This is a genomic window from Tardiphaga sp. 768_D3_N2_1 (assembly GCF_052076105.1).
Classification (GTDB): Bacteria; Pseudomonadota; Alphaproteobacteria; order Rhizobiales; family Xanthobacteraceae; genus Tardiphaga.
The window spans coordinates 3065231-3122741 of the sequence record NZ_CP197245.1 but is presented as its reverse complement, the minus strand read 5'-3'; the positions used below and the strand labels follow the sequence as shown (position 1 = coordinate 3122741).

The window sequence follows — 57511 nt, the reverse complement described above, 5'->3', positions numbered from 1 at the left end:
GGTCGCTCACCCAACTGTAGCAGCGTTGCGGATGGCCGTTTACCCGCCTTGACGCATTTTTGGCAGCGGAGACTGCGGGCGAGATCATGCACGAAGGTCGTCGGCGGACGTCGTAATTCAGCGAGGTCAATGTTGTTTGGCGTCTTGCATCGTGAGCACTCGATCTCAAGCCACGAGAAGCCGCCATTGATGGCCTGATCGATCGTAGGAGAGGGATCTATCGGCTCACCGTCCGCCCACATCCGCTCGTTCCAGCTTTCGCAGAGGAGGCGATCAGCCCGCCTGATCAGGGCGTCACCCTTCGACCTCATCTCGTCCGACTGCGCAGCTAAGATGCGCGTCATCCCGCGCGCTTGCCGGAGCTCTTTATTCAGAGCTTTCCGGTCGCCGCCTGATAGGGGCGTGGGGTGATATTTCGGAGCCATATGGGCATCCAGGCGCAGTCAAAATAGAAAATCAAAATGCTAGTTGGTCTCAAATGACGGCCAGCAGCCATCCTCTTCGCGGCTTCCTGTACGCTCCCTGCAACCGTTGTCGAGCAGCTTCATACCAACATCTTTCCAGATGGCATGGGATCCGTAGAGACGCACTGCATCCGCGGTCTGAATTTCCACAATGCGGTCGCATCGTCGGCAGACCACCCTCAGGACGTGGCGCGGAATCTCCGACAGGCGCCGCTGCTGAATGGGAACGCCGGTGCGGATCTGTCCGCGCGGATCTCGAATGATCGAATCCCAATAAGCTTCGGGCAGGTCGTCCGCAGGGCCCGGCGGGGGAATAAGCGGCTCGGGCACGCGGCTGGGCTTAGAAGCCAGCTTGTCCATCTGTTTGGGCGTCGGCATGCGCCAGCTTGCGGGTTTATCGCTCATGCCCTCGAATAGAACATATCAAGAACAAAAGTCGAGTCCGCAGAGGTTGAATTTCGGGGGCCTGGGAGAAGTACCGCGCGAATTTGAGTGAGTGCGTTAACCCTCTGCTAACTAGGTCGCGGCAGCCTTCGGGCATGCGGTGGACTGGAGATCTTGGGGAACTGGTAACCGCATAGAGAAGCCGCCCGGCCTGGACCCGGGCGGCTTCTTGCCCAAGCCTGGGTACTGGCCTGTTTCGATCCCTGGTGGCCCGTTTTGAAAATCACGGTGGCCTAATTTGGATACAGCAGCCACAATCCCCCTCATGCCCTTCTCTGCGATCCTAGCCCGGATAAAAAAGCTCATTCTTGTAGATGAGTCTGAGCACTACGCTGCCATCGAGCGTAGCTTTCGGGACGGCTCGTTGCATCAGCCCGTCAACCCGATGTCGGATGCTGAGCTAGCCAAGGCCATAGCTGAGTTCACGAATACGCAGCCCTCGGCCGGAAGCATCAAAATCCTGGGTGGACGCTTCAATCCAAAACAGTAAGGCCGCCGAGGTGGGCTGAGTGCGGCAGGGCTTAGTTTGATCTGGCTCAAGGAAATGTCCCCCGCCGGATCGACTTTTGGCTTCATGACTAACCACAACCAATCGAACGAGATTAAGATGAAGGAGTCTAAGCCCTCCCGACCGGAGGAGGCGCGGCGGATTGTTGAGGAATACGCGGACGATCTTCACGAGATCATTCGAAAGCTCCGCAAGATGAACTAAGGCCACCTCAGTGGGCGGTATTGGCCTTTTTCCGGCTTCAGCCGCCTAGTTTGAAAATAGCTGTGGAACTGCCTTTGGCATGTTTTTGCTTAAACTAAGGTCTGCTGCAACGCAGCGGTCTGGACTAGTATGTGGTATGGCTCTTGACCCCAACGACTATTACCTCACGACTTCTCGACGGGGTGAGTATCCTGATCGCTGGATCTGGGAGATACGCCGCAAGAGCAAACCGTTGGGCATCAAAATGATGGCAGACGGCTTTCAGTCCGAGACGGCCGCCCAATTTGCCGGGAAGCGCGCGCTGGCAGATTTTTTGTCTGACCTCGCAAAGGAAGACAAACGCATACCCGAGTAAGGTCGCCTCAGTGGGCGGCCTCTTTGGTTTTAGCTTCACTGTCACCATGGCCCAAACAGGCACTCGTTTTGGGAGAGCTTCGTCCTGAGGCGGCAGTCCCAATATTTTTTCACCATGATGCCCGCTATCAAGATAGCGAAGCACACGAGGCAAAACACTGCTAGCCGACCGTCTGCTTTCATACGGGCCATTTAAGCCGAGGGTGGGAAGGAGGGATTGGCTAGAAGGCTGATCGAATGTTGCGGCGCATGTTGACCGTCACCGGCAATAGGTCATCATTGGCACATGCGCTATGAAATGCGTTTGCTCGATACCGGCTGGACAGTTTGGGACACGCAGACAAACACGCCGGTAAGTGTGAGCGGGCGCTGGCAGACTGGCTTGGCCATCGACGGAGCAGAATTTTTGCTGCACCGCCTTAATGAGCAGAAGCAGGATGGTCTGAAACCCGGGATGTAAGTCTCACTCTGGCGGACAGCGGCAGCGCGTCACCGTATCCTTGGAACTGCGCGGGCGTGACCCCAACGACCTTACATGCTATCGCTACCACTCGGGAGACCTGACCGGGGCCGGTAAGATGGCATGCCAACCTATCTCGTTCGAATAATAGAGACCCATGACCTCGTCGGGGTCTTCTCTGCCGATAATATCGTTCAGCTCATCGACATCGTTGACGAATGCACCGAGCCAGATGAGTGCGAGTATACGCGCATGGGCCCTGGCGGCATCATGTGGGGAAGCCCGGCCATACCGATCCCGATCGCGATCCCTGAGGATGCCGATGGCGGGGAGCCAGATCCGATGCCGTGGGGTGAGGCCAGCGTTACTGAAACTTGGTGGGACTATTTCTACGGATACGCGACGTATCGCTGGAAGCGGTTCTTTCCCGACGAGCCGCCGAGGCCTAAACAACCAACGCTCCCGCAGCGTCCGGGACCAGGGCATGTGGTGCCTTTTCGAAAGAAGCGGGAATGAGGAAATTTCTTACGGGGCTCAACCTTTTCAAGGGGACGAATGAGACTGTAAATCAGCCGTCTTATGACTTCGAAGGTTCGAGTCCTTCTTCCCCCACCATTTTCAAATCGCCGACGAATTGGCCCTGCGGGGCGGCGGCGCGTAAGCAATCCGATTTTTGATGCTTGTTCTGTTGTCGGCTCCCAGCGCGGCTTCGGCGCTTGGCCGCTTCGGCGATGTCGCGTGGGAGTTCGAACAGGCAACACATTAGCCCGCAAGGTTAGGGCGGGCGGTATGCGCCATAGTCACATTGCAGGCCGAGAGGGGGACCGGATGACCCGGTGCGGTTTCTCTGTAAACTTGCCCGGCGCCAGAAATGGCGACCGGGCGTTTTCAACCGGGCGTTTTCAATTGTGCTTCGGCCTACCATCGCCATCCGCAGCGGCGACGCCCGCGATGCCACCAGCAAACCCATCGTCGCCCGCGTCGGTTGCGCCTTTGCCAACCAGGTCCATGCGGCGGTCCCCATTGCGCCGGTGTTATTAGATCCGGATGCCCTTCGGAAATTTCCGGAGCTGGCGCAATCGGCATCGCATGCACCGTTCCAACGTAACGAATGCCAACTGCACCAATCGCGGCGACTGCAAGCGTATTGCCGGCTAAGCGCAGGAACGCCCGGCGGTCTGGGATCTCCGTCATCGTCGGCTCCTTTCAATAAAGGCTCTGCTACATAGGGACCATGGTGCAGGACCCTTTAAGCTGACATCGGTGAAAACCCTAAGCTGGGAAATCATAGGATCGACCGGTTGCCTTATCGACGGATGGAAACGCAACTTCGAACTGTATGAAACAGGCCGCTTCAGCGGCGGAACAACGTGTGAAATAGCCGCTTTGTCTTATGTCCTGCATCAAGCAAACTGTGCACGGACACAACTTGCCGCGCCGCGTTGGCGCGGCCTTTTCGGAATGCGAATTTGGCTACCAGAGTTTATTGTCTGCTGACTCAATAAGCATGAGGTGGCCAGACGCTGTCCGGCTATCTCACCAAACGCAAATGGCCGTAGCCCTGCGCAAGCCTCTTGCGTGCAGCCACCACGTCTTCGCGGTCGAGGATGTCGATCATCCTGTGCAGCGTCCATTCCGGGTTGCGTGGGCCGGGCCGGCTGTAGTCGTGGATGACTTTCTCCGCGTCGTCCAATGCCTTGGTGATGATGTCGATGTCGCGCATCACCTGTCCCTCGCAAGGTTGCGATTGTTGCGCCAGTCCCTGTCGACTGAGCGATAAACTGGCGTGCCCTTTGGGAAAAGCGCTTGCAGCATGGCTAGCCGGGCAAATTCGATTGGCCCGTCGTGATCGGCGGCCTCAATCAGCACATGCATAGCATTCTGCCACGGAGCATCGTCGTGAACGGCTTTCGGGAGGTGTGTGATATAGGCGCCGGCCTCCTGTAGCGTGGTCAGCTTGTCGCCATTGGGCAGCGCGATAGGTTCTGAAAATGTCGTCGACCACGGCATCACATCCGCCTCCTGGGAAGGTGACGACGGGGGGCGGCGTGATGGCTAACGAACTCCTCAAGCGACGATGAGATGTCCTCATTGGCCAGGTCGGCTCGCCGCCGTATTTCGCTAATGACGTCCGCAGGCACGTCTCGCGCCCAGCCTTCCACAGTATTCATCGCGACCACGCGGAGCGGATCGCTGTACTGGCCAGCCATAAGGTCGGCGATGACGGTTTCCAAATCGGTGTGCTGAGCGTCGGCTTCCCGCCAGACGCAACCGCCGCGACCGAAGCAATCGAGAACGAGATAGACCGTCTCATCGATCCCGCTCGGCACGATCGATGGCGTCCCAGTCTGTCCCATACTCATTACTCCACAACGCAACAGAACACAGATTCAAATGCGCTGCTGGTGATTCGTTCCGCAATGGTCGGGAACCACTTTGCCGAATGGCGGTGTCGGTCGTAGCCGCGGTACTGCGGTGTCTGGGAAATGCAGCGATGGCGACCAACAAGCCGAGCGAATTGGCCCTGCGGGGCGGCGGCGCGTCAGCAATCCGATTTTTGGTGTTTGTTCGCTTCGCGGAGCGGGCCTGCGCTGGCCTGGTTGAAGTCGTGGCTCATGGCGGCTTCCGCATGTTCGCCGTCTCAGGATCGAAGCCAATCGCATAGACGTCCAGGACGCCAGCGTCGCGCAGCTTCCGAAGTTCGCTCGCTGCCTGCTCGAGGGTCTGCACAGTACCGTAGAATACTTTCTCCGGCTGCCTCTGAGGGGTCCCGTAGATGCTGTAGGCCACGATCGAAGAACGCTCCGTTATTGCTCAGAAAGTTTCGCGAACGATAAAACAGTCACCTGCAATTTGTCTACAAGATTAGACAACTTTGGAGGGCAACTTGCTGACCGGTTTTTCGTTCGAAGAGTTCGTTGCTGCCAAGTTAGACCGCTATGATTTCCAAAGTAGGCCGCTGCTGTTAGCCTCTGATTTTGGGGGCAATCATGACCTATCGGGTCGACGCGAAGACGGCTGGAGGCTCCATCGTAGGGGTCATTGTAGAGACTCCCCAAACGGCGCTCGCCAAGGTCAAGGAGCTTGAAGAAGACGGCTTCGACGAAGTAATCGTCAAAAACCTGGCAGGCGAGCGCATCGAACTCTACCAGTTGGTGAGCCTGGCCAGCGGCGACATCAGCTCTTCCTAGACCACGCTACGTTTTCTCTCCGTTCCGGTGCGTCATCCAAATTTTCTATGAAGCGTAAAGCAGGAACGTTCTGAGCGCGCTTCTCAGTTTGTAAGAACGAGCGAGCACCGCAAAGAAAACCCGCGGGTTAGCGCGGGTTTTCTGTTCATCATCCCAGCTTCTACAAATGCTTCACGCAAATTTATGCGAGACGTTCTTCGTCACGGTGTAGCAGGCTAGGCCTTCGGTGCCGCCTTCGCGGCCATAGCCACTGTCCTTGACGCCGCCGAATGGTGTTTCCGCCGTCGAAGCCACGAAGTGGTTGATGGTGAGATTGCCGGTCTCCACGTCGTTGGCGATCCGCTGCACGTTGTCGGCCGACTTTGTGAAGGCATAGGCGGCGAGGCCGAACGGCAATGCATTTGCCTTCGCGATGGCTTCGTCCAGATCACGGACCGGATTGACCAGCGCCAGCGGGCCGAACGGTTCTTCGTTCATCGCCAAGGCATCGTCGGGCACATCGGCGAGCACGGTGAGCGGATAGAGGAAACCGCGATTGTTGATGCGCTCGCCGCCGGCGAGTACGCGCGCGCCGCGTTTCTTGGCATCGGCCACCAGCCGCTCCATCGCATCGACTCGGCGACCATTCGCCAGTGGTCCTAGCTGCGTCGACGGATCCATGCCGTTGCCGATCTTCAATTTTGCGGCGCCTTCGGCAAAGCTCCTGGCGAAGGTCTCGTAGTGATCTTTGTGTACGAAGAAGCGCGTCGGCGCGACGCAGACCTGGCCGGCATTGCGCGACTTGGTAACGACCGATGCGGCTGCCGTCGCAACGGGATCGGCATCGTCGCACACGATCACCGGGCCATGACCGCCGAGCTCCATAATGGCCGGCTTCATCGCCTGGCCCGCCATCGCCGCGAGATGCTTGCCGACCGGCACCGAGCCGGTGAAGGTGATCAGCCGAATGGCCTGATGCGGGACAAGATAGCTGGAGATTTCGGCAGGGTCGCCGAAGACGAGGTTGAGTACGCCCGGCGGCAGGCCGGCATCATGGAACGCGCGCACGAGCTGCAATGCGCCGGCCGGCGTTTCTTCCGATGCTTTCAGAATGATCGAGCAGCCCGACGACAGCGCACCGGCAACCTTGCGGGCCGGTGAACTCATCGGAAAATTCCACGGCGAGAAGGCCGCGACCGGACCGATCGGCTGGCGATACACCGTGTGCTGCAGGCCAGGGCCGGCGGGGATCACGCGGCCATACATGCGCATGCCTTCGGTCGCGTCCCATTCGATGATCTCGCAGCCGCGCAGGATCTCGAGCCTGGCCTGATCGAGCGGCTTGCCCTGTTCGAGCACCATCGCCGTCGCCATCTCGTCGACGCGCGAGCGGATCAGTGCGGCAGCTTTCAGGATGATCTGCGCGCGCGCGTTTGGCGCTGTCTTGCGCCACAGGTTGAAGCCGCGCGTCGCCGCATCGAGCGCATCGTCGAGATCGGCTCTGGTCGCATGCGGCACGGTGCCGAGCACGCTCTCGTCGGCGGGATTGATGATCGGCGTGCCGGATGCCCGGCGCCAGTGTCCGTCCACGTATAGCTCGATGTCGGGATAGGCCATGTCGAAGTCCACTTTCCTGGTCGTCGGAAGCGGTTGACTCCGCCTCACTTGCGCGGCATCCAATCATATGTTGATATAATAGAACAAGTGTTCTGTTAGACAGAACGTTCTGGGATTGGAAGAGATCGAAGATGGGCGCGAACGGACGATGCGAGATGGCGGAGAACGCAGCGGCAAATGCCGCGACGCGCGCCATGCACGGACCGGTCGTCGCGCGTCGGGCGCGCTGAACAACAAAATCATCAAGAACATCGATTGGGAGTTGAGACATGAGAGTGCAAAGAGCTGCGGCATGGCCGCTCACGCGGCGCGCAGCGATTGCAGGCATGCTGGCGATTGGCGCGGTGACACTCGCGCCATCTGCACAAGCGCAGGACGCGTATCCGAGCAAGATGATCAGGCTGCTGGTGCCGTTCCCTGCCGGCAGCGCCACCGATGTGGAAGCGCGCTTCCTCGCCGAAAAAGTTGGCGCAGTGCTGGGCCAGAAAATCCTCGTCGACAACAAGCCGGGCGCCAATGCCAATATCGGCGCCGCGGAAGTCGCGCGCGCCGCAGGTGACGGCTACACGCTCTATCTCGCCACCAACTCCACCCATTCGGCGAATGTGCATCTCTATAACAAGATGCCGTTCGATCCCGTCGCCGACTTCACGCCGATCGCGCGCCTGACGCGCAATCCGCTGGTGATGGTGGTCAACAAGGATTTTCCGGCGAAGGACCTCAAGGAATTCATCGCCTATGGCAAGACCAATCCCGGCAAGCTGAGCTACGGTTCGGGCAACACCGGCAGCATGGCGGCGGCACAGCTGGTGCGCTCTCTCGCCAGCATCGATGCCGTGCGCATCTCCTATCCCGGCACGCCGCAGGCCATCACCGATCTGCTCGGCGGCCGCATCGAATTCGTCATCACCGATGTCGCGGTGACGCGTGAATTCATCAACAATGGCAGCCTGCGCGCGCTCGGCGTCACCACGGTGCAGAAGGTGGCGTCGCTGCCGAATGTCGCGCCGATGGCCGAGGTCGGTCTGCCCGGTTACGACTTCGCAGCCTGGAGCGGGCTGTTCGGCCCGAAGAACGTGCCGGCCGATGTGGTCGACAAGCTCAACAAGGCCTTCCTGCAGGTGATGGCGACGGATGAAGCGAAGAAGTTCTTCGCCGATATCGGACTTGAGCCCGATGTCTCGTCGCCTGCCGGCCTCGCCGAACATGTCACCAAGCAGACCGAACTGTGGGGCCGCATCATCAAGGAATCCGGCCTTGAAAAAATCTGATCCCGCCAGCGCTGCCTTCGCGCAGTTGCCCGCGTTGCTGGAGCGCGACACCGCGCTGATCCAGCGCGGCCGCCTTCTCGATGTCGATTGCCTGCTCGGTTCGACCGAACAGGCCTATCACGTCGCCATCCGCGCCGGCCGTATCATCGACATGGTGCCGGCGCCGGTGCTGATGCGCTCGTGGACCTTCGGCTATCGCGCGACGCCTGGTGCATGGACCGCCTTCTGGCAGCCGATGCCGAAGGCCGGCTGGCATGACCTGCTGTCGCTCACCAAGCGCGGCGAAGCCACGCTCGAAGGCGACATCAAGCCGTTCATGACCAACCTGCAGTATTTCAAGGATCTGCTCGCGCTGCCGCGCGGCGTTGGAGGTGCGGCTTGACCGGATATATCGAACCAATGGTCGGCCGTTATGTGCATGTCGATATCGACGGCACCATGCACCGGATCTATTTCGAGGAAGCAGGGCAGGGCATCCCCTTGGTCTGTCTGCACACTGCGGGCTCCGACAATCGCCAGTGGCGCTACATGCTGGCCGATGAGGAGTTCACGAAACACTTCCGCATCATCGCTTTCGATCTGCCCTGGCACGGCAAGTCGAACCCGCCGGCCAACTGGGACGGCAGCGAATATCAGCTGACCACAGCGCGCTACACGCGGACGATCCGCGCCTTTTGCGCGGCGCTCGATCTCGACAGACCGGTGGTGATGGGCTGCTCGATCGGCGGCCGCATCGTGCTCAATCTCGCCATCGATCACGCCAGTGAATTCCGCGCATTAATTGGACTTGAAGCCGCAGACTTTCAGGCGCCTTGGTACGACACCGCCTGGCTCAATCGCCCCGACATTCACGGCGGTGAAGTCTGCGCTGCGCTCGTCTCCGGCCTCGTCGCGCCGCAGTCTCCGGCGGAGGCGCGCATGGAAACCCTGTGGGCCTACAAGCAGGGTGGCCCCGGCGTGTTCAAGGGCGACCTCTATTTCTATCGCGTCGATGGCGACCTGCGTGGCCGCACCAAAGCGATCGATACCACGACCTGTCCGCTCTATCTGCTCACCGGTGAATATGACTTCTCCTGCATGCCTGAAGACACCGTGCGAACGGCGTCCGGCATCGTGGGTGCGGAGGTCACGGTCATGAAGCAGCTCGGTCATTTCCCGATGAGCGAGAACCCCGCGCAATTCCGGCGTTACATCGCGCCGGTGCTTGAGAAAATCCAACAACAGAAAATCTGAGGAGAGGGCATCGCATGACAACCGGGGCATTTACGACAAGTCTTTATCTATCCGCCGTACTCGTGCTGTCGGCGCAGGTCGCCAGTGCGGCCGAGACCATCAAGATCGGCGTGCTGAACGATCAGTCCGGCGTGTTCGCCGACAACGGCGGCGTCGGCTCGGTGGCGGCCGCCAAACTCGCGGCGGAAGATTTCGGCGGTGAGATCAACGGCCAGAAGATCGAGGTGGTCACCGCCGATCACCAGAACAAGCCTGACGTCGCCGCGGCTACTGCGCGCCGCTGGTTCGACACCGAGAACGTCGATATGATTGCGGATGGCGCGGCTTCGTCGGCCGGCTTTGCGATCCTCGAAGTTGCCAAGCAGAAGAACAAGATCTTCACCATCAGCGGCCCGGGCTCATCGGACTTCACCGGCAAGGCCTGTTCGCCGGTCTCGTTTCACTTCAACTATGACACCTATGCGCTGTCGAAGCTGACTTCTGAGGCCATCACCAAGGCCGGGGGCAACACCTGGTATTTCATCTCCGCCGACTATGCCTTTGGACACGCCTTGCAGCGGGATGCGACGAAGTTCATCGAGGGGGCTGGCGGCAAGGTGATCGGCTCATCCGCGCATCCGCTGGGCACCACCGACATGGCCTCGTTCCTGTTGCAGGCGCAGGGCTCCAAGGCCAAGGTCGTCGGCTTGGCCACGTCGGGCGCTGACGTGCAGACCGCCATCAAGCAGGCCGGCGAATTCGGCATCGTCGAGAGCGGCCAGCAGCTTGCCGGTCTTCTTGTCTTCATTACCGACGTCAACGCGCTCGGTCTCAAGGCGACGCAGGGCCTGCAGGTCACGACCTCGTTTTACTGGGACCTGAACGACGAGACCCGCGCCTGGACCAAGCGTTACTTCGCGCTGACCAACAACAAGGTCCCCAGCATGGTGCAGGCCGGCGTCTATAGCGGCGTGCATCATTATCTTGCAGCCGTGAAGGCCGCTGGCACCAAGGACCCCGCCGTCGTTGCCAGGAAGATGCACGAGATGAAGGTCAACGACATGTACAACAAGGACGTTACCGTGCGTCCCGATGGCCGTGTGCTGCACAACATGTATCTGGTGCAGGTGAAGAAGCCGGAAGAATCGAAGTACAAATACGACTACTACAAGGTCGTCACGACTTCGCCCGGCGAACAGGCTTTCCGCCCGATGAGCGAAGGCAACTGCCCGCTTGTCAAGGGCTGAACGGTTCAACATCCCGCGGACGCGGTCATGCCGCGTCCGCCCTCTGATCTCGATCTGGAATGAAAAGGAACGCGGCATGACGATTGCCATTGGATTCATCGGTCTTGGTGTGATGGGCGAGCCGATGTGCCGCAATCTGGCCCGCAAGTCGGGCGTGCCGGTCTACGGCTTCGACCGCGCCGATGCGCCGCTCGCGCGTCTTGCCGAAGCGGGCGTTAAGCGCGCGACGTCGCTGGCCGAACTCGCCAAGCAGTGCGACGTCATCTTCATGGCGCTGCCGAGCGGCAAGCATGTTCAGGCGGTGTGCGAGGGTGATGACGGTTTGCTGGCGCATGCCGATGCGCGCCACACCATCGTCGACCTCGGCACCTCGCCGGTGGAAGCCAGCCGCGAGCTCGCCAAGCGCTTCGCCGCGAAGGGCGCACACTATGCCGATGCGCCGATCGCCCGCACAAGGCAGGCGGCGGAAGAAGGCACACTGAGCGTCATGGTCGGTGCCGATCCGGCGATCTTCAAGAAACTGCAGCCGCTGATCGCGACCTTTGCGACCGACATTACCCATTGCGGCGATATCGGCGCCGGGCAGGTGGTGAAGATCCTCAACAATATGGTGCTGATGGAGACCGTCGTCGCGCTCGGCGAGGCGCTGGAGACGGCGAAGCGTGCCGGGCTCGACCCCAAGCTGGTGTTCGAGACGCTCGCCAAGGGCTCGGCTGACAGTTTTGCGCTGCGCAACCACGGCATGAAGGCGATGCTGCCCGACACCTTCCCGGAGCGGGCCTTCTCGACCGAATACGCCCGCAAGGACATCTCCTACGCGCTCGATCTTGCCAAATCGGTTGATATCAAGCTGCAGGGGGCGGAACTTGCCGACAAGCTCCTTGGCGAGGCGATTGACGCCGGTGATGGCGACCTCTACTGGCCGGTTGTGGCGCGCGTTATCAAGGCATCGCGCACGAGCTGATCGGAAGCCCCATGAAGAAGCCCGCGACCAAATCTGCGACGACGGAATCCTCGGTGCGTGAAACCGGCGAGGGCGTCGCCGCCGTCGAGCGGGCGCTGTCGATCGTCGCCGCGCTGGAAACCGCCGACCAGCCGATGACGCTGGCCGAACTCGCGGTGCGTACGGGCTTCTACAAGAGCACCATCCTGCGCCTGCTGGGATCGCTGATCCCGACTGGCTATGTCACGCGTTTGCCGGACGGCAGCTACGATCTCGGGCCGACCGCGTTTCGCCTCGGCGTCGCCTTCACACGCAAGAATGCGCTCGGGCATCATGTCCTTCCGGCGCTGCAGGAACTGGTTGATCGCGGCACCGAGAGTGCGTCATTCCATGTGCGGCAGGATGCGGACAACCGCGTCTGCCTGTTTCGGGTCAATTCGCGACACGCGACACTCGACCGCGTCGAGGCCGGTCACAGTTACGCGCTGCTGCGCGGCGCAGCCGGACATATCATTCTCGCTTACGCTGGCAGCACCGGCCAACGCTACGACGCTATTCGAACCACTGGTTTTGATGTCTCGCTCGGCGAACGCGATCCGAGCTGCGCGGCGGTGGCTGCACCTGTGTTCGGCCCGCGCGGCATGCTGGTCGGTGTGATCTCGCTGTCGGGGCCGCGGGAGCGCTTCGGTGAGGCAGAGATCGCCGAGATGAAACGTGTGCTCGGCCCGGTTGCCGAGGCGCTTACGAAAAATCTGGGTGGCGAATGGCCGGCCTATCGACGCTGACACTTTTGCGCGCAGCACGAAGCTGCGCAGGAATGGCCTGATCCATGGTGACGACTCCAGCGATGCCTGACGTGCTCGTCATCGGCGGCGGCAATGCGGCTCTGTGTTCGGCGCTGATGGCGCGCGAGGCAGGGGCGTCGGTGCTGATGCTCGAGTCTGCACCAAAGGAATGGCGCGGCGGCAATTCGATGCATGTGCGTAACCTGCGCTGCATGCATGACGAACCGCAGGATGTGCTGGTCGAGGCCTATCCCGAAGAAGAGTATTGGCAGGATCTCCTGAAGGTCACGGGTGGATTGACCGACGAGCCGCTGGCGCGGATGGTGATCCGCCATTCCTCGCGTTGCCGGCCATGGATGCGCAAGCACGGCGTGCATTTCCAGCCACCTTTGTCCGGCGCGCTGCATGTGGCACGCACCAACGCCTTCTTCATGGGTGGCGGCAAGGCGCTGGTGAATGCCTATTACCGCAGTGCCGAGGCGCTCGGCGTCGAGATCCGTTACGATACGCCGGTGAAAAGCCTTGAACTCAGGGACGGGGAGTTCGTCGCAGCGATCACCGAGTCGGGCGAGCGCATCACTGCAAAAAGCTGCGTGCTCGGCTGCGGCGGTTTCGAATCCAATCTGGAATGGCAGCGCGAGGCCTGGGGGCAGAACGAGCGCGGCGAATGGACCGCGGAGAATTTCCTGATCCGCGGCACCCGCTTCAATCAGGGCGTGCTGCTCAAATTCATGATCGATGCCGGCGCCGATAGCATCGGCGACCCGACCCAGGCGCATTGCGTCGCCATCGACGCTCGCGCGCCGCTTTATGACGGTGGCATCTGCACGCGCATCGATTGCGTGTCGCTCGGCGTCGTCGTCAATCGCGAGGCAAAGCGATTCTATAACGAGGGCGAGGACTTCTGGCCGAAGCGCTACGCCATCTGGGGGCGTCTCGTCGCGCAGCAGCCCGGCCAGACCGCGTGGTCGATCATCGACCAGAAGGCCATCGGCCGTTTCATGCCGCCGGTGTTCGACGGCACCAAGGCGAATACGCTGGAAGAACTCGCGGTCAAGATCGGCGTTGATCCCGCGATATTCGTCGAGACCCTGTCGGCCTATAATGCGGCGTGTCGTCCCGGCACTTTCGATCACACCGCATTGGATGATTGCCGCACGGAAGGCCTTGCTCCGGCCAAGACCCACTGGGCGCGCGTGATCGATACGCCGCCATTCTATGCCTATCCGCTCAAGCCCGGCATCACCTTCACCTATCTGGGCATGAAGACCGATGACACCGCGGCCTGTCGTTTTAACGGCGTCGCCAGCAGCAACCTGTTCGCCGCCGGCGAGATGGTCGCCGGCAACGTGCTTGGCAAGGGCTATACGGCCGGCGTCGGCATGAGCATCGGCACGGCGTTCGGCCGCATCGCTGGCGTCAACGCCGCGGCCGTCACCGGGCACGTCCATCCTACGTTTAAAGAGGAGCTGGCCTATGCTGCCGGTCACTGAACTGACTGCGCCCGTATCCGGCGGCGCCTGCGAAGGTGGCGTGAATTTCGCGGATGCACTGACCACCGGCGAGGCCGAGATCGCGCGCGTCATGCAGATCTGCAACGCCTGCCGTTATTGCGAAGGCTTTTGCGCCGTATTCCCCGCGATGACGCGCCGGCTCGAATTCAATGCGGCCGATACGCATTATCTGGCGAATCTCTGCCACAATTGCGGCTCCTGCCTCTATGCCTGCCAGTATGCGCCGCCGCATGAATTCGCGGTCAATGTCCCGCAGGCGATGGCCAAGGTGCGCGTACGCACCTATCAGGACTATGCGTGGCCGCTTGCTTTCGGTTGCCTCTATGAGCGTGCGGGGCTGACGGTCGCCTTTGCGCTGTCCGGCGGTCTCGCGCTGTTCATGATCCTCGCGATTGCAATGAACGGACGTCTGATCCACGCGCCATTGGCCGGCAATTTCTACGCGATCTTCCCGCACAACTTCCTGGCGTTGCTGTTCGGCGTGGTGTTTCTGTTCGCGATGCTGGCGCTGGCCATCGGCGTCGCCAGATTCTGGCGCGAGGTCTCGCCGACGAAGGACGGCAACCCCGCCGATATCAAGGCGGCTGCGCAGGCGCGCATGCCTGCGGTCGCGGAAGCCGTTCATGACGTCGCGCGCTTGCGCTATCTCGGCGGCGGCCATGGCGACGGCTGCAACGAGGATGACGATGCTTTCACGCCGTGGCGTCGGCGCTTCCACCACTTCACGCTCTACGGCTTCCTGCTCTGCTTCGCGGCGACCTGCGTGGCGACGCTGTATCACTATCTGTGGAATCTCCACGCGCCCTACGCGTTCATCAGTGCGCCGGTCATTCTCGGCTCGCTCGGCGGTATCGGTCTCATCATAGGGCCGATCGGTCTGCTGTGGCTCAACATGAAGCGCGCTGCGCTGCGCGCCGACGTCGAGCAGAACGCCATGGATCGCGGCTTCATTATGCTGCTGCTGCTGGTCAGCGTGACCGGCTTCGCGCTGCTGCTCTTGCGCGACACCCGCTTCATGGCGCTGTGGCTCGCGATCCATCTCGGCACCGTGATGGCGCTGTTCCTCACGCTGCCCTACGGCAAATTCGCCCACGGAATTTTCCGCTCGGCGGCGCTGCTCAAGTTCAACATCGAAAAGCGGATGCCGAACAGGCTGGGGCTCGGCGGGGAGTAGCCTGATACATCGACGATGCGACGGCGAAACGCGTGTGCCCGCAATATGAGGTTCATGCATTCGGCTGCGTGACACACATTTGCTGACATTCGGCGACGATATAGAATAATATTTCTCTTCTGTTGTTTTTCTTGGGATTTCCTCCTTAAATCATGCGCCAACTGGACCGGTTCTGAAACTGCCAGTAGTAATCCGGCGTCATCACCTCAAATTACGTTCGGATCATGCGATGTTTGCGCTCCCGGTTGTCGCGGGTTTTGCGATTGGCGCCGTTTTCGGCGTAGTCGGCCTGCTGAGCGGTTTTTGCCTCATGAGCAGCCTGCGCGACTGGTGGGCGCATGACGACGGACGAAAGATCCGAAGCTATGCGCTGGCGGTTGCCGTTGCCGTGTTCGGCACGCAGTTCATCGCCGGCACCGGCGTGGTCGAGATCGCGAAGTCGCTTTATCTGCAGCCGTCATTCTCGGCGCCGTTGATCTTTGTCGGCGGACTGTTGTTCGGCCTCGGTATGGTTCTGTCGAATGGTTGCGCATCCCGTGCGCTGGTGTTGCTCGGCAAGGGAAATCTGCGGTCGCTGGTCGTGATCGCGATCATCGGCGTCACGGCGCAGATGACCTTGAAAGGCTTGCTCGCACCGATGCGGCTGTCGATCCTGCAATGGACGCAGATGACGCCGGGTGCGAATTCGGTGCCGTCGCTGCTCGGCACGCTCGGTCTGCACGAAGCGAGTGCGCGTATCGCGGCAACGCTGATCGTCGGCGGTGCGCTCCTCGTCTTCGCATTGTCGCATCGCGAGCTTCGTCGTTCGCCGGGGCAGCTCGTGGCGGGATTGGTGATGGGCCTGCTGGTGATCGCGGGCTGGCTGGCCACCGGCTGGCTTGGCGCCGATGAGTTCGATCCGATTCCGGTGGCGTCGCTCACATTCGTGTCGCCGGCTGCCGATACGCTGCAATACATCATGCTGTCGACTGGCATGACGCTGAATTTCGGCATTGCGCTGGTGGCGGGTGTGTTCGTTGGCAGTTTGCTGACCGCGCTGCTGACCGGACGCTTCGAATTCGAGGGCTATTCATCTGCGCGTCATACCGGCCGCTCGATGGCTGGCGCGGCGCTGATGGGGATCGGCGGCGCGATGGCCTATGGCTGCTCGATCGGGCAGGGGCTGACTGGCCTGTCGACGCTCGCGCTGCCGTCCTTTGTGGCCGTTGCCGGCATCTTTGCGGGCGCTGCAGTTGCGATCCGCGGGCTGGCGCTGCGTCCGGCGTTTGCGGCGCAATAAGAGCCTCCACATACGCGTCGTGAGTTTGATTGCGCCGGCGCGGGGTGATTGCTAATCAATCCTCTGATCGTCAGAGGTTTTGTGCGCGATGACTAAGCGAGGACTGCTTTTCTGTCTGTCGGTTCTTGCGCTGGTGTTATGTGCGACGCCGCCGCTCGCTGCACAGACACGGCCAGCCAAACAGGATGCCGCGCCGGACAAGCCCTTTGCCGAGCATTTCATCGCATTGCAGCTCTCCGATTCCGATCCGAAGAAAGAACGCCTCGTTCTCAGCGTTGCCAGCAATCTCCTGAAGGCCTATGGGCCTGACAAGGTGGCGGTCGAGGTGGTCACTTTCGGCCCCGGCATCGATCTGCTGCGCGACACCAATGAACATCGTGCGCTGGTCGACAGTCTGGTGACCCAGGGCGTGCGTTTCAGCGTCTGCGGCAATACGCTGGACACGATCGAGCGCGACACCGGCAAGCGGCCGAAGATCAATCCGCATGCGGTGGAAGTGCAGGTCGGCGTCGGCCATTTGCTGGATTTGGCAGAGCGCGGTTTCACGATCGTGCGCCCCTGAAATTATACATCCCAGAAAAGGAGTTTTGAGATGCGATCATTGTTGAAATCAATTGCCGGAGCCGTCCTGTTTGCGCTGGTCGCGTCGTCCGCTCATGCCGCGGGCTCGAAGGAGCATCGCGTCGCCATTCAGGTCAATCAGAACGATCCCGCTTTGATGAATCTGGCCTTGAACAATGCGACCAATGTTATGGAGTTCTACAAGGCCAAGGGCGAGGACGTTCAGATCGAGATTGTCACTTATGGGCCGGGTCTGCACATGCTGCGCGACGACACCTCGCCGGTGAAGGACCGCATCAAGCAGATCGTCGATGCCAGCTTCCCCTCCAGCGTCAAATTCATCGCCTGCGGAAATACCAAAGAGGGCATGGAGAAGCGTGAAGGCAAGGCGATCAGCGTCGTATCCGAGGCATCGGTCGTGCCATCGGGTGCCGTCAGGCTGATCGAATTGCAGGAAGCCGGCTGGAGCTATCTGAAGCCTTAACGCGTCTACTTAGATGGCGGCGCTTTCCGCGCGAGCAGCATCCAATTGCGATGGATGAGGTCGCGCGGCGAGCCATCGACCAGGATTGCAATGCCGATCCGCGCGCCGAGCACCATGCCGCCGACGGCAATCGGCCAGGACAGCGCCAGCATCGATCCCGCAGTGATGCCCTGACCGATGGTGCAGCCGCCGGCCAGGATGCCGCCGATACCCATCAGGCAGGCGCCAATGAGATGGCGGCGCATTTCGTGATCGTCGTCGAAGGCTTCCCATCGCAGTTCGGCCGCGAACCATGCTGCGGCCCATGCGCCGGCAATGACGCCGAACACGCTGCCGACGCCGAAATCGGCGAAGTTCGCGACATTCAGAACGCCGGCATACAGTGCTTTTCCGATCGTCGACACGAATGTCAGGCTTTGCGGGCGCGGCGGGCCCGCGAAATCGTCGTTCAATCCTACCGTGACGATCCAGCCGGCAATCGTGAGCAATCCGAGGGCGACACCGGCAGTGAGCAAGCGCGGCGCGCGGCGCAGGCGTTTGTCGCCGAGCGCCAGCCAGCAGAGGCCGGTGCCGACAATGATGGCAAGCGGCACGCGCAGATCGCGGCCGGTCGCTTGCGTCAGCAGCGATGCAAAGTCGGAGCGTATGCCGTCCGGCATGCGGATCGACAGCTGCTCAAGCACGCCAATGCGAAGATCGGCGAACAATCCGCGCAAGGTCGCGTAGGCCGTCGCGCCCAGCACGAGGATCACGATCAGGCTCCTGAGATCGCCGGTGCCGAGCCGGACCAGCGAGCCGAAGCCGCAAGTGCCGACCATCGCCATGCCGGCGCCGAACATGATGCTGCCGATGACGATGGCAATGAGGGGCAGTGCAGTGGGAACGTAAGTGGTGTGTTCGGGCGCGAGAAAGCCGGACAGGATCAGGGCCTGGGTGCCAAGCATGGCGACGCCGAGCGACAGACCGAAAATCTTGAGGCGACGGTTGTCACCGCCCATCAACGCGTCTTCAATCGCACCAAACGTGCAAAGGCGCGCACGTCGCACGGCAAATCCCGCAGCAACGCCGATGGCAAAGCCAGCCAGCGCCGATAACCAGGCAGACATGTTCTGCATGGGTTTCCTCCCGATGTGAGGTGCGCTGGCCTTACGGGCCGCGCTCCTCCGCCTGCCGGATCGGCGGCGTTATTTTTTCTTGGTCGGCGCCGGTGTGGCGCAGAAAATATCGTAGATGACCGAGATGACGCTTCGCACGTCGTCATTGGCCAGGCTGTAATAGATCGTCTTGCCGTCGCGGCGGGTCTCCACCATGCCGTCGTAGCGCAGACGCGCGAGTTGCTGTGACACCGCTGACTGCCGCAGCGACAGGATGTTTTCCAGTTCGGACACCGACCGTTCCCGCTCCGCCAGCAGGCACAGCAGCAGCAGGCGGTTCTCGTGCGAGATCGCTTTCAGGAAATTGCTGGCTTTGCGGGCCTTGCGCATCAACTGGTCGAGTTCGGGCGAATATTCCGCACCGTCGCGCAGTTCGTCTTCGAGTTCGGATGGAATGATGGAGGCCATGGCAGCGCGCGTATCCCGCGAATGTTTGAAGAGGATCAGGAACGATTGGCGTTGGGCTGTGAGCTGGTCAGTCTGGCGGCATACTTCCCGAGCAGGCTCCAGAAGGATTCATCGTTCATGTAGCCGGTGATGCGGCCAATCTCGCGGCCGTTGTCCACGATCAGAAAGGTCGGTGTGAAACGCACCGGCGACGCCAGTGCGACGCCCGGCGATTTGTCGCGATCCATATCGATGCGGCGCAATGGAAGAAGTCTGGCTTCGTCGGTCTTGTCGTAGACCGGAGCGATTTCGCGATTCCAGCGCGCGCACCAGACGCAGCCGTCGCGCTCGAACATCAGTAGTTCGGACGCATCGGCGATGCGCGGCGACAGCGCCGCGGTCATCACCAACAAAGTTGCGATCAACGAGGTTTTCAGAGGCAATTTCCGCGTCATGTGCTACATATACACGAATTCGAATATTTATGCCAGAACCGGATCCGCCGTGGTGTCCTCAATTTCGTTCCTTGGTGCGCTGGGCGCAGGGCTGTTGTCGTTCCTGTCGCCATGCGTCCTGCCGCTGGTGCCGCCCTATCTCTGCTTTCTGGCAGGCGTCAGCCTGGATGAACTCGACGATCGCGGTGGGCAGGACGGCTGGCGCCCGAACACGCGCGTGGTCGCATTGTCCTTTGCGTTCGTATTGGGGTTTGCGACGGTCTTCGTCGCCTTGGGCGCATCGGCATCGCTGATCGGCAAGGCGATCACGGCGCATTTCGAGACACTGGGCATCATCGCCGGTCTGCTGATCGTCATTCTCGGGCTGCACTTTCTCGGCATCTTCAGGATCGGGCTGTTGTTTCGCGAAGCGCGCTTTCAGGCGGTGCGCAAGCCTGCCGGTTTCCTTGGCGCCTATCTGGTGGGACTCGCTTTTGCTTTCGGCTGGACGCCCTGCGTGGGTCCGGTGCTCGCCGCCATTCTGATGGTCGCAGGCGCTGAAGGTGCGCCGGCACAGGGCGCGCTTTTGCTTGCGGCCTATGCGATGGGGATTGGAATTCCCTTCATGCTGGCCTCGCTGTTTTCCGGGCCGTTCATGCGTCTGATGGCGCGGCTGCGTCAGCATATGCTGGCTATCGAGAAGGTGATCGGTGCCGGTCTTGTCCTGACCGGCGTTCTGTTTTTGACTGGCGCGATGCCGCGCATTTCAGGTTGGTTGCTGGAGACCTTTCCGGCCTTTGGCACGATCGGATGATGCGGACAGGGAGGTTCGAATGTCTGAGGTAACTGGCGTGATCACCAGACGGCACGCGCTCGCGGCGCTCGGTATCGGCATGGTCGGACTACGGACGGCGCCGGCATCTGCGAAAGCGACGCTCGGCGATGACGGGCTCTACCAGATGGACTGGTATCTGGAGAGCTTCCTCGATCTCTCCGAGGATCTGGCGGGCGCGACCGCCAAGGGCAAGCGCTTCGCCATCATGTGGGGGCTGAAGGGCTGCCCGGCCTGCAAGCGCATGCATGAAAGCTACATGACCGATACTAAGATCGAGACCTATATCCGCGACAATTTCGAGATCCTGCATCTCAATCATATCGGCGCACGAGAGGTGACGGATTTCGACGGCCGCAAGCGCGGCGAGAAGGCCTTTGGCGAGGCCTATGGCATTCGCTTCACCCCGACGATCCAGTTCTTTCCGGAGAGCGTCGCGGGGCTGGCTGCGAAAAGCGGGCAGGCGCGGGAAGTCGCGCGCATGCCCGGGCTGCTGGAGCCCGTGGAGTTTCTCGCGATGTTCCGTTACGTGCGCCAGAAGGGCTATGAGACAGCGCCATTTCCGGAGTGGCTGAAGAAGCAGGCGTAGCCGCGACGCGGCTTCGCCGATAAAGGCGCGCTCAGAAGTCGAGCTTGTCCTGGATCGCGGCAATGCCCGCCTTGGCGCAGGCCTCGTCGGCATCGCCGCCGGGCGCGCCCGAGACGCCGATGGCGCCCAGCATCGAACCGCCGCCTTCGATCATCATGCCACCACCGATGATCACCACATTTGGCAGGTTGCGCAGCCCGGCCTGCATCATGCCGGGCTGGCTGATCGCATTGAGTTCGGTCGTGCTGTTGCGGAAGGTCGCCGAAGTCCATGCCTTGCCGGTTGCTGTCGGTGGCGTGTGCGGCCCGGCAAAGCGATCGCGCAGCAGGACTTGCGGTGTACCGAAGCGATCGACCACGGCAACGGCAACCTGATAGCCGCGCTTCTGGCACTCCTTCAGCGCCGCACGCGCAGCGTCGAGCGCCAGCTCAAGTCCGAGGGACTTGTAGCTGACGACGGCTTCCTCGGCCCTTGCTGCAGACGATGTGAACATCGACAGGACGACGGCAAACCACACGTTTCTCTTCGTCATGTCGATTCACTCCCGGTTCGCGTTACTTGTTCACCGGCGATTCCGGGTCGAACAGGAAAGCCACGATATCCTTGATCTGCTGCTCGCTCAGCACCTTGTTGATGCCGAAGCGCGGCATGTTCGAGCAGGCGAATACGGCTTGCGAGTCGTAGACCTTGGTGAAGGCGTTCTTGATTTCCTGCGGATCGTATTTGCGATCCTTGCCGTAATTGGTCAGGCTCGGCCCGAGCGTGCCGTAGCTGACTTCCTTCTGCTCCATCTGGTGGCAGGCATAGCAGTTGCCGCCGCTGACGGTGTCAGGCGGATCCGAGAACTGGCCGCCGCGACCGTTATTGGCGATCTTCGCGCCTTCCTTCCAGTTGCCGAGGAATTTGCCATCGGCGGGATACACCACCCGCGCCAGTTCGCGCGCGGTGATCTTCTCGGCCTCGGCGCTGGGCACTTCATTATGATAGGCGTTGCAGGTCTTCAGCGTCTCATCCGGCTCGATGCGCGCCTGCCACTCCGGCGGCGCCTTGCCGAAGGTCGATTTCATATAGGCATCGACGAGAGCCGGATCCGGCGCCTTGGCGGTTTGCGCTGATGCGGCCGTCATCGAGAAGCCTGCTGCGAGAACGAGCGCGGCGAGTGTCAAAACGCGTTTCATTCCGGGCTCCTTATCGCTTGATCGACGGAACGTTGAGTTCGCCGGCCACCGCTTGTTTCTGCAGGAAAGAGGTGAGGGCGGTGATGACGTCCGAGCCGTATTCCGGCACGGGCCAGCGTTGCTGGCGGAAGCAGTCCCACAACCGATGCTGCATGGTGCGCAGCGCGCCCTGCGAGACGCGATAGGTCGGCCAGCCGCCCATGGTTTCCTGCGCCGGCTTGCCGGGCTTGGAGAAGTTCGGCAGCCCCTGCAGCCGGATGCGCTTGCCTTCGTCGGCATGGCAAGTCGCGCAGGAGAAATCGTTGACGCCGCCGCGACGATAGAACAGCGCTTCGCCGACGGCCGCCATCTCCTGCTCCTTGGGATGGCTCAGCGGAATGTCGATCTTCATGCCGTTCGACTTGTTGGCGATGAAAGCGACGAGGTCTTCCATGTCGGATGCACGGCCCGGACCCGAGAAGCGACGCGCGATGACATCCTTGGTATCGAGGCCCTGAATGTTCTGCATGCACCACAACAGGCGCTGTTCGAGGTCCATGACCCGGTCGGCATCTGCGAAGTAGCGCGGCAATTGCGCGAAGGCGCCTTCGAGTTTACCGGCGCCGAGACCGAGATTGCAGGTTTCCAGCGATACGTTCTTGGTGCCGCGGGCTTCGCCCCACAGCGCTTCGCCGCGGTCGACGGCGAGATAGCCGGGATTGGACATCGGGTCGGAGATCATCTCGCGATAACGCTCGATCTCTTTCTCGCTGGCGTCCTGGGCATGAATGGCGAAGGTGCCCGCGCAGAGTACCAGAATGGCCGCTGCTGCTGACCGGATGGCGGTCTTCCTCATTTGTCCCCTCCACATCGCCGTCTCTGCGGCACTTGTGCATTTCAGATCTTTACATTCAAAAAAAAGAATATAATGATATGTCCCAGATAAGATAGATCAGACTTGGAATCGTCAAGCGATACTATTGTAAAGGGATTGTCCAAATCCCGCAGGAGGATACACCCATGGTTCTGAAGTCGGTCGAGAAAACCCGTCGCGAAACGCTGGCCATGGCCGCGATCGCCGGTCTCGCAGCAATCCTCGCTCCCAGACTGTCGCTGGCCGACGAGCAGGCCGTCGCCGCCGAAATCAAGAAACTGTACGGCGACAAGAAATTCGAAAGCGGCAAGATCAAGCTCGACGTGCCCGAGATTGCCGAGAACGGTCTCGTTGTCCCGGTCAATGTCGATGTCGAAAGCCCGATGACCGACGCCGACTATGTGAAGTCGGTGCATGTGTTCGCCGAGGGCAATCCGTTGCCGGCCGTCGTCAGCTACCGGTTCACGCCGGCTTGCGGCAAGGCCTCGGCATCGACCCGCATGCGTCTTGCGGAAACACAGAACATCGTCTGCATCGCCGAAATGTCCAACGGCAAGCTGCACATGGCGAAGGCTAATGTGAAAGTCACGATCGGCGGCTGCGGCGGCTAGTCGCGCGGCGTTCACAGAACAGATTTATCAGGCGAGGACTTTCCCATGGCAACCAAACCAACCCCGCGCGTTCGCGTTCCGACCCAGGCCAAGCCGGGCGAGCTGATCGAGATCAAGACGCTGATTTCTCACGAAATGGAATCCGGCCAGCGCAAGGATGCGTCCGGCAAGGTCGTGCCGCGCAAGATCATCAACAAGTTCACTGCCGCCTTCAACGGCAAGACGGTGTTCGAGGCCGACTGGAATCCCGCCATCTCGGCCAATCCCTATCAGTCGTTTTTCTACAAGGCGACGGAGTCCGGCGAGTTCACCTTCACCTGGAAGGATGACGATGGCTCCGACTATGTCGCGACCAACAAGCTGACCGTGGCCTGACGGATTGCAGGCTTTGAATCGCAGATCCTGGAATTGCAGACCCTGGATCTGACGTTCTTCTGAACATTCACCCTTCCATACCGGAAGGGATCATAGGTGGATCATGATATCGAGGCGGGATTTCCTGCAAGCGACGGCGGCTGCGTCTGCGCTGACGATCGGTGGCGGCCTTGGCCCACTGGGTCGGGCTGCTGCCCAGCAACGCCTGACACAGGCCGATATCCTGCGGTTCGATCCGCTGGGCACGGTGACGATCCTCTATGTCGCCGATACCCATGCGCAACTGATGCCGCTGCATTTCCGCGAACCGTCGGTCAATCTCGGCGTCGGCGAAGTGAAGGGCATGCCGCCGCATCTCACGGATGCCGAGTTTCGCAACTACTTCAAGATCGCGGCGGGCTCGGCCGATGCTTTCGCGCTCACCGCCGATGACTTCGTCGCGCTTGCGAAAAACTATGGCCGCATGGGCGGCATGGATCGCATCGCGACGCTGATCGGCGCCGTGCGCGCCGAGCGCGGCGACGACAAGGTGCTGCTGCTGGATGGTGGCGATAGCTGGCAGGGTAGCTGGACGTCACTGCAGACCAAGGCGCAGGACATGGTCGATGTGATGTCGGCCCTGAAGCTGGATGCCATGGTCGGCCATTGGGAATTCACCTATGGCGCCGAGCGCGTCAAGCAGATCGCCGATAGCGCACCCTTCGCGTTTCTCGCTCAGAACATTCGCGACAACGAATGGCAGGAGCCGGTGTTCGAGGCGCGCAAGATGTTCGAGCGCGGCGGCGCAACTATCGCCGTGATCGGTCAGGCACTGCCGCGCACGGCCGTCGCCAATCCGCGCTGGATGTTCCCGAACTGGGAATTCGGCATTCGCGAGGAGGATATCCAGAAGCAGGTCGATGAAGCCCGCGCCGCCGGTGCCTCCATCGTCGTGCTGCTCTCGCATAACGGCTTCGACGTCGATCGCAAACTCGCCGGCCGCGTGAAGGGGCTCGACGTTATCCTCACGGCGCACACCCATGACGCCATGCCCGGCCTGATCAAGGTCGGCAATACGGTGCTGGTCGCGACCGGCTCGCACGGCAAGTTCGTGTCGCGCCTCGATATCGAGGTGAAGGACAAGAAGGTCTCGGATGTCCGCTTCAAGCTGATGCCGGTGTTTGCCGATGCGATCAAACCCGATCCGGCGATGACGGCGCTGGTCGAGAAGGTGAGGGCGCCTTTCGCCAAAGATCTGGCGCGCGAGATCGGCAAGACGGATTCGCTGCTGTATCGCCGCGGCAATTTCAACGGCACCTTCGACGATCTGATCTGCAACGCCATGATGGCGGAGCGCGATGCGGAGATCGTGCTGTCGCCGGGCTTCCGCTGGGGCGGCACGCTGATCCCTGGCGATGCGATCACCTGGGAGCAGATCACCAACGCCACCGCGATCACCTATCCGAACTGCTATCGCAACCAGATGACCGGCACCCAGATCAAGGAAGTGCTGGAGGACGTCGCCGACAACATCTTCCATCCCGATCCGTATTTCCAGGGTGGTGGCGACATGGTCCGCATGGGCGGCATGGGCTACGCGATCGATGTGTCCAAGCCGATGGGATCGCGCATTTCCGGGATGACTCACCTGAAGTCCGGCAAGCCGATCGAGGCCGGTAAGACCTACACGGTTTCGGGCTGGGCCAGCATCAACGAGAACACGCAGGGGCCGCCGATCTGGGACGTGGTCGCGGCCCATGTGGCGAAGGTGTCGACCGTGAAGATCGAACCCAACACCGCCGTCAAGGTGACCGGGGCCTGATCGCTGGCCGTCGCATTGCAGAGATACGAAAGCTTGTCGCATGACTGATCGAACCTCAATGGAAACGCTCAATCGCCGTCGCTTCCTTGGCGCGGCAGCTCTGGCCGGTGCAGGTGCGGCATTGTCAGCGATGCCTGCGCTTGCGGGTGAGGCGGCGAAATCCGAAGCGCTCATCACCGACGTACAGGACTGGCAGCGGTATCTCGGCGACGGCGTCGACAAGCATCCTTACGGCGTGCCGTCGAAATTCGAAAAGAATGTGATCCGGCGCGACGTTCCCTGGCTGACCGCGTCGGCGGAATCCTCGGTCAACTTCACGCCCCTGCACGACCTCGACGGCATCATCACCCCGTCCGGTTTGTGCTTCGAGCGTCACCATGGCGGCGTGGCCGAGATCAATCCGGCGGATCATCGCCTGATGATCAATGGCCTCGTCGACAAGCCGCTGGTGTTCACCATGGACGACATCAAGCGGATGCCGCGCGTCAACAAGGTGTACTTCCTGGAATGCGCCGCCAATTCGGGCATGGAATGGCGCGGTAGCCAGCTCAATGGCTGCCAGTTCACCCACGGCATGATCCACAACGTGATGTATACCGGCGTGCCGCTGAAAGTGCTGCTGGATGAAGCCGGGCTGAAGCCGAATGCCAAGTGGCTGATGCTGGAAGGCGCCGACTCCGCCGGCATGAATCGCTCGCTGCCGATCGAGAAGGCGCTGAACGATGTCATGCTCGCTTTTGCGATGAATGGCGAGGCGCTGCGGCCGGAGCAGGGCTATCCACTGCGTGCGGTCATCCCTGGCTGGGAAGGCAATCTGTGGGTCAAGTGGCTGCGCCGCATCGAGGCGGGCGACCAGCCGTGGCAGACCCGCGAGGAGACGTCGAAATATACGGATCTGCTGGCCGACGGAAATTCCCGCAAGCATACATTCGTGATGGACGCGAAGTCGGTGGTGACCAATCCGTCGCCGCAGGCGCCATTGAAGCACAAGGGACGCAATGTGCTGAGCGGGCTGGCCTGGTCCGGCCGCGGCACGGTGAAGCGCGTCGATGTCTCGATGGATGGCGGGCGCAACTGGCAGACCGCGCGGATCGATGGTCCGGTCTTCGACAAGTCCGTGGTGCGCTTCTATGTGGATTTCGACTGGAACGGGCAGGAGCTGATGATCCAGTCCCGCGCCATCGATTCCACCGGCTATGTGCAGCCATCGAAGGACGAGCTGCGTAAGGTGCGCGGCGTCAATTCGATCTACCACAATAACGGCATTCAGACCTGGCTGGTGCGTTCGGGCGGGGAGACTGAAAATGTCGAAATCGGCTAGTGTTCTCGCACTCGCATTGACGGTGCTCTTGCTCGGTGGCAGCGGCGGTGAGAGTTCTGCCCAGCAGATGGCGGGCAGCGAGGTCGCGAAGCCTACCGGGAAGCTCGGGCTGGGACGGGCGGCCACGGCTGAGGAAATCGCGGCCTGGGACACCGATGTGCGGCCGGACGGGCGCGGTCTTCCGGTCGGCAAGGGCACCGTGAAGCAGGGCGATGATCTGTTTCAGGAGAAATGCGCGTCCTGTCACGGCGAATTCGGACAAGGCGTCGGTCGATGGCCGGTGCTTGCCGGCGGTGCCGGGACATTGAAGGCCGACCGGCCTGACAAGACCGTCGGTTCGTTCTGGCCCGATCTGTCCACCGTGTTCGACTACATCAAGCGTGCGATGCCCTATGGCAATGCGCAGTCGCTGACCAATGACGAGGTCTATGCGCTGACGGCCTACATTCTCAGCATGAACGATATCGTCAAGGACGAGAAATTCGAACTCAACGAGAAGAACTTCACGTCGATCAAGATGCCGAACGCTGCAGCATTCTTCGAAGACGATCGCGAGACATCCGAGAAGCATTTCTGGAACAAGAACCCGTGCATGAAGGATTGCCGGCCGGCGCCGAAGGTGACCGGGCGGGCCATGTCCATCGACGTCACGCCTGACGGCAAGTCCGGCCCCAAGGTCGAGTAGTGCGACGGCACTCTTGACGTGCCGCCTTCGTGGATACGCCACGACAATCATCACAATCGAGGTTTGACCAGGATGACGTTTCGCTTTTCGCTGCTCGCTTTGTCGTTCGCACTGATGACAACCGATGCCATGGCGCAGGATGTTGCAGCCGGGGAGAAGTCCTTCAACAAGTGCCGCGCTTGCCATCAGGTCGGCGAGACCGCGAAGAACACCGTGGGGCCGATCCTGAACGGGTTGTTCGGGCGCAAATCCGGCACTGTTGCGGGCTATGGTTATTCCGACGCCAACAAGAATTCCGGCCTGACCTGGGATGATCAGGTGTTCACCGACTACATCAAGGACCCGAAGGGCAAGATCCCCGGCACCAAGATGAGCTTTGCCGGCATCAAGAACGAGCAGGAGATCAAGGATCTCACCGCGTTCCTGAAGCAGTTCGCGGCAGACGGCAAGAAGGGCGGCTAGGCGCTGTCGCTTCCTAAGCGGCCCTGATGCTCGCCAGGAAGCGGTCGACTTCGCTGCGCAGCACTTCCGATTGCGATGCGAGTTTTGTCGCCGAGCCCAGCACGTCCTGCGCGGCGGAGCCGGTGGTGGAAATGCCTGATGTTACGCTGGAGATATTGCGAGACACGTCGTCGGTACGCGCCGCTGCCTGATTGACGTTGCGGGCGATCTCCTGGGTTGCAGCACCCTGTTCTTCAATGGCTGCGGCGATGGCCGATGAAATCTTGTCGACTTCGTCGATGGTGGAGCAGACGGCCTGAATCTCGTCAACGGCGGCATTGGTCTCGTTCTGGATCGACGCGATCTGGGCGCGGATATCCTCGGTCGCTTTGGCAGTCTGCGTCGCCAGCGATTTGACCTCGCCGGCCACGACAGCAAATCCCTTGCCAGCTTCTCCGGCGCGCGCCGACTCGATCGTGGCATTCAGCGCCAGAAGATTGGTCTGGCTGGCGATGTGATTGATCAAGGCGACGACCTCGCCGATCTTCTGGGCCGCTGCGGCCAGACTCTGCATGCGGGCATTGGAGCGCCGTCCGCTCTCAGCGGCCTTTCCGACCGCAGCGGAGGATTGCGCCAGTTGCCGGTTGATTTCGCCGATGGAGGAGGAGAGTTCCTCCGACGCTGCGGCCACGGTCTGCACATTGTCGGTGGCGGACTGGGATGCATCGGAGACTTCGTTGGACTGGATCCGGCACTGTTCGACCACCGACGACATCGACTGCGCCGTGTTCTGCATGTCCGCCGCGGCCGACGATACGTGGTCGACGACCTTGCGGACGTTGCCCTCGAAACTGTCGGCGAGCGAGGCGAAGATCGCGCGCTTTTCCTGTTCGGCGCGTGCAGCGCTCGCATCCTGGTCAGCCTGAAAGTGGCTGACGCGGATCGCGTTCTGCTTGAAGACCTCGACCGCCTGCGCCATCTGGCCGACTTCGTCCTTGCCGCGATGTTGCGGCAGGGCGACCGACAGATTTCCTTCGGCGAGTTCGCGCATCGCCTGCGTGATCGCAAGAATTGGTCGCGAAATGCCGCGGGCAATCAGAAGGCCGCCGGCGACAGCCAGCACCAGACAGATCGCCGCGATACCGGCGACCAGCAGACGCGCATGCGCGATGGACGCCGTATATTCGCTGTTGTCCATGACGATCTCGACGGCGCCGATGGATTGGCCGGAGAAGTCCTTGATGGGCCCCAGCAGGGCGACCACAGGTATCGCCTTCATCTCGCCCTGCCGGACGATGAAACTGCCGTTCGTGGCGCTGCGATAGGCGTCGGCGTCGAAGAAACTCGTGGTGCCCAGCGTGCCGCCGAATGTCTTGAAGCCCTCATTTCCCGCAAGATAGAACGCGACGTCGACGCCGCGCGCGCGCTTGAACTCATCGAAGAAGCCCTGTCCGAAGGTAAGCCCGAACTCGACGGTGCCGAGATGTTTGCCTTTCTGGGCAACAGGTACGACACCGCGAATGCCAAGGCCGGCCACGCCGCCTTCCAGGCCAACAACGGGTTTCATTGTCGCGTTGGCCACGACCACAGTCTTGCGGAAGCCGGTCAGGTCGTCGCCGAACTTGGCAGGCTGATGCACCCGGAACTGGGATAATCCCGCTGGCGTATGGAATTGAAACTGGTCGACGCCGTAGTCCGACTTGAGCTGGGCAAAGCCCGGTCCAAACAACTGCAACAGCGCATCGCGATCGTTACGTGCGACGGCGTCCTGCACCGCTGGAATAGTTGCGACCACGGCGCTCATGGCCGCCGCCCGGCGGGATTCCTGCATCAATCGCGACTGCAGGGCATCGTAGTTGCCTTGCAGTTCACTGCGATCGGCCCGATCGACGATGCCGCCGATGATCCACATGGCCCCGAAAAGCACAGCGAGGGCGGTTGCTGCCGCAGACGCTGCGAGTGCTGCTGTAATGCGGGCCTTCAAGCTCAGATTTGCAAGCATGTCTTGTTCCATCTGGCGGCGTCGCGCCGAACTACTCAACTTCTGACGAGTCTTCGGTCAACTGTAGATTGAATAGGTTAAAATACGGTCGATCTGTCAGATGCTTGCAGATCGCCGAGGCGACCCGCGCAAAGCCCGGGAAGGGTGCCTTGCGCCTGGCGTCACCAATCCATCACAAGAACAATAGTAAGGTACTGGACGATCGGCGGTGCCTGACCGCTGGGTTGAACGAAGTTGCGCGGTTTGGGGTGTTGCGAGGTGTGTTCGCGTGAGGCGGCAAGGCGAAATGTCTGCCCGAAACCCCTACGGCAGCTCCGGGTGCTCGCTCTTTGGTTCAATATCCTGACTGCTATCATTCTCCCGAGTGCGGCACTGTCGGACACGCCTGCGCAGGGCACCGAACTCTGGTTCGATATTCCGTCACAGCCGCTTGTGTCTGCGCTGGAAAAATACAGTGCGGCGACAGGTATCGTTGGTCTTTACCACGGCAATCTTGCTATAGGGCGCATGTCGAAGGCGGTCGCAGGCCGGTTTACCCCTGCCGCCGCACTCTTGTTACTGTTGCAAGACAGCAATCTCATTGTTGAATATGCAGCGCCAAATGCCTTTGTGATTGTTCCTGCACGAGATGAAGTTCCGGTGATCAGAACAGCATCGTCCATCGCCCATGCTGCGCTATCACAGCAGGACTCCCTGCAGCAGCGCTATTCCGGGCTACTGCAGGCGAAGGTCAATGATTCATTATGCGCACAGGTAGATGCGCGGCCCGGCGACTATCGTATTGCGCTGAGCTTTCGGATCGGCCCGGAAGGAAATATCCAGCAGCTGAGGCTGCTTGGCTCTTCCGGTACAGAGCGGCGCGACCGTGCCATTATGGGCGCCTTGCAGGGAATGGTTGTCGGCGAAGCACCTCCAGCGCCGATGGCGCAGCCGTTCACGATGATCATTCTGCCAAGATCGGCAGGAGGCGCTGTGGAGTGTCGCTCGGTTGAATCCGGTCAACGCCATGGTTGAGAAGTCGGATTCGCTCGGTGATGATGAGCTGCCCTCCAGGCAGAATGTATCTGCGTTAGCGGGGTTGCAGACGCTTCTGATCGACCGTTACGGCGATCTGAAAATGCGCCTGGCGCGTCGTCTCGGCTCGCAGGAATGGGCGGAGGAGGCTCTTCAGGACACTTATCTGCGGCTTGGCGCCGCCGAGATTGCCGGCACGATCCGGAATCCGACGGCCTATCTGTTTCGCACGGCATTCAATATTGCCGTCAATCGCCTGCGTGCCGAAAATCGCCGCCTGTCGGCGTCCGACGTCGAAGATCTGCTTCATATCGCGGACGATGCGCCGAACGCGTTGCAGATATTCGAGGGCAGGGCCGACATGCTGCGGCTCAAGGGCGTCATCGCGACATTGCCGCCGCGCCAGCGCGCCATCCTCCTGGCGGTGCGCCTGGAAGGTTTGTCCCGACAGCAGATCGCGGAACGTTTCGGAATTTCGACCAGCATGGTCGAGAAGGAACTGAGACAGGCACAGGAATATTGCGCGACGCGCTTCGGCCGGACGAAGGCCTGAGATGATGGTCGAGACCGAACAGGACGCTGGCGAATTGTCGCCGCTGGATCGTGAGGCCCACGCCTGGGTCAGGCGACTGACGTCGGGGGAAGCCACGGCTGTGGATGCAGCGGCGCTGCGGCAATGGTGCGGCCGGAGCCCCGCACATGCCGCGGCGTTTTCAGCCGCGAGCCAGTTCTGGCAGGCCCTGGGTCCTGTCGGTGAGAGTCTGGCCGCGGACGAACGGGCCGCACGCGCGCGGCCGCAGTTGGAGCGCCCCAAGCTGATGGGACGCCGCGCATTCATCGGTGGTGCGCTGGCTGCCTCTGCAGCCGGGGTGCTGATCGCGCGTCCGCCGCTGGGGCTATGGCCGTCTTATTCCGAATTGCAGGCGGATTTTCGGACCGGTGCCGGTGAACGGCGCCAGATTGCCGTCACCGATGGATTGTCGATCGACATGAATGCCCGAACCAGCATTTCCATCGCCGCGGATGCGATCGAATTGATTGCCGGCGAAGCATCATTCGCCATGCCCGGTGACAGCTCAAAGCGATTCAGCATCGTGGCGGGGACAGGCAGAACGTCGGCGGTCAATGCTCATTTCGATGTTCGCCATACGGGCACGACGATCCGCGTGACATGTCTGGCAAATGAGGTTCAGGTCGAACATCCAGACCGCACCATCATGCTCAAGCCGCGACAGCAGGTGAATTATCGCTCCGATGCGATTGAAGATGTGGTGACGATCGACCCGGTGGTGGTTTCGGCTTGGCAACGCGGATTGATGATCTTCAACATGACGCCGCTCGCCGAAGTCATCGACGAGTTGAACCGTTATCGTTCCGGTCGGATCGTTCTGATGAATGCGAGTCTGGCGCAAAGCCCGGTCAATGGCCAGTTCAAGATCGACCGCCCCGATGACGCGTTGGCGCAGATCGAGCTGGGCTTCGGCGTGCGCCGCCGAACCCTGCCGGGCGGATTGATCCTTCTCAGCTGATGGGCCGGCGCGGTTGTGATCGCGCCACCATACAAGCTGACACGAAACATTCATAAAAATCCATTGAGGGCGGAGCCTGCCCCGGGTGTCTCAGCAACGAGGTCGTCTTCGTCGGACATGTTCTGACGCGGCCTCGCATGCCCTGGAAGCAAGAGAGCCCTCATGGTCGTTCATTCCGTCGTTTCGCGCCTGTCCTATTCCAGCAAGTCTTTCGACGGCAGAAAGCTGCTCGCGGGCGTAAGCGCCATGGCACTGCTGGGGTCTATTTCCCTGGCAGAAGCAAAAAGTCTCGGGAATGGTGCGACAACGACGAACCCGGCGACGATCGCAGCGACGGCCGCGGCGCTGAGTGCGCAGCAGTCGTCGGCGACCGCAAGACAGGCGCTGGAGTCGATGTCGCGGGCCGCGCAGGCGCTTGAGAGCATGCGATCTTTACAAGGTGCAGCCCGCGGCTCGGCACTCGCGACCCAGAACAATCTTGTTCCCAATGGGTTGACATCCGGCGGGTTGGTCGTCGCACCGGGGGCTGGCACGGCGCCGGGTGTCTGGACAGGCGCCAATCTGCCGACCGAGAGCAATAGCGGCGGCCGGACCCAGGTCGAGATCAAGCAGACCGAGCAGAAGGCCATCCTCAACTGGTCGAGCTTCAATGTCGGCCGCGAGACGGATCTGTACTTCAATCAAAAGGCGGGCGGCGGTGATGCCGCCAACTGGATCGCACTCAATCGCGTCACCGATCCATCGCTGGCGCCAAGTCGTATCCTTGGCACCATCAAGGCCGAAGGACAGGTCTATGTCATCAACAAGAATGGCATCGTGTTCGGCGGGGCGTCGCAGGTCAACGTCAATAGTTTCGTCGCGTCCTCGCTGAGCCTGTCGGACGAGCAATTCCGCGCAGGCATCAACAAACAGCTGATGATCTTCGACGATCCGTCGGGCAGTAGCATCGGAAAGCCGCAATTCGGCTATCTCGGGCAGCAGAACAGCAACATGTTTGTGCCGCTGAACGATCCTAGCCAAACTGCGCCGATTGCAATCGGTGCGCCTCCCGGCGACGTCCGGGTCGACGCGGGTGCGCAGATCACCACGCAGAGCGGCGGCAAGGCACTGATATTCGCGCCGCGTGTCGTCAATGCCGGCACCATCAGCGCGCCGGACGGCCAGGTGATCATGGCCGCGGGCGAGCAGGTCTATCTGATGTCGTCGCTCAATGTACGCGGTCTCGATGTCGCCGTTTCGGCACCGATGCGCTGGGTGTTCGACTTTTACCACATGGCGACTGCGGCGGGGCTCGGCAATTACGACAACGGCGTATTTACAGGAGACCTCAGGAATATCGTTCTCCCCGAAATGGCGGCGCGTGCTGCCTCGGTGGGTTACGGCGTGGTCAATGACGGTGTGGTGCGGGCGGATCACGGCAACATCACCCTGATGTCGCAAAGCATTGTCCAGAACGGTGCGCTGCAGGCTTCGACTGCCTTGAACAACCGCGACGGCTCAATCCGGCTGCAGGCCTGGGGGCAGGGCATGATGGCCTATGGCAGTTCGATGCCGGATGGATCGCCGCTACAATACTGGTCGACCGGCAGCCTGGTGCTGGGCTCCGGCAGCGTCACCACGGCGATGCCTGATCTCAGCGATACCAGTATGATTGAACTGTCGTCACTGGCGACGCGATATAGCGCCGGTCGTATCGAACTGCGCGGCAAGGATATCGACATCGAGCCCCGGGCCAACGTCATCGCACCGGCAGGCACCATCAGCATCGTCGCCAGCACGCTGGCTTCGGCAGGCGACACGCCGATCACCGGCGAGAAGAATATTCGCGACGGCAGCCGCATCTATATCGGCGAGGACGCCTATCTCAGCGTCGCGGGTCTTCAGGATGTGTTGCTGACGATGGAGAGCAACACCGTCACTGGCGAATTCCGCATCAACGAATTGCGCGACTCGCCCTTGTATCGCGAATCCTGGCTGCGCGGCCTGACGGTCAGTGTTGACAAGCGTGTCAGCGGGTTGTTCGGCGACGGTCCGATGGCTGGCGTCACCTGGATCGACGGCTCTCCGGGCAAATGGGTCGGTACACCGCTCGGCGACTTCTCCGGCTGGATCGGCGTCGGCAAGACCAATCTGGGTGAGCTGTCCACCACGGCTGGGATGATCTCGATCAAATCGAGCGGTTCGCTGATCACCCGCGCGGGCTCGTTGCTCGATGTGTCCGGCGGTTCGGTGCGCTATGCCGATGGCTGGATCACAACTACAAAACTGCGCGGTGCCGATGGGCGTATCTACGACATCGGCGATGCGACGCCTGACAGGCTGTATGTCGGTCTGGCAGGCAGTTTCTCGCGCGTGCATCGCGTGCAAGGCGAGATCGATGTGCGCCTCACCGAAACCTGGCACAGCGTACTCGATCGCAGCCAGAGCAGGCGTTTCGAGCAGGGTTACACCGAGGGCCGCAACGCCGGAGCGATCCGTATCAACGTCGCCGAAGCGGTCGTGCTCGAGGGCGGCTACTGGGGTGGCACCGTTATCGGCGAGCGTCAGCGCGCATCAGGCAAGCTTGCCAGCGGCGGGAGCTTTACGACCGGCGGTCTCGGCGATGAGTATCGTTCGTGGTTGATTGGCAATCTTGTCATCGCCAGCAATCCCGTGCGGCTGCCTGAGGGATTCGGCGCGACGTCGGTGCTCGACCCACTCTGGTACACGCCCGGGGTCATTCTCGACCCCAATGATCCGGGCAATCGCACGCCGGACCAAAAGGTAACCTATCTCGATTCTGGCGTACTGGCGGCGGCGAATTTCGCCAAGCTGAATATCCATGTGGCGTCTGGATTTTCGCTTGGGCAGGGCGAGAAGCTGGAGCTGGCGCCCGGCACCAGCCTGTCCATCCTTGCCAATTCCAGCGGCCGCTATCCTGCAACATTCGCCGTCGATGGCAGCATTCGCATCGCCGGCGGTGCGGTCGTTCTGGGCGCAGAGGCGACCTTTGGCGCTGGCTCGTCGATCGACGTCAGCGGCCTGTGGGTCAATGATGCATCCGGCGCGGCGCCGGTGATCAGGGGCGGCAGCATCCAGCTTTGGGGCACGTTCGCGGATGGCGTCATCCTCGATGTGTCCGGCGGTGGCTGGTATGACAGAAGCGGCACCAAGCCGAAGCTCAAGGTTGGCGATGCCGGTACTATTTCGCTGCGCGTTGCCGATGGCGAGCAATTGTCGCGCCTCGACCTGCGCGGCTATGCAGCCGGCTCGGGTGGCTCGCTCGTCATTTATACGGACTCAAAGGTACAACTCGGCGGCGTTGCCGCGACCGATCCGTCGGTGCTGATGCTCTCGACGTCGCTCTATGGCGATCGCGGCTTTCGTTCACTGGCGCTCACGACCACCAGCGATATCACCGTTGCCGATGGCGCCATTGTCAGCCAGCTGCCGCTTAGCATCGATCTCACCGGCGTCAGTCTGGCGTCCTATGCTTCGGGCACACCAATGACACGCATCGGCAAGCTTGCGGCGCTGCCATTGGCGGATCGCATTGCACACAGCCCGACGTCGTTGGTGCTCACTGGAAACAATGTAACCATTGGTGCGAGCTCTCTGCTACGCACGGATATTGGCGGCAGTATCAGCCTGACGTCTGCTGGCGCCACTGATCCCGGCACGGGGGCCAACATTCCAGGCGATGTCATCGTACGCGGCACGGTTGACGCGCCGGCAGGTAGCATCAGTCTGTCGACCAACGGCCACATCACGCTGGCCTCGGGCGCCGCCTTGCTGGCGCGCGGCGCGTCGGCGATCGAGACCGACAGCTACGGGCTCCGATCCGGAAAAATACTCGATGGCGGCAGCGTTGCTCTGTCCAGCGGAATTGCGACCAATATCGAAAATGGATCTCTCATCGACGTTTCGGGTACCAGCGGCGAGATCGATCTGGTGGTCGGCCGCACTGTTGCAACGACAGCTTTTGCCAGCAATGGCGGCACCATCAACCTCCGCCTGAGTGGCGCCGCCAATGATCTGATCGACGGCACCTTCGTCGGTCATTCCGGCGGTGCCGGTGCGATCGGTGGCACGATCAATATCGCAGTATTGTCGATGCCGGAGGAAACCACGCAGACGCTACTCCCAGCGACCATCTGGTACATCGACCGAAATAGCGGTGCGATCGTCTCGCTCAATACGCGCGCCAATCTTGACGTCTATCACGAGTATAGCTCCGGGAGCGATACGGCGTTCCGATACGGCACGGTTCGCTCGGCGATCTACTCGGCAACCAGCGGTTTGACCCGTGGCGGCGGGTTGGCGATCGTCGATCTGAATTCCGGAACAACGCCGACCGGCATCAGTCAACCCTTGTCGTCCATTATGCAGACAAACGCGGCGCAGCTCGCATTGCTCGAGAAGAATTTCTATACCGATCCCGGCGCCACTCAGCGGCTTGTGTTGCCGACGGCAAGCATCAAGGTCACCAAGGTCTCTGCCGGAACGATCAACAATGGCGGCTTTGCTAATCTCAACGTCGAAGCCACCGGCTTCCTGGTTGGACCTGGAATCAATCTCACATTCGGCAAGTCGATCACGGTTGCCGGCGCCATCAGCAGCAGCGGTGCAGGCACGGCTGGCTTGACCGCACCCTATGTCGCCTTGCTGAGCGGCTCCGGATCGCCCGGCGCCGCTGGTACCGGCAAGTTTGTCGTGACCGCCGACCTGATCGACGTCACGCAGACCGCTTTTAGCGGCTTCGCCGAAACCGAACTGGTGGCGAGCGAATTGCGCATGGGCGGCCTGTTGACCAGCATCGCAACGAGACGCAGTTCCTCGCTCACAGCCGACGGTCGCCTCGAATTGAAGGTCGGTCAGGTCTATCCCGCGACCGGCATTCAAGCCTCGATCGAGGCTGGCACCGAACTGGTGATCGAACCCAATGGAAGTTCGGCACTGCCGCTGTCGGCGGCCGGCTCGCTGAGCCTGCAGGCACCGGTGATCGTGCAAAACGGCGTTGTGCGTGCGCCGTTCGGCAGCATCGCGCTTGTCGCCACCGACACGATCACGCTCGGCGCCGGCAGCATTACTTCGGTCTCAGGCGACGGGCTCGTACTGCCTTATGGCACCCTGGTTAACAACGAATTCTGGAAGGATCCGGTCACAGCGCCGACGACAAGCAATCCGACGCCAACGCTGAGCCAGCTACCCGAGAAGAAGATTACGCTGAACGCGCCGAATGTGAAGCTGGCGGCGGGCTCAGTGCTGGATATTCGTGGCGGCGGCGATCTCTATGCCTGGGAAAGCGTGGCGGGGCCCGGTGGCTCGCATGATGTGCTGTCCCAGGCCGGCATGTACGCGATCATGCCGGCGACCAGTTTTGCCACCGCATCCCAGGACCGGATCTGGCTGGCTGGCGGCAGCGGTCTGGCCGCGGGCTGGTATACTCTGCTGCCGGCGCGCTACGCGCTGCTGCCGGGCGCTTACGCCGTGTCGCTGCTGAAAGGCTCGGAGGGCAAGGCAGTCCGGACGTCGTCGACTCTCGCGGACGGCTCAATCGTGATGGGCGGCTACCGTGCCGATAGTTATGGCGGTGGCTATCAGCAGCAGAGCTCGTCCTGGCGGATCATGTCGGGGACCACGCTGCGCCGCTACAGCGAATATAATGAAGCTTATGCCAACAACTTCTTCGCCTCCGATACGTTCAAACTGAGCCAGTATCGACTGACCGGCGTCGACGTGGTCACGCCACGCCTGCCGGTCGACGGCGGCTCGGTGGTGTTCAAGGCGACAAGCGATCTCGTGCTGGACGGCCGGTTGCTGTCGCAGCCCGGCCCGGGCGGACGCGGCGGTCTGGTGGATATCGCCGGGACAAAGATCGCGATCGTCGGCTCCGGGCAGGATCGCAGCGATCTCGCTGGCTATCTGGTCATCGACGCGACATCGCTCAGCAATTTCGGCGCCGGCAGTCTGTTGATCGGTGGCAGCCGCAGCGGCACGGCGCGAGGTCTCCTCGTCGATGTCAGCGCCAGCGATGTCGTGGTGCGCAACGATGCAGGATCTGCGCTGGTCGGACCGGAGATACTGCTGGCCGGCACCGCGACTGTCCGTGTCGATGACGGCAGCGTCATCGTTGCAAGGGGCGAGACGTCGGGCAGTAGCAGCGATCTGGTGATGGCACCGCAGGTGAAGGCGGTCTATGGCGATCGCAGCGGGAACGACGGCGATCCTTCGAATGATGTGCTGCTGAGCCCATCCAAGGATTACGGCGCGCTGATCCGTCTCTCGAACGGCGACGCCGTCAAGGTGCTGCGCGAAAACGTCGATACCACAATCGGCGGTGTCGTCACCATCGGTTCGAATGTAACGCTTGCAGGTGGCAAAGCGCTGCTGATCGATGCGACGCAGAATACGGTGGTGGCCGGCAGTGCGAAATTGTCAGGTGCTGCTCTATCGCTGGCCAGTGGCCGGATCGGATTCGGTGGCGGCGCTACCGGTCTTGTGCTGGATGCGGCGACGCTGGCGCAACTGGCCAACACCCAGAGACTGACGCTGCGCAGCTACAGCACGGTGGATTTCTACACCTCGGTCGATCTTGGTGGCGCTGGCCTCAAGAGCGTGACGTTGGATTCCGCAGGCCTGGTTGGCTATGGCGGCAGCACGATCGTGGTCACCGGCGATAGCCTGACGCTGGACAACAGCGGCGGTAGCTTCATCGAACCGGCTGGTACGGGACACGTGCAACTGGCGCTGAATGCGAATGAGATCGTGCTCGGCGCCGGCAGCAAGGCGCTGCGCGGCTTCGACAGCGTCGCGCTGACCGCGTCGCGGCAGATCGTCGGGCAGGGCAATGGCAGCATCGATGGCGGCAGCGCGGCGATGAGTTTGACCGCCCCGCTGATGACCGGCCGCGGTGGCGCATCGCAATCCGTTGTAACGACCGGTGCGCTGCGCGTGGCGGGCGGCGGCGGCACGCTGGCCACGCCGGAGGACAGCCTCGGTACGCGCTTCGCACTGACCGGTGCCAGCGTCGATTTCGGCGGTCATATTCTTGCGCTCGGCGGCGCGGTCAACCTGACGGCGACCGCTGGCGATGTCACGGTTGGTAGCGGCGCGGTGATCGATGTCGGCGGCTTTCAGAAGCAGTTCTTCGATGTTGCGCAATATGCTGATGCCGGCAGCATCGCGCTGACCGCGGTCGGCGGTTCGGTGCGGCTTGCGGCAGGCTCCAGGCTCAATCTCGCAGCGCCCGCGCAAGGTGGCAGCGCAGGCCGCCTCACATTGACTGCCTCGGGCGGCGGGACGGTGCTGCTGGGCGGCACGATTACTGCACAAGCGGGTATCGGCGGCAAGGGCGGTTCGTTCGCGCTCGATATTGCAGCGCTCCCGGCTTTCGCTGCGATGAGTGAAACGCTGAATGCGGCCGGCTTCACGGCAGCGCGTCAGTTCCGGATTCGCTCGGGCAATGTGGTGATCGATGGCACCACCACGGTGGCTGACTTCTCACTGGTCGCAGACGCCGGCGCGGTGACGCTGGCGGGCAGCATCGACGCGCGTTCGGAATATGGCGGCAATATCGCGATCAGTGCCGGCAATGGCCTGACCATGCTGGGTTCGACGCTGCTGCAGGCCGGCGCCACCGGCGCGCTCGGCAGCGGGCGGGTGACGCTGGAAGCCAGCGGGGGACAGCTGGACGTCCGTGGCGGCACGATAGACGTGGCCGGCGGCGATGGCGGCAGGGTGCGTTTCAGGGCGCTGCAGAATGCAGACCATGACGACATCGCCGTGAGCAACCTGCAGGCCAACATCGTCGGCGCGCGCTCGGCCGTGCTGGAAGGTGTCAGTGTCTACAACAGCAACTCGGTCGACGCGGTTCGTGGCGGTGCGATCGCCGACGCCAGCACATTCGCCGGCCATGCCGCAGCGATAGCGGGGCGGCTCAATGCAAGCGGTAGCATCGCGGTGATGCCCGGCATCGAGATCCGCAGCAGCGGCGATCTGGTCGCCGAGACCGACTGGAATCTGTTCGGCGACTTCGGCGCCAATAGCCGCGAGGGCACGCTGACGCTGCGTGCCGCCGGCAATCTCACCATCCTCGGTAATATCAGCGATGGCTTCTCGGCTGCTGACCGCAGCGGCGTGCTGCAGGATACGGCGTCGTGGAATCTGCGGCTGATCTCGGGCGCCGACCTGACATCGGCCAGCGCACTCGCGCTGACGCCGATGGCCGGGCTGGCTGCGGACAGCGGTACGCTGACCATCGGCAACAGTGCCAACGGCGCTCAGGTCCGCACCGGCACGGGTGATATCGACGCCGCAGCCGGACGCGATCTGCTGCTCGCCCACAATACCGCCGTGATCTACACCGCCGGTCGTGCAGATGGTGCGCTCGCGAATTTCACTGCAGCGCAGGACGCTACTTATGGCGTGTTCGGTGGCAATCTGGCGATCAAGGCCCAAGGCAATGCCAGTTCGACGCTTCCGGCAAACCCTCACGACAATCAGCTGTTCACTGAGTGGTTGAAACGACAGGGTGAGATCGATTCGGACTACGTCTCTTATGTCGCTGGCCGGCAAAGTTCCTGGTGGATCGACTACAGCATGTTCCAGCAGGGTGTCGGCGCGCTCGGCGGCGGCAATGTCTCGGTCTCTACCGGTGGCGATCTGGTCAACATGCTGGTCGCGCTGCCGACCAATGGCCGTGTCTCCGGCGGACTGACGGTTGCTGATCCGAAAATGCTGGAGATGCGCAACGGTGGTCTAATGAACATTGATGCCGGGGGCGCCGTCCGGGCCGGCTACTACTATGTCGGCCGCGGCGCCGGCGTTATTACTGCTGGCGAATTCGCCGTTGGGCGCGAGCTAACGGTCATCAGGTCCGATACGCTGACGGAGACTTACGCGATTGCCCCGGTCATTGCCCTGGGCGATGCCGGCATGCGCGTGCGCACCGCTGGCGACCTGCGGCTGCAAACCGTGCTCGATCCATTGCTGCTCGACCCGGGCGACGTTAATTCCAGCTTCTATTCGCAAGCTTATATGAGCGGTTACACCGCGCGCACCGCGCTGGACATCGCCTCGGTCGGCGGCAATGTCACGCTGGTCAATCAGGGGCAGTTCCTGTCGAAGAACCTCGATATCTCGGTTAACCAGGGGGTCTCGGGCTACGGCGATAATCCGTATGCTCTCGTCGGGCAGTTGGCGGTGAATCTGTATCCGTCCGTGACGCGCGTCGCGGCGCTGAATGGCTCGATCGACAACCAGGCACGGTTTTTCACTGTTCCCGGGACCAATCCCGAATTGCAATTGCTGGCGTCGGACAATGTTCTGACCGGAACTATCGTGATGTCGCGGGCAACACCGGCGATGCTTCCCTCCGCCCTCATGCCGGTGAGTGGCTATGGGGCATTAAGTCTGATTATGGCCGGTGATGTTCTGAGCTCGACATATTTTCAGGAGCAGGGTTTTCAGAGACTTCTGTTAAACGACAAAGCCGAATCCGGCGGCAACTACTATGGGTCGAATGGTTATATCAGTTACATCGAACGGCTCGGAAACCCTGCGAGACTTCCGAACGCGGACGACTACGAGCCGAGCCAGATCTACGCGCTCACGGGATCGCTCATCGGAAGCACGACTCGCAATCTGAGCCAGAGATTGCTCGGGACCATCACCACCAATGAGCAGACCTGGTTTCGCGCCGGCACCGACATTCGCAATATCGACTACCGGTTGCGCAATGTGCATCGCTCTGACGTTTCGCTGCTTGAAGCCGGCAACGATATCATAGGCGGCGCCATCAGCGTTCAGGGGCCTGGTGCGGTGGTGCTCACGGCCGGGCGCGACGTCTACGGTGCAGATTTCAGTATCGTGACGCTCGGCAACACTTCGTACGATGGCAGCAATCGGCCGGTGGCCACGGGCGAAATTCTTGGCCTGCCACGTGACGGCGCTGCCATTTCAGTGCTAGCGGGCATGAAGGGCAAGCAGGCGTCTTACGCGGCTCTGATGGCAGCCTATCTCGATCCTGCCAATGTCGCGGCGATGCCGGGCTATCTGAAGGCCAAGTATCAGGACGAAGTCCTGCCGGCATACTGGGCCGATCTTTACGAGATGCGGAAGGGCGAACCTCACCTGGTGCGTATCGGCCTTATCCATTTCGTCTATGATATCACCGGTGCGATGCTGTCGCCGCACGACGCCTGGACTGCGTTTCAGGCGCTTCCCAGTCTCACCCAGCAGCGCTTCCTGCGTCAGGTCTATATGCAGGAGCTGAGGGCGGCCGGCAGTGATCAGTTGACGCTGGATGCCAACGGCCGGCCGATCAATGGCGGCTATGCCCGCGGCTATGCCGCGATCGAAACGCTGTTTCCGGGCAAGAACTGGAGCGGCGACGTCAAGATCGGCAACGCCACCTTCCGCACCATGGCCGGTGGCGCCATCGATGTGCTGACGCCAGGCGGCGGTTTGCAGGTGGCGGCGCTCGGGACGCAGCCGCCGAGTGGTGCCGGCCTGGTCACGCTCGGCAGCGGCAATATCGATGTCTTCGCTCGTGACAGCGTCACGGTGAATCGCTCACGCATCCTTACTTTTGCCGGCGGCGATGAAGTGATCTGGTCGACGCTCGGCGACATCGATGCCGGCCGCGGCGCGAAGACGGCACGTGTCCCGTCGGCTCCCGAGATCAAGACCGACCTCGATGCCGTCACCAGGGTGCTTGAAGTTGCGGACATTTCGGGCAGCGGCATCGGCACCATCATCGGTTTCACGGGTGTCAAGGAGGGCGACGTCTCGCTGATTGCGCCGGTCGGCACCGTTGATGCCGGCGACGCGGGCATTCGGGTCAGTGGCAACTTTACAGTGGCGGCGTTGGTCGTGCTCAACGCCGACAACATCAAGGTTGGCGGCGAATCCAAAGGCATGCCGAAGGTCTCTGCACCGCCGGTCAATCTCACGGTGGAAACCAAGGACAAATCTGCAGCCGACGCCGTCAAGGAAGCAACGCAGACTGGCCCCAGCGATCGACCTTCGGTCATCATTGTCGAAGTTCTCGGCTATGGCGGCGGCTCCAATGAAGATCGGCAAAGAGACGATGAAAACCGTCGAAAGACCAACGACCAGCGCAGCTATAATATGAACAGTGTCATTCAGCTTGTCGGCAATGGCCCGCTGAACGACACGCAGAAGCAGGCGCTCACCGAGGAGGAAAGGCGGAAACTTGCGGGTCGCTAGCGGCGGCGGGCTGTTTCAGGAGGGATGCTTGTTCTGTCACCGCGAATTCCGGCAGGGCGGCGTTCGCTAGCCCGCGGAGTTCGGGACCGTCGGTTGCTCGGACGTTGAGCCCTGATTGAAGGGAGAAAGCACGCATCGATCGTCGGCATGCGCGATCGATGCGCGACTTGCGGCGAACGACGCAGCCGTCTTTATCGCCCCCGTCACAATGACCATCGGTCCGAAAGATGTTTGTCGCAAAAACTTCATAAAGCGGCGCGCGGGTAACACGTATCGAGAAATCGATAGCGGCGGCCGTCTGATTTCCAAGCGGGCTTGCTGATTGACGTGGCTCCCGGATAAGACATGCCGGCGAGGGCGATGCACGCACCTCGTGACACGAGTTCGTAACGATCAGAGCCAATCTAAGGTCTGTATGATGCGTATCAGCCAGCAATGGAGCGAACTGGGTCCGGAACGGCGCCTTGGCGCCAGGGCGTCATGGCTGAGGGCGTATGGCCTCGGATTTCCACGCCGGTTGATGATTGTCGCTTCTATGGTTGCGGCGCTTGGCGCGATGGTTTCTGCCATGGCGGCGAACGACGACCCGCAATATCTCGCGCCGCTGCGATTTAATATTCCAAGCCAGCCGCTGGCATCGGCGTTGCAGGCTTATGGTACGGCGACGGGGGTTCAGCTGCTTTACGAGAGCGGCGCCGCAAGCGGTCGGTACTCCATCGGCGTCGAGGGCGAGATGACGCGTGATGCGGCGTTGCGAATTCTGCTGTCCGAGACCGATCTCACCATTCACTATACGCGCGTCAATTCGGTCACCCTTGCGCCGGCTGTGAGCGATCCTGACAACCCACCCGCAGCTCTTTTCAACAAGGCGGATCTCATTCTTGAGCCGCTGCGGGTTCGTCGCCCCACGGATCGTAACGACGCCTCGCAATTGCAGGCCTATAACGGGATCATCAAGGCCGATATCCAGCAGGCGCTGCGCAAGGACGCCAAGACGCGAAGCGGCAGCTATAGCGCCGGCATCAAATTGTGGATCGATGGACCGCGCACTGTGCAGAAGACCGAGTTGTTCCGTTCGTCGGGCGACCAGGAGAGAGACGATGCCATCTCGCGGCTGCTCGATGGACTTCAGATCAGTCAGGCTCCTCCGGCGAACACGCCGCAGCCCGTGACGATTATCATCAATGTTCGGTCGATGTGATGGGATCACCGATCATCTGGAAAGGGATGGATCAGATCAAGGCAGCCGCCCAGGCAGATCCTCAGGGCGAGGCGGTTGTCGGATTCTCCGGGCAATGGCGCTGGTTCGCCAGCACGATTGTGCTGGTGCCCATACTGCTTGCCGCTGGTGTCTATTGGCTGCATCAGCAGCCCAGCGGCTCGGCACTGCACAGTGGTGACGCGACAATCCATGTCGAGCTCATTCAGGTGCCGGGGCCAACTGCGGAGTTCAAGCAGGCATCAGTTCAGACCAGTCCGCCAATCGCGGATTTCCAGACTGTGCCCAGTATCGCGGCGCCGTCCCAGCCGTCATATAAAGAGGAGGCCCAGCCGATCGAGCCTGTGCTGCCGTCGCGGCCAGCATCTTCGCCGCAACAGAAGCCGGCAAGCTCAGGTCAGGCGCAGCCCGTTCCCGCCGGAGCAACATTTCGTTTCCAGAAAATGCTGAATGCGCATATCGAGCGCTATCAGCGCTATCCCAAAGCGGCAAATCGCGATGGACAGCGGGAGCGCGTGCTTGTCGCGTTTTCGATGCGGCGTGACGGCAGTGTGGTTCATGTCGGCGTCAAAGCAAGTTCGGGGCGGGCCATTCTTGATCAGGAAGCCGTTGAATTGATCCGCAGAGCCCAGCCTTTACCGCGAATCCCGGCGGATATGCCGGAGCTGCTTACGGTTCTATTCCCGGTCGATTTCTGATGCATGGTCGAACTACGGTTCGGGGTAGTTCGCCTTCGTCGTCGCAATCTCTGTAATTAATCTGTCACGGGCTACCGATAACTAGCATCACGGGTTGTTGAGTTCGGCGCCGTGCGTACAAGGGCTGTAAGTGTTGACCGGGTCTAATCGTACAACGTTGCGCAGCGTTCTGGCAGCCGATTACGGCGGTCTTTTCAAGCGTTTGACACGACGTTTGGGGTCGGCCGAGCTTGCTGGCGAGGCGCTGCAGGAGACATTCCTGCGCGTCGAACGCGTCTCCGATACGACGCTGGTACACAGTCCCAATGACTTCCTGTTTCGCATAGCGCTCAATGTCGCAACGGACCGTCGGCGGGTCGAACGGCGGCATTTGAGTCTGGATGCCGTCGAAGCTCTGCTCGATATACCGGATGATACCCCGGATGCATCGACCATTGTCGAGGGACGTCAGGAGATTGAAGCGCTGGATCGGGCGCTGGCGGAGTTGCCGTCCCGATCGCGGCAGGTTTTCATGGCGGCGGTCGTGAAGAAGATGCCGGATCACGAGATTGCCACGCTTCTCGGTGTGAGCATCCGTACGGTCGAGATCGATCTCAAAAATGCTTTGAAACATTGTGCCGCACGTTTGGGCAGGACCCTGATCCGGCGCGCCGGAGGACCGCGGCCAAAATCGTGAGCCGATTTTCGCCATTCAACCATTCCGGGCGTATCCTACCGGCGCCGTCTGCTAAAGCCCCTTTGTTTCATTTTTCTCGGAATGAATTGCGGGATAGCCTTGCTTCAACCGTCTAGATATCTAGAAGGTGTTGCATTGGCTTGCATTCACCAGAATCATAGATCTGTCCCGCACATGATTTATCTCTTGCGACATAGTCAGGTTCTTATTGGCGCAACCGGTAGCCTTGTCGCGTCTGCGAGACGGGTGCCTGTGGCGTGACCGAGCCGATCAATGATCCCGGATTAGGTGATCCTGCCTTGCACGATCGCGCCATGGATTGGGTCCTCTTATTGAGGTCTGGCCAGGCAACGACGGATGATGCCGAGGCATTGCAGCGTTGGCGCCGCCAGAGCGACCTGCACGAGCAGGCTTTTGTTCAAGCCGCGAGAATGTTCCGCGATCTTGGTGCCATAGGCGCGCAACTGGAGGCTCGCAATGTGCGGCCAGCCGCGGCGCGTATCTCCAGCGGTGCGCGTCAGATGGTCAGCCGGCGCGGCTTCATCGGAGGCGCGATCGCGGCATCGGCAGCCGGCTATATGGTGGTCAACCCACCTTTGGGAATGTGGCCGTCGCTGGTGGAATTGTCGGCCGACTATCGCACTGCCAAGGGCGAACAGCGCGATGTGCTGCTGGCAGAGAATGTCGCTGCCAAGCTGAATACCCAGACCAGCCTGTCGGTGCGCTCGGAAGGAAATGCGGCGCGCGTCGCGTTGATCACCGGGGAGGCCGCTATCACCGCGAAGCGGCCGGCGTCGGATCCCCTGATTCTCACCGCTGCTAACGGAGAGATTTCATCGGCCTACGCCGAATTCAATGTTCGTTGCATCGATGGTGCGGTTCTTGCGATCTGCATGGACGGGGCCATGACCGTCTCGCAAAATGGCCGCAGCGTCCAGCTGTCGCGCGGCCAGCAGGTTAGCTATTCGTCGACAGAAGCGATCGGTGTGCCGACGCTGGTCGCTGATGCGGAGCGTGCCACTGCATGGCGGGAAAAATTGCTGATTTTCCGTGATCAGCCGCTCGCGAGCGTGGTTAGCGAGGTCAACCGCTATCGACCCGGCAAGATTGTCGTGACCAATTCAGATCTAGGTCTGCGGCTGGTCAATGGTACGTTCCATACTGACAAGCTTGATGATTTCGTTGCCCAGGTCCGGCAATTGTTCAGCGCCGACGTGCGCTCATTGCCTGGCGGCATCGTTCTGCTGAGCTGATCATTCGTCTCAGAGAGCCTGGCGTTTCGCCTTGAACGCCGGCAATGAGTTCGGGCGTGTTCTATCGGCGCCCGCTGCCCCAATCATTGTTGCGGAACGAGTTGCTCGTGATTCGGCTTGCACCGATCCCTTAATTTTCTTTTGCGGGTTAAGTCGCTTCCAAACGTCTTCAAGACATAGGGACCTGATCGGAGGCAAGCGGCCTGCGTTCGGTGTGCCCTCTTATGGGCTTGAAACATGCTTCTTGGTTATCGCGATGATGTCGGCACAGCTCGTATCCGATTGAATCTGCTTCGTTGTGTAGCTCCAGCAGCGCTCATGCTGGCAATTGGTAGCTTCTGTGGCGCAACAGGTTCTGCGCAGGCCAAGGCGGCCCAGCAGGGCGCGCAGAAGCAGGCGGATGCGAAATCTTCCGATGCTGGCCAGTCGGCTGCTGCGAAGCCTGCAACTGACGCGAAGCCAGCGCCGAGCGCGCCGCTTCAGCGTTTCGATATCGACGATTTTGCTGTGCAGGGAGCCGATACGCTGCCGCAAATCGAGATCGAGGAAGCCATCTATCCATTTCTTGGGCCGAACAAATCTGCCGATGACGTCGAGAAGGCGCGTGCCGCGCTCGAGAAGGCCTATCACGACAAGGGCTTCCAGACCGTCAGTGTCTCGGTTCCGCAACAGAATGCCTTGACGGGCAGGGTCATCCTGAAGGTCTCGGAGCTGAAGGTCGGTCAGCTGCGTGTGAAAAATTCGCGCTATTTCGATCTCAACAACATCACGGGGCGGGCGCCTTCGCTGAAGCAGGGCACTGTTCCCAATTTCAATGACGTGACGAAGGACATTGTTAGCCTCAACCAGTGGCCCGATCGTCGCGTTACGCCCGCTCTGCGCGCTGGCGTGACGCCTGGTACAGTCGATGTGGATCTGAATGTCGAGGACAAGGCGCCTTTGCATGCCAGCATCGAAGTCAACAACCGCCAGTCTCCAAACACCACTGCGACGCGTTTGCTGAGCACGGTGCGCTACGACAATCTGTGGCAGCTCGGTCATTCGTTCAGCTTCAGCTATCAGGTCGCTCCGGAAAATCCTGACCATGCGCAGGTGTTTTCGGGGTCGTACATGGCGCGTGTGCCGGATGTCGATTGGCTGACCGTGCTGTTCTATGCCGTGAAGTCGAGCAGCAATGTCGCAAGCATCGGCGGCATGAACGTCGTCGGCCCCGGTCAGATTCTCGGCGGCCGCGCCGTGATCACGCTGCCAGCCCGCGAAAACCTGTTCCACACCATCTCGGCCGGTATCGATTACAAGCACTTCGATCAGACGGTACAGAGTGCGGCGACCGGGTTCTCGTCACCGGTCACTTACTATCCGTTCGTTGCCAGCTACGGTGCGACATTCCAGTTGGAAAAATCGACCACCCAGCTCAACGCGTCGGTGACCTACAACATGCGGACGCCCAGCAGCGACTGGATCGCATTCGATAACAAGCGCGCCTACGCATCGGCGAGCTTTACCCATCTGAATGTCGATGTCGCCCATACCCAGGAATTGCCGGAGGGCTTCCAGCTCTACGGCAAGATGCAGGGGCAGGTCGCGGACGGACCGCTTGTGTCCAGCGAACAGTTCAGCATTGGCGGCCTCGATACCGTGCGCGGCTATCTCGAATCCGAAGTCCTCGGCGACGACGGTATCGTCGGCAATCTCGAATTGCGTACGCCGGATCTCGGTCCAATGCTCCAGAAAGAGATGAAGGACGAAACCGGGCAGGGCGCTCCGCGCTTCGTCACATTCAACGAATGGCGTTTCTTCGGCTTCGCCGACGCGGGCCATGTGAGCATCCAGCGTCCACTGCCTGAACAGCAGTCGAAATTCGACATCTGGAGCTACGGCGCGGGAACGCGCTTCAAGGTGTTCGATGGCGTCAACGGCATGGTCGCCTATTCGGTGCCGATGATCAGCCAAACTTACTCGCAGGCCGGGGCTGGCCGCGTCAATTTCCGACTTTGGGGTGAATTCTGATGGCTATGGGGTGCGGGCACATGAACGGCGAACGCCATTCGACATTGCGACGACGCGCAAAGAATATGGTCGCAGGACTTCTGCTGGGTTTTGCTGCGGCGGTGACACTGTTCCCATCGTCGGCGCAAGCCTGGTGGAATGACGAGTGGCAGCTGCGCAAGAAGATCAATATCGATTCCAGCGCGACGGGAGCGAATATCACCGATCCAATCGGCACCGCGCCGACCCTGGTTCGTCTGCATGTCGGCAACTTCCGCTTCAGTCTTGCAAAGGACGACGGCAGCGATCTGCGCTTCGTGGCATCGGACGACAAGACCCCGCTGAAGCATCACATCGAGAAGTGGGATTCGCTGCTCGGTGAAGCTCTGGTGTGGGTTGCGCTTCCAAACGTCGCGTCTGGCGCGAAGTCCGAGTTCTGGCTGTATTACGGCAACAAGAAAGCGGTCGCTACCAACGACGCCAAGGGTACTTATGACCCGGATGCGGCGCTGGTCTATCATTTCAACGAGCGCGGTACGCCGGCGATCGACTCGACGGTCTGGGCCGGCAACGCGCAGAGCGTCGGACAGCCCGCGGATGGTTCATTGATCGGGACCGGCTTACGTCTCGATGGCCGCCTGCCTGTCACGTTGCCCGCATCGTCATCGCTTGCGATGGCCGACAGTGCACCGTTCACCTGGTCCGCCTGGATCAAGCCGGCCGCCCTGCAGCCGAATGCTGCGCTGTATAGCCGCCGCGACGCCGCAAATGCAGTCATTATCGGTCTCGACAACGGTGCCCCGTTCGTCGAGGTGAGCAATGCGACTGGCACCCAGCGCAGTGGCGCTGGCGCGCCGGTCGCAGCCAATTCCTGGCACCACGTTGCCGTCACGGCGAATGGTGGCGTGGTCACGGTGTATCTCGATGGCGTGGCATATGCGACGTTGAATGCCTCACTGCCGGCGTTGAACAGCGTTGCGCGGCTTGGCGGTGACGCGGCTCCTGCCGTAGTCGCAGCTCCCGTCGCTCCGGCCGTGGACGCCGCTGCGCCCGCCGCAGACGGCACGGCACCCGCCGCTGAGGCTGCGCCGGCGCCTGTCGCCGCTGCTGCGATGTCCGGCTTCACCGGCGATATGGACGAATTGCAGATCTCGAAGATCGCACGCCCGGCCGGCTTCATCAAATATGCTGCCATCACGCAGGGGGGACAGCCCACGAAGCTGATTTCGTTCAGCGCCGACGAAGAGACCGCAAGCTGGCTCTCGGGCTATTTCGCAATCATCCTGAAGTCGGTCACGATCGACGGCTGGATCGTCATCGGTTTGCTGATCATCATGGCTATCGCAAGCTGGATGGTGACCGTCGATCGCGTCAGCTACCTGAAGAAGCAGGCCAAGGCCAACGATCGCTTCATGAAGAGCTTCCGCAAGCTGGCGGCGAATTTGACGGCGCTCGATCGTGGCGAGGCCGATGACGATGCCGCCATCCTTGGCAGCAAGCTCAGCGAAGACGAAGCCCAGATGGTCCGTGCCTCGTCCCTGTACCGCATCTATCATGTGGGTTCCGAACAGATCAGCCATCGCTTTGGCAATGGCGATGTGATCCGCCTGAGCGGCGCGGCTATCGCGGCAATCCGTGCGGCGCTCGATAGTGCCTATGTCAAGGAAACTCAGCGCCTCAACCGCCTGATGGTCGTCCTGACCATCGCAATTTCCGGCGGACCGTTCCTTGGCCTGCTCGGCACGGTGGTCGGCGTCATGATCACCTTCGCGGCCATCGCTGAAAGCGGCGACGTCAACGTCAACGCGATCGCACCGGGTATTGCGGCGGCACTTGTCGCAACCGTGGCTGGCCTGGTCGTCGCTATCCCGGCGCTCTTTGCCTACAACTATCTGGTGACGCGTATCGGCGAATTGACCAGCGACATGCAGGTCTTCATCGACGAATTCGTGACCAAGATGGCTGAGTTCTATTCGTCCGATCTGCCGGCTGAACACCGTCAGGCTGCGGAGTAAGAACGATGCAGGTCCAGAGCAAATCCAAGCCCTATGACGATATCAACATCACGCCGATGTTGGACCTGGCGTACGTGCTGCTCATCATCTTCATCGTGATGACCACCGCGACGGTGCAGGGACAGAAGGTCAATCTACCGAAAGCATCTGCGGCGCCAAGTCTGGCGACGCAGACGACCAAGGCGATCACCGTTGCCAATGACGGCAAGATCTTCCTCGACACCATACCGGTCACGCTGCCGGAACTTGAGCAACGGTTGGTGCAGCAGAAGGCGCTGACTCCGGAGTTTCCGGTGGTTCTGCGTGGTGACGCACAGACGCAGTACCAGAGCGTGATGGATGTACTCGATCTGCTGGGCCGGATCGGTGTGACTCAAGTCGGTCTCGCGACCAAACCTCTCGTGAAGTAACGGGCCGATGCATACCCCCGGGCAAATTCAGGACGATACCAAGAAGGCGTTCAAGACCTTGTGGTCATGGCTGCGCCGGACAGGTGAGGGCGCAGAGACACCCGCGAGGGGCCCGGCTATCGATGGCGTGACGGCGATCGATACGGCTCCGCGTGAGCCCGGCATCGTCTTGCCGTTCCCGATCCGCGGAGAGGCGCTGCTGGTGAAACTCGCGGAATTGCTGCGGCGCCGGATCGCGGAGCTCAATTCACCCGCGGACAGCTTGACGTTGCTATTGTCGCACACTCCGTATTTGCGCCTGTCACTCGATGACGATGCCTATGTCGAGTTCGACGCGCATACGTCGGAATATGATCTCGTGATTGAAGCGCCGAGCGGCACCCGGCTGATCATTCAGACCACGGATTTCGATTCTCTCGTCACTTTCGTGCTGCAATATGTGATCGAGCGCATCTCCGACAGCGCGCCTCTCGAGGTCGCGTCATGAGCGCCGATCCCGGGAAGGAAAACACATCCGAGCAGGGCAGCAATCGCAAGTCGCTGCTGCGCTACGGCGGCGCATTGGTGGCCATTGCCGCATTGTTTGGGGGCGCCGGGTACATGTTGATGGGTGGCAGCGATACGCCGCCGCCAAAGCTCGTGCGTGAAATGACGGTTGTGAACATCGTGCCGCCACCGCCCCCGCCGCCGCCACCTCCGATGATCGAACAGCCGAAAGTGATCGATCAGCCGAAGATGGTCGAGCAGGAGATGCTGGAAGACAAGCCGGTCGAGAAGCCGACGGACGAGCCGGTCAAGGACGCTAAGAATGAGGAGCCGCCGGGCCCGCTGGCGCTCGACGCCAAGGCGACGGGTCCCGGAGATCTCTTCAATCTCGGCAGCAAGGTCGGCGGCAGCCCGTATGGCGGCCGCGGCGGCGGTGGCAGCCGTTGGGGGTGGTACGCGTCAATGGTGCAGACGCAGATCGAAGCCGCGCTGCGCGCCAACGAGAAGACCAAGAATGCCGCGACGCAATTGCAGGTGCGAATCTGGGCCGACGGGACCGGCCGCGTCAATCGCGTCGAATTGGCATCGTCGACTGGCAGCGCCGAACTCGACGCCACCATCCGTAATGAAGTGCTCGGTCGGCTGACGCTGCGCGAGCCGCCGCCCAACGACATGCCGATGCCGATGGTGACACGCGTCACCATGCGACGACCGAGTTAAGCCCGCACTTAACGGGCCGATGAGACACGACGAATATTGATCAGTAGGGGACTTGAGACCGATGTTTCACCAGAAATCCGATACCGCCTGGCGCCTGACGCCACTCGCAGTATCGATGTGCGCACTTGTCTGTAGCGTTCCTGCACTGGCGCAGGATGTCGGCAGCCGCGCCGATGCCAAGCGTCCTACAGTCTCGCGTGCGAAGGCAACGTCGCCGAACGCGACGATCAATCTCGTCAACATGCTGGTCAAGCAGGGCGTGCTGAAGGAAGAACAGGCCGAGGCGCTGATCAAGCAAGCCGACGACGAAGCCTATGTCGCGCGCGAAGCGGCCAAGGGCGCCACGATGCGCGCCGAGGAAGCGGCCAAGACCGCCGGTGCCGCCGCCGCTGCTGCATCTCCGCCCGGCACCAAGCACGTCACTTATGTGCCGGAAGTCGTGAAGCGCCAGTTGCGCGAAGAGATCAAGCGCGACGTGATGGCGAAAGCGCAGACCGAGAACTGGGCCTCGCCCGGGAAGTATCCGGAATGGGCCCAGCGGATTCGTTTCTACGGCGATCTGCGGGCACGTTACGAGGGCCAGTTCTACCCGACCGGCAACGATCAGGGCGGCGCCTACAATTTCAATGCGATCAACACCGGTTCGCCGTATGATACGGCGGACGCTAACGTCTATAACGCGCCGACCTATAACGCGTCGCAAAATCGGGATCGGGCGCGTCTCCGTATGCGGCTTGGTGCCGATATCGATATCAACGATCAGTTCACGGCTGGAATTCGCCTGGCGAGCGGTGACAGCAATTCGCCAGTTTCGACGAACCAGTCACTTGGAACAACCGGCGGCAATTTTTCGAAATATGCACTCTGGATCGATCGTGCATATGCACGTTATGAACCTTGGAACGAGTTGACCTTCTCGATCGGTCGCTTCGACAATCCGTTCTGGTCGCCGACGGATCTCGTCTGGCACAAGGATCTTGGCTTCGACGGATTTGCCGTGCAGGCGAAGCACGAAGTTGCTGAAGGCATCACGCCGTTCATCGTCGCCGGTGCATTCCCGACCTACAACAGCGACCTGAATGCGGGCATCAATCTCACGAACGCGAATACCGGGCAGTATGAGAAAATCCCAAGCAACGACAAATGGCTGTTTGGTGCCCAGATGGGCGTGGGAGCAAAGTTTGCGCCGTACTCGGCGCTGCGGCTGAGCGCTGCCTATTATGACTTCACCAATACTCAGGGACGGCAGTCCTCACTTTGCCTCGTCGTCAGCAGCAACGACGTTTGCGACACGGATATGACCCGGCCATCCTTCGCTCAGAAGGGCAATACTTACAAGTCGTTGCGCAATATTTTCGTGGATCCGTCGAGCGCCGGAGCGCCCACAGCCCAATTCCAGTACTTCGGGCTGGCCAGTCAGTTCCGGCCGGTTGTTGTCAGTGGTCAATTGGACCTCGGAGAGTTCCATCCCGTGCACGTCGTTCTCGATGGCGAGTATGTCAACAACACAGCCTTCAATCGCAGCGCGATTACTGCTGTTGCGGTGAACAACATCGGCCCCACCGTCGCCGGTGGCCCTCCGGGTGTATATGACGGCGGCAATCAGGGCTGGATGGGCCGTGTGACGGTTGGTCATAAGGAAGTCAAACGACTGTGGGATTGGAATGTTCACGCCGGATACAAGTATCTTGAATCCGACGCGACCATCGATGCCTTTGCCGACTCCGATTTCGGCCTCGGCGGCACCAACCTCAAGGGCTATTTCATCGGCGGCAATCTGGGGATCTCGGACAACGTCTGGGCTTCGCTGCGCTGGATGAGCGCCAACAATATCGCCGGCGTGCCGTATAGCGTCGACGTGGTCCAGTTCGATCTGAATGCAAGGTTCTGATCATGCGATTTCGTATTCTGAGTTCAGTGGCGGTGCTGGCCGTTCTGGCCAGCCAGGAGGCCCGGGCCGACGCCGAGTCGGACAAGCTGCGTGAAGCTCTGCGCAGCGCGACGGCTCAGACCCGCGCCCTTGAAGACCAACGGACTGCCTTGCAGGCCAAGGTGGCCGATGCCGAGCGCGAGAAGGCGGCGATGACGTCGCAGATCGCGGCGGCCAAGGCGCAGGTCAAGGAAGTCGAGAAGACCCACCGCGAAGCGGTCGATGAATTCAACCAGCGTCTGGAAGATCGCAACCAGACGCTGGAGAAATGGAAGAGCGCCTATGAGGAGGCGGCGACCGTCGCCCGTACCAAGGACGCGGAACGCGCCAAATTCGAAGGCGAAGCGACAGCCTACAAGGCGAGCACCAAAAGCTGCGTGGCAAAAAACGGACAGTTGATGAAGGTCGGACGTGAATTGCTCCGCCGCTACGAGGGCGTGTCCTTCGGAGACATCGCTGTGATCAACGAACCCTTGATCGGAGCACGCCGTGTCGAGGTTCAGAATATCCTGCAGGACTACGAAGACAAATTGATCGAGCAGAAGGTGATTCAATAATGCGTTCGCGTTCCTCCCTGACGCTCGCGACGGCAACATGTCTTGCTGTCGCTTCGACGTTTACTTTGTCGGCGGCTCATGCGCAGACGGCGCTCCAGCCGGGACAGCCGCGTGTTGCGCAGGCGCCAGCGCCGGCTCCGGCCAGGCCGAAGCCTGCTGCACCAGCTCCGGTTGCTGCGGCCCCCGCAGCGCCCGCTGCTCCGGCAGCATCGAACACGGTCGCTGCCGCCAAGCCATCAGGTGAAGTAGTCGCCCGCGTCGGCAATAGCGACATCAGCGCCGATGATATGCGTTCCTACATCGCGGCACTTGGGCCGCGTGAGCAGGCGGCGTTGGCGCAGGATCCGGCACTGCTGAGCCAGGCGGTGCGCATGCTGCTTTCCAATCGCCTTGTGATGCAGGAACTGGCCGCGAAGAAGTGGGATCAGCAGCCAGCGGTCGCAGCGCAGCTGGAAAAGGTTCGCGAGAACGCGATGGTGGAACTGTATTTGCAGTCGGTTTCCAACCCGCCGGCGAATTTCCCCAGCGAAGACGATCTGCAGAAGGTCTATGACGCCAACCGTGCCGCACTGCTGGTGCCACGGCAGTATCAGCTCGCGCAGATCTTCATTCCGATGGCGAAGGATGCGGACAAGGCAACGGCTGACGCTGCCAAGAAGAAGCTCGACGACGTCCAGAAGAAGCTGAAAGCTCCAGGTGCCGACTTCACTGCGATTGCCCGGAGCGACAGCGGCGCTGGGGATAGCGCCGAGCGCGGCGGCGATCTGGGGTTGCTGCCGGAAGACCAGATCCGGCCGGAAATCCGCAGTCAGGTCGTCGGCCTGGCCAAGGGCGCTGTGTCCGAACCCATCACGCTGGACGACGGCTACCATATCATCCGTCTGGTCGACACCAAGGCCGCCTATACGCGCACGCTGCCCGAAGTACGCGATCAGCTCGTCCGGCAGATCCGCACCGAACGCGCCGCCGCATTGCGCCGTGCCTATCTCGCCGAGCTGCTCAAGCAGCAGCCGCCGATCATCAACGAACTTGCTCTTGCCAAGCTGCTCGACGGCAAATCCCGTAACTAAGGAACGCGTCCCATGTCCGATACCGTATTGAACAGCTTTACTCTCGAATCGCTGCGTGACCTGCTGCAGACCGTTGGCTATCGCGTCGAGATCGTGTCGAATGCCGATATGCCGGTGTTGCGCTCGTCGACCGCCGGCTTTGCGTTCGACATTCGCCCGGGCAATCGTCTGGCCAATGAAGATGGTGGCTATGTCGATTTCACCTTTAGTGCCTGGCTCAATATCGAAGGTGAATTGCCGCTCGATGTTGTCAATCGCTGGAACGCGCTGCGCCGCTTTGGTCGGTTGCAGGTCGTCCCTGGCTATCTGGCCATGACGATGGATGTCTCCTTCATCGGCGGCGTCATGCCGAACTATGTTCGGGCGCAGGTCGAGATCTG

54 protein-coding genes (2 of these 54 cut by a window edge) are annotated in these 57511 nt (G+C 61.2%); 41 read left to right on the top strand and 13 right to left on the bottom strand.

Going from position 1 to position 57511, the window contains the following annotated elements:
- Together AB8A27_RS14620 and AB8A27_RS14615 are read right to left on the bottom strand one after the other, a co-directional pair.
- A protein-coding gene (locus AB8A27_RS14620) for a hypothetical protein (protein ID WP_441242509.1) crosses the window boundary here: on the bottom strand, positions 1 to 425 show its 5' portion. The gene continues 25 nt to the left of window position 1, outside the view; only the first 425 of its 450 coding nucleotides appear in the window; the start codon lies at positions 423 to 425; the stop codon falls past the left edge of the window.
- Positions 426 to 464: 39 nt separating this feature from the next.
- Positions 465 to 869, bottom strand: a complete 405-nt coding sequence (locus tag AB8A27_RS14615; protein WP_441242508.1) for a hypothetical protein — start codon at positions 867 to 869, stop codon at positions 465 to 467.
- 887 nt (positions 870 to 1756) lie between these two features.
- On the opposite strand from AB8A27_RS14615, the gene AB8A27_RS14610 reads away from it, so the two are divergent.
- From AB8A27_RS14610 to AB8A27_RS14600, 3 genes are all read left to right on the top strand, one after another.
- Positions 1757 to 1975: a DUF3622 domain-containing protein gene (locus AB8A27_RS14610; RefSeq protein ID WP_441242507.1), complete on the top strand. Its 219-nt coding sequence runs from the start codon at positions 1757 to 1759 to the stop codon at positions 1973 to 1975.
- A gap of 285 nt (positions 1976 to 2260) precedes the next feature.
- A complete protein-coding gene (locus AB8A27_RS14605) occupies positions 2261 to 2434 on the top strand; it encodes a hypothetical protein (RefSeq protein ID WP_441242506.1) in 174 nt (57 codons plus the stop codon).
- 123 nt (positions 2435 to 2557) lie between these two features.
- Positions 2558 to 2950, top strand: a complete 393-nt coding sequence (locus tag AB8A27_RS14600; RefSeq protein WP_441242505.1) for a hypothetical protein — start codon at positions 2558 to 2560, stop codon at positions 2948 to 2950.
- A 1015-nt stretch (positions 2951 to 3965) separates the two neighbouring features.
- Here AB8A27_RS14600 and AB8A27_RS14595 read toward each other — a convergent pair.
- Genes AB8A27_RS14595 through AB8A27_RS14585 form a run of 3 tightly spaced genes read right to left on the bottom strand, consistent with a single transcriptional unit; the run spans position 3966 to position 4791 of the window.
- Positions 3966 to 4157 carry a hypothetical protein gene (locus tag AB8A27_RS14595; RefSeq protein WP_092151803.1) on the bottom strand — a complete coding sequence of 64 codons (192 nt, stop codon included), beginning with the start codon at positions 4155 to 4157 and terminating at the stop codon, positions 3966 to 3968.
- Positions 4157 to 4444, bottom strand: coding sequence for a hypothetical protein (locus tag AB8A27_RS14590; RefSeq protein WP_441242504.1), 288 nt, complete (start codon positions 4442 to 4444; stop codon positions 4157 to 4159). Before AB8A27_RS14590 ends, AB8A27_RS14595 begins: the two co-directional genes overlap by 1 nt.
- The gene (locus tag AB8A27_RS14585; protein ID WP_441242503.1) at positions 4444 to 4791 is read right to left on the bottom strand and encodes a hypothetical protein; all 348 of its coding nucleotides are present in this window, start codon (positions 4789 to 4791) and stop codon (positions 4444 to 4446) included. The genes AB8A27_RS14590 and AB8A27_RS14585 overlap by 1 nt, the downstream gene beginning before the upstream one ends.
- Before the next feature lie 137 nt (positions 4792 to 4928).
- Between AB8A27_RS14585 and AB8A27_RS14580 the strand changes: the two genes are divergently transcribed.
- Positions 4929 to 5099, top strand: a complete 171-nt coding sequence (locus AB8A27_RS14580) for a hypothetical protein (protein WP_441242502.1) — start codon at positions 4929 to 4931, stop codon at positions 5097 to 5099.
- A 325-nt stretch (positions 5100 to 5424) separates the two neighbouring features.
- A complete protein-coding gene (locus AB8A27_RS14575) occupies positions 5425 to 5625 on the top strand; it encodes a hypothetical protein (RefSeq protein ID WP_441242501.1) in 201 nt (66 codons plus the stop codon).
- Between the two features lie 171 nt (positions 5626 to 5796).
- On the opposite strand, the gene AB8A27_RS14570 is transcribed toward AB8A27_RS14575, so the two are convergent.
- Positions 5797 to 7221, bottom strand: coding sequence for an NAD-dependent succinate-semialdehyde dehydrogenase (locus AB8A27_RS14570; protein ID WP_441242500.1), 1425 nt, complete (start codon positions 7219 to 7221; stop codon positions 5797 to 5799).
- 269 nt (positions 7222 to 7490) lie between these two features.
- On the opposite strand from AB8A27_RS14570, the gene AB8A27_RS14565 reads away from it, so the two are divergent.
- From AB8A27_RS14565 to AB8A27_RS14515, 11 genes are all read left to right on the top strand, one after another.
- Positions 7491 to 8492: a Bug family tripartite tricarboxylate transporter substrate binding protein gene (locus AB8A27_RS14565; protein WP_441242499.1), complete on the top strand. Its 1002-nt coding sequence runs from the start codon at positions 7491 to 7493 to the stop codon at positions 8490 to 8492.
- Entirely contained in the window at positions 8479 to 8874 is a 396-nt protein-coding gene (locus AB8A27_RS14560; RefSeq protein WP_441242498.1) for a hypothetical protein, read from the top strand. Before AB8A27_RS14565 ends, AB8A27_RS14560 begins: the two co-directional genes overlap by 14 nt.
- Positions 8871 to 9725, top strand: a complete 855-nt coding sequence (locus AB8A27_RS14555; protein ID WP_441242497.1) for an alpha/beta fold hydrolase — start codon at positions 8871 to 8873, stop codon at positions 9723 to 9725. The genes AB8A27_RS14560 and AB8A27_RS14555 overlap by 4 nt, the downstream gene beginning before the upstream one ends.
- A gap of 14 nt (positions 9726 to 9739) precedes the next feature.
- On the top strand, positions 9740 to 10951 hold the full coding sequence (locus AB8A27_RS14550; protein WP_441242496.1) for an ABC transporter substrate-binding protein: 1212 nt from the start codon (positions 9740 to 9742) through the stop codon (positions 10949 to 10951).
- A gap of 76 nt (positions 10952 to 11027) precedes the next feature.
- The gene (locus AB8A27_RS14545; protein ID WP_441242495.1) at positions 11028 to 11915 is read left to right on the top strand and encodes an NAD(P)-dependent oxidoreductase; all 888 of its coding nucleotides are present in this window, start codon (positions 11028 to 11030) and stop codon (positions 11913 to 11915) included.
- Between the two features lie 11 nt (positions 11916 to 11926).
- On the top strand, positions 11927 to 12679 hold the full coding sequence (locus tag AB8A27_RS14540; RefSeq protein WP_441242494.1) for an IclR family transcriptional regulator: 753 nt from the start codon (positions 11927 to 11929) through the stop codon (positions 12677 to 12679).
- A 62-nt stretch (positions 12680 to 12741) separates the two neighbouring features.
- Entirely contained in the window at positions 12742 to 14172 is a 1431-nt protein-coding gene (tcuA, locus tag AB8A27_RS14535) for an FAD-dependent tricarballylate dehydrogenase TcuA (RefSeq protein WP_441244912.1), read from the top strand.
- Positions 14156 to 15367 (top strand): tricarballylate utilization 4Fe-4S protein TcuB, encoded by a 1212-nt coding sequence (gene tcuB, locus AB8A27_RS14530; RefSeq protein ID WP_441242493.1) that lies wholly within the window; start codon positions 14156 to 14158, stop codon positions 15365 to 15367. The genes tcuA and tcuB overlap by 17 nt, the downstream gene beginning before the upstream one ends.
- 229 nt (positions 15368 to 15596) lie before the next feature.
- The gene (locus tag AB8A27_RS14525) at positions 15597 to 16646 is read left to right on the top strand and encodes a YeeE/YedE family protein (protein ID WP_441242492.1); all 1050 of its coding nucleotides are present in this window, start codon (positions 15597 to 15599) and stop codon (positions 16644 to 16646) included.
- Between the two features lie 88 nt (positions 16647 to 16734).
- The gene (locus AB8A27_RS14520) at positions 16735 to 17208 is read left to right on the top strand and encodes a DsrE family protein (RefSeq protein WP_441242491.1); all 474 of its coding nucleotides are present in this window, start codon (positions 16735 to 16737) and stop codon (positions 17206 to 17208) included.
- Between the two features lie 30 nt (positions 17209 to 17238).
- A complete protein-coding gene (locus tag AB8A27_RS14515) occupies positions 17239 to 17691 on the top strand; it encodes a DsrE family protein (RefSeq protein ID WP_441242490.1) in 453 nt (150 codons plus the stop codon).
- Positions 17692 to 17696: 5 nt separating this feature from the next.
- Here the strand turns inward: AB8A27_RS14515 and AB8A27_RS14510 are convergent, their stop codons facing one another.
- The 3 genes from AB8A27_RS14510 to AB8A27_RS14500 all read right to left on the bottom strand — a co-directional run bounded on the left by AB8A27_RS14510 (position 17697) and on the right by AB8A27_RS14500 (position 19657).
- Positions 17697 to 18806: a YeeE/YedE family protein gene (locus AB8A27_RS14510; RefSeq protein ID WP_441242489.1), complete on the bottom strand. Its 1110-nt coding sequence runs from the start codon at positions 18804 to 18806 to the stop codon at positions 17697 to 17699.
- Positions 18807 to 18875: 69 nt separating this feature from the next.
- The gene (locus AB8A27_RS14505) at positions 18876 to 19253 is read right to left on the bottom strand and encodes an ArsR/SmtB family transcription factor (protein ID WP_068731992.1); all 378 of its coding nucleotides are present in this window, start codon (positions 19251 to 19253) and stop codon (positions 18876 to 18878) included.
- Positions 19254 to 19288: 35 nt separating this feature from the next.
- Positions 19289 to 19657 (bottom strand): thioredoxin fold domain-containing protein, encoded by a 369-nt coding sequence (locus tag AB8A27_RS14500; protein WP_441242488.1) that lies wholly within the window; start codon positions 19655 to 19657, stop codon positions 19289 to 19291.
- Between the two features lie 79 nt (positions 19658 to 19736).
- Here AB8A27_RS14500 and AB8A27_RS14495 point away from each other — a divergent pair, with 79 nt between their 5' ends.
- Both AB8A27_RS14495 and AB8A27_RS14490 read left to right on the top strand, forming a co-directional pair.
- Complete coding sequence (locus tag AB8A27_RS14495) at positions 19737 to 20480, top strand: cytochrome c biogenesis CcdA family protein (protein ID WP_441242487.1); 744 nt, start codon at positions 19737 to 19739, stop codon at positions 20478 to 20480.
- A gap of 19 nt (positions 20481 to 20499) precedes the next feature.
- Complete coding sequence (locus tag AB8A27_RS14490) at positions 20500 to 21087, top strand: SoxW family protein (protein ID WP_441242486.1); 588 nt, start codon at positions 20500 to 20502, stop codon at positions 21085 to 21087.
- Between the two features lie 31 nt (positions 21088 to 21118).
- Here the strand turns inward: AB8A27_RS14490 and AB8A27_RS14485 are convergent, their stop codons facing one another.
- From AB8A27_RS14485 to soxA, 3 genes are read right to left on the bottom strand one after another with little or no spacing between them, the layout of a single operon-like run.
- The gene (locus tag AB8A27_RS14485) at positions 21119 to 21619 is read right to left on the bottom strand and encodes a GlcG/HbpS family heme-binding protein (protein ID WP_441242485.1); all 501 of its coding nucleotides are present in this window, start codon (positions 21617 to 21619) and stop codon (positions 21119 to 21121) included.
- Between the two features lie 22 nt (positions 21620 to 21641).
- Complete coding sequence (gene soxX, locus AB8A27_RS14480) at positions 21642 to 22265, bottom strand: sulfur oxidation c-type cytochrome SoxX (protein WP_441242484.1); 624 nt, start codon at positions 22263 to 22265, stop codon at positions 21642 to 21644.
- 10 nt (positions 22266 to 22275) lie between these two features.
- Positions 22276 to 23100, bottom strand: a complete 825-nt coding sequence (gene soxA / locus AB8A27_RS14475) for a sulfur oxidation c-type cytochrome SoxA (RefSeq protein WP_441242483.1) — start codon at positions 23098 to 23100, stop codon at positions 22276 to 22278.
- 164 nt (positions 23101 to 23264) lie between these two features.
- On the opposite strand from soxA, the gene soxY reads away from it, so the two are divergent.
- The 6 genes from soxY (at position 23265) to AB8A27_RS14445 (ending at position 28373) form a co-directional block, all read left to right on the top strand.
- Positions 23265 to 23729, top strand: coding sequence for a thiosulfate oxidation carrier protein SoxY (gene soxY, locus AB8A27_RS14470; protein ID WP_115029461.1), 465 nt, complete (start codon positions 23265 to 23267; stop codon positions 23727 to 23729).
- A gap of 45 nt (positions 23730 to 23774) precedes the next feature.
- Positions 23775 to 24104: a thiosulfate oxidation carrier complex protein SoxZ gene (gene soxZ / locus AB8A27_RS14465; protein WP_441242482.1), complete on the top strand. Its 330-nt coding sequence runs from the start codon at positions 23775 to 23777 to the stop codon at positions 24102 to 24104.
- Between the two features lie 103 nt (positions 24105 to 24207).
- Positions 24208 to 25905, top strand: a complete 1698-nt coding sequence (gene soxB / locus AB8A27_RS14460) for a thiosulfohydrolase SoxB (protein WP_441242481.1) — start codon at positions 24208 to 24210, stop codon at positions 25903 to 25905.
- Positions 25906 to 25945: 40 nt separating this feature from the next.
- A complete protein-coding gene (gene soxC, locus AB8A27_RS14455) occupies positions 25946 to 27226 on the top strand; it encodes a sulfite dehydrogenase (RefSeq protein ID WP_441242480.1) in 1281 nt (426 codons plus the stop codon).
- The gene (locus tag AB8A27_RS14450; RefSeq protein ID WP_441242479.1) at positions 27210 to 27911 is read left to right on the top strand and encodes a c-type cytochrome; all 702 of its coding nucleotides are present in this window, start codon (positions 27210 to 27212) and stop codon (positions 27909 to 27911) included. The genes soxC and AB8A27_RS14450 overlap by 17 nt, the downstream gene beginning before the upstream one ends.
- 72 nt (positions 27912 to 27983) lie before the next feature.
- Complete coding sequence (locus AB8A27_RS14445; RefSeq protein ID WP_441242478.1) at positions 27984 to 28373, top strand: c-type cytochrome; 390 nt, start codon at positions 27984 to 27986, stop codon at positions 28371 to 28373.
- Positions 28374 to 28386: 13 nt separating this feature from the next.
- Here the strand turns inward: AB8A27_RS14445 and AB8A27_RS14440 are convergent, their stop codons facing one another.
- On the bottom strand, positions 28387 to 30354 hold the full coding sequence (locus tag AB8A27_RS14440; protein ID WP_441242477.1) for a cache domain-containing protein: 1968 nt from the start codon (positions 30352 to 30354) through the stop codon (positions 28387 to 28389).
- A gap of 318 nt (positions 30355 to 30672) precedes the next feature.
- Between AB8A27_RS14440 and AB8A27_RS14435 the strand changes: the two genes are divergently transcribed.
- From AB8A27_RS14435 to AB8A27_RS14355, 17 genes are all read left to right on the top strand, one after another.
- Complete coding sequence (locus tag AB8A27_RS14435) at positions 30673 to 31368, top strand: TonB C-terminal domain-containing protein (RefSeq protein WP_441242476.1); 696 nt, start codon at positions 30673 to 30675, stop codon at positions 31366 to 31368.
- Positions 31361 to 31921 (top strand): RNA polymerase sigma factor, encoded by a 561-nt coding sequence (locus AB8A27_RS14430; protein ID WP_441242475.1) that lies wholly within the window; start codon positions 31361 to 31363, stop codon positions 31919 to 31921. The genes AB8A27_RS14435 and AB8A27_RS14430 overlap by 8 nt, the downstream gene beginning before the upstream one ends.
- Before the next feature lies 1 nt (position 31922).
- Positions 31923 to 32897, top strand: coding sequence for a FecR family protein (locus AB8A27_RS14425; protein WP_441242474.1), 975 nt, complete (start codon positions 31923 to 31925; stop codon positions 32895 to 32897).
- A 162-nt stretch (positions 32898 to 33059) separates the two neighbouring features.
- Entirely contained in the window at positions 33060 to 44108 is an 11049-nt protein-coding gene (locus AB8A27_RS14420) for a filamentous haemagglutinin family protein (RefSeq protein WP_441242473.1), read from the top strand.
- A 520-nt stretch (positions 44109 to 44628) separates the two neighbouring features.
- Positions 44629 to 45309, top strand: a complete 681-nt coding sequence (locus AB8A27_RS14415) for an STN domain-containing protein (protein ID WP_441242472.1) — start codon at positions 44629 to 44631, stop codon at positions 45307 to 45309.
- Positions 45310 to 45335: 26 nt separating this feature from the next.
- On the top strand, positions 45336 to 46025 hold the full coding sequence (locus AB8A27_RS14410) for a TonB family protein (RefSeq protein ID WP_441242471.1): 690 nt from the start codon (positions 45336 to 45338) through the stop codon (positions 46023 to 46025).
- Between the two features lie 130 nt (positions 46026 to 46155).
- Positions 46156 to 46701: an RNA polymerase sigma factor gene (locus AB8A27_RS14405; RefSeq protein WP_441242470.1), complete on the top strand. Its 546-nt coding sequence runs from the start codon at positions 46156 to 46158 to the stop codon at positions 46699 to 46701.
- A 257-nt stretch (positions 46702 to 46958) separates the two neighbouring features.
- The gene (locus AB8A27_RS14400; RefSeq protein ID WP_441242469.1) at positions 46959 to 47954 is read left to right on the top strand and encodes a FecR family protein; all 996 of its coding nucleotides are present in this window, start codon (positions 46959 to 46961) and stop codon (positions 47952 to 47954) included.
- Between the two features lie 318 nt (positions 47955 to 48272).
- On the top strand, positions 48273 to 49964 hold the full coding sequence (locus AB8A27_RS14395) for a ShlB/FhaC/HecB family hemolysin secretion/activation protein (protein WP_441242468.1): 1692 nt from the start codon (positions 48273 to 48275) through the stop codon (positions 49962 to 49964).
- A 20-nt stretch (positions 49965 to 49984) separates the two neighbouring features.
- A complete protein-coding gene (locus AB8A27_RS14390) occupies positions 49985 to 51958 on the top strand; it encodes a DUF2341 domain-containing protein (RefSeq protein WP_441242467.1) in 1974 nt (657 codons plus the stop codon).
- A 5-nt stretch (positions 51959 to 51963) separates the two neighbouring features.
- A complete protein-coding gene (locus AB8A27_RS14385) occupies positions 51964 to 52368 on the top strand; it encodes an ExbD/TolR family protein (protein ID WP_089264781.1) in 405 nt (134 codons plus the stop codon).
- A 7-nt stretch (positions 52369 to 52375) separates the two neighbouring features.
- A complete protein-coding gene (locus AB8A27_RS14380; RefSeq protein ID WP_441242466.1) occupies positions 52376 to 52855 on the top strand; it encodes a hypothetical protein in 480 nt (159 codons plus the stop codon).
- Complete coding sequence (locus AB8A27_RS14375) at positions 52852 to 53574, top strand: TonB C-terminal domain-containing protein (protein ID WP_441242465.1); 723 nt, start codon at positions 52852 to 52854, stop codon at positions 53572 to 53574. The genes AB8A27_RS14380 and AB8A27_RS14375 overlap by 4 nt, the downstream gene beginning before the upstream one ends.
- Before the next feature lie 61 nt (positions 53575 to 53635).
- Positions 53636 to 55465 (top strand): putative porin, encoded by a 1830-nt coding sequence (locus AB8A27_RS14370; RefSeq protein WP_441242464.1) that lies wholly within the window; start codon positions 53636 to 53638, stop codon positions 55463 to 55465.
- Between the two features lie 2 nt (positions 55466 to 55467).
- The gene (locus tag AB8A27_RS14365; protein WP_441242463.1) at positions 55468 to 56061 is read left to right on the top strand and encodes a hypothetical protein; all 594 of its coding nucleotides are present in this window, start codon (positions 55468 to 55470) and stop codon (positions 56059 to 56061) included.
- Positions 56061 to 57131 (top strand): peptidylprolyl isomerase, encoded by a 1071-nt coding sequence (locus AB8A27_RS14360; RefSeq protein ID WP_441242462.1) that lies wholly within the window; start codon positions 56061 to 56063, stop codon positions 57129 to 57131. Before AB8A27_RS14365 ends, AB8A27_RS14360 begins: the two co-directional genes overlap by 1 nt.
- A gap of 12 nt (positions 57132 to 57143) precedes the next feature.
- Positions 57144 to 57511 carry the 5' portion of a YbjN domain-containing protein gene (locus AB8A27_RS14355; protein ID WP_441242461.1) on the top strand. Its footprint extends 148 nt past the window's final position, so only the first 368 of its 516 coding nucleotides appear in the window; its start codon is at positions 57144 to 57146; the stop codon falls past the right edge of the window.

Bases quoted from the DNA above. Each gene is read 5' to 3' on its own strand.
- AB8A27_RS14385 (WP_089264781.1), top strand. From the start codon at position 51,964: ATGCAGGTCCAGAGCAAATCCAAGCCCTATGACGATATCAACATCACG.
- tcuB (WP_441242493.1), top strand. From the start codon at position 14,156: ATGCTGCCGGTCACTGAACTGACTGCGCCCGTATCCGGCGGCGCCTGC.
- AB8A27_RS14430 (WP_441242475.1), top strand. From the start codon at position 31,361: ATGGTTGAGAAGTCGGATTCGCTCGGTGATGATGAGCTGCCCTCCAGG.
- AB8A27_RS14370 (WP_441242464.1), top strand. From the start codon at position 53,636: ATGTTTCACCAGAAATCCGATACCGCCTGGCGCCTGACGCCACTCGCA.
- tcuA (WP_441244912.1), top strand. From the start codon at position 12,742: ATGCCTGACGTGCTCGTCATCGGCGGCGGCAATGCGGCTCTGTGTTCG.
- AB8A27_RS14525 (WP_441242492.1), top strand. From the start codon at position 15,597: ATGTTTGCGCTCCCGGTTGTCGCGGGTTTTGCGATTGGCGCCGTTTTC.
- AB8A27_RS14440 (WP_441242477.1), bottom strand. From the start codon at position 30,354: ATGCTTGCAAATCTGAGCTTGAAGGCCCGCATTACAGCAGCACTCGCA.
- AB8A27_RS14600 (WP_441242505.1), top strand. From the start codon at position 2,558: ATGCCAACCTATCTCGTTCGAATAATAGAGACCCATGACCTCGTCGGG.
- AB8A27_RS14485 (WP_441242485.1), bottom strand. From the start codon at position 21,619: ATGACGAAGAGAAACGTGTGGTTTGCCGTCGTCCTGTCGATGTTCACA.
- AB8A27_RS14360 (WP_441242462.1), top strand. From the start codon at position 56,061: ATGCGTTCGCGTTCCTCCCTGACGCTCGCGACGGCAACATGTCTTGCT.
- AB8A27_RS14490 (WP_441242486.1), top strand. From the start codon at position 20,500: ATGTCTGAGGTAACTGGCGTGATCACCAGACGGCACGCGCTCGCGGCG.
- AB8A27_RS14420 (WP_441242473.1), top strand. From the start codon at position 33,060: ATGGTCGTTCATTCCGTCGTTTCGCGCCTGTCCTATTCCAGCAAGTCT.
- AB8A27_RS14605 (WP_441242506.1), top strand. From the start codon at position 2,261: ATGCGCTATGAAATGCGTTTGCTCGATACCGGCTGGACAGTTTGGGAC.
- AB8A27_RS14570 (WP_441242500.1), bottom strand. From the start codon at position 7,221: ATGGCCTATCCCGACATCGAGCTATACGTGGACGGACACTGGCGCCGG.
- AB8A27_RS14380 (WP_441242466.1), top strand. From the start codon at position 52,376: ATGCATACCCCCGGGCAAATTCAGGACGATACCAAGAAGGCGTTCAAG.
- AB8A27_RS14610 (WP_441242507.1), top strand. From the start codon at position 1,757: ATGGCTCTTGACCCCAACGACTATTACCTCACGACTTCTCGACGGGGT.
- AB8A27_RS14395 (WP_441242468.1), top strand. From the start codon at position 48,273: ATGCTGGCAATTGGTAGCTTCTGTGGCGCAACAGGTTCTGCGCAGGCC.
- soxC (WP_441242480.1), top strand. From the start codon at position 25,946: ATGACTGATCGAACCTCAATGGAAACGCTCAATCGCCGTCGCTTCCTT.
- AB8A27_RS14615 (WP_441242508.1), bottom strand. From the start codon at position 869: ATGAGCGATAAACCCGCAAGCTGGCGCATGCCGACGCCCAAACAGATG.
- soxA (WP_441242483.1), bottom strand. From the start codon at position 23,100: ATGAGGAAGACCGCCATCCGGTCAGCAGCAGCGGCCATTCTGGTACTC.
- AB8A27_RS14580 (WP_441242502.1), top strand. From the start codon at position 4,929: ATGGCGACCAACAAGCCGAGCGAATTGGCCCTGCGGGGCGGCGGCGCG.
- AB8A27_RS14545 (WP_441242495.1), top strand. From the start codon at position 11,028: ATGACGATTGCCATTGGATTCATCGGTCTTGGTGTGATGGGCGAGCCG.
- soxX (WP_441242484.1), bottom strand. From the start codon at position 22,265: ATGAAACGCGTTTTGACACTCGCCGCGCTCGTTCTCGCAGCAGGCTTC.
- AB8A27_RS14590 (WP_441242504.1), bottom strand. From the start codon at position 4,444: ATGCCGTGGTCGACGACATTTTCAGAACCTATCGCGCTGCCCAATGGC.
- AB8A27_RS14510 (WP_441242489.1), bottom strand. From the start codon at position 18,806: ATGCAGAACATGTCTGCCTGGTTATCGGCGCTGGCTGGCTTTGCCATC.
- AB8A27_RS14390 (WP_441242467.1), top strand. From the start codon at position 49,985: ATGAACGGCGAACGCCATTCGACATTGCGACGACGCGCAAAGAATATG.
- AB8A27_RS14585 (WP_441242503.1), bottom strand. From the start codon at position 4,791: ATGGGACAGACTGGGACGCCATCGATCGTGCCGAGCGGGATCGATGAG.
- soxZ (WP_441242482.1), top strand. From the start codon at position 23,775: ATGGCAACCAAACCAACCCCGCGCGTTCGCGTTCCGACCCAGGCCAAG.
- AB8A27_RS14365 (WP_441242463.1), top strand. From the start codon at position 55,468: ATGCGATTTCGTATTCTGAGTTCAGTGGCGGTGCTGGCCGTTCTGGCC.
- AB8A27_RS14375 (WP_441242465.1), top strand. From the start codon at position 52,852: ATGAGCGCCGATCCCGGGAAGGAAAACACATCCGAGCAGGGCAGCAAT.
- AB8A27_RS14550 (WP_441242496.1), top strand. From the start codon at position 9,740: ATGACAACCGGGGCATTTACGACAAGTCTTTATCTATCCGCCGTACTC.
- AB8A27_RS14575 (WP_441242501.1), top strand. From the start codon at position 5,425: ATGACCTATCGGGTCGACGCGAAGACGGCTGGAGGCTCCATCGTAGGG.
- AB8A27_RS14520 (WP_441242491.1), top strand. From the start codon at position 16,735: ATGACTAAGCGAGGACTGCTTTTCTGTCTGTCGGTTCTTGCGCTGGTG.
- AB8A27_RS14595 (WP_092151803.1), bottom strand. From the start codon at position 4,157: ATGCGCGACATCGACATCATCACCAAGGCATTGGACGACGCGGAGAAA.
- AB8A27_RS14445 (WP_441242478.1), top strand. From the start codon at position 27,984: ATGACGTTTCGCTTTTCGCTGCTCGCTTTGTCGTTCGCACTGATGACA.
- AB8A27_RS14515 (WP_441242490.1), top strand. From the start codon at position 17,239: ATGCGATCATTGTTGAAATCAATTGCCGGAGCCGTCCTGTTTGCGCTG.
- AB8A27_RS14540 (WP_441242494.1), top strand. From the start codon at position 11,927: ATGAAGAAGCCCGCGACCAAATCTGCGACGACGGAATCCTCGGTGCGT.
- AB8A27_RS14565 (WP_441242499.1), top strand. From the start codon at position 7,491: ATGAGAGTGCAAAGAGCTGCGGCATGGCCGCTCACGCGGCGCGCAGCG.
- AB8A27_RS14450 (WP_441242479.1), top strand. From the start codon at position 27,210: ATGTCGAAATCGGCTAGTGTTCTCGCACTCGCATTGACGGTGCTCTTG.
- AB8A27_RS14410 (WP_441242471.1), top strand. From the start codon at position 45,336: ATGGATCAGATCAAGGCAGCCGCCCAGGCAGATCCTCAGGGCGAGGCG.
- AB8A27_RS14415 (WP_441242472.1), top strand. From the start codon at position 44,629: ATGATTGTCGCTTCTATGGTTGCGGCGCTTGGCGCGATGGTTTCTGCC.
- AB8A27_RS14425 (WP_441242474.1), top strand. From the start codon at position 31,923: ATGATGGTCGAGACCGAACAGGACGCTGGCGAATTGTCGCCGCTGGAT.
- soxY (WP_115029461.1), top strand. From the start codon at position 23,265: ATGGTTCTGAAGTCGGTCGAGAAAACCCGTCGCGAAACGCTGGCCATG.
- soxB (WP_441242481.1), top strand. From the start codon at position 24,208: ATGATATCGAGGCGGGATTTCCTGCAAGCGACGGCGGCTGCGTCTGCG.
- AB8A27_RS14505 (WP_068731992.1), bottom strand. From the start codon at position 19,253: ATGGCCTCCATCATTCCATCCGAACTCGAAGACGAACTGCGCGACGGT.